General features: G+C 30.1%; 66 protein-coding genes and 1 pseudogene (2 of these 67 cut by a window edge). 60 read left to right on the top strand and 7 right to left on the bottom strand.

From position 1 onward, the window contains the following. The 6 genes from pyrR to ACREWB_RS15255 form a co-directional block, all read left to right on the top strand. Positions 1 to 290, top strand: the 3' portion of a protein-coding gene (gene pyrR, locus ACREWB_RS15280) for a bifunctional pyr operon transcriptional regulator/uracil phosphoribosyltransferase PyrR (protein WP_431548303.1). 247 nt of this gene lie to the left of the window's left edge; 290 of the gene's 537 nt are visible here — the last part of the coding sequence; the start codon falls outside the window, past its left edge; the stop codon is at positions 288 to 290. A gap of 77 nt (positions 291 to 367) precedes the next feature. Further along, positions 368 to 1,654, top strand: coding sequence for a uracil permease (uraA, locus tag ACREWB_RS15275; protein ID WP_431548302.1), 1,287 nt, complete (start codon positions 368 to 370; stop codon positions 1,652 to 1,654). Between the two features lie 162 nt (positions 1,655 to 1,816). Continuing rightward, complete coding sequence (locus ACREWB_RS15270) at positions 1,817 to 2,956, top strand: THUMP domain-containing class I SAM-dependent RNA methyltransferase (protein ID WP_431548301.1); 1,140 nt, start codon at positions 1,817 to 1,819, stop codon at positions 2,954 to 2,956. A gap of 307 nt (positions 2,957 to 3,263) precedes the next feature. Continuing rightward, on the top strand, positions 3,264 to 3,653 hold the full coding sequence (locus ACREWB_RS15265) for a hypothetical protein (RefSeq protein WP_431548300.1): 390 nt from the start codon (positions 3,264 to 3,266) through the stop codon (positions 3,651 to 3,653). A gap of 134 nt (positions 3,654 to 3,787) precedes the next feature. Continuing rightward, positions 3,788 to 4,330, top strand: coding sequence for a GNAT family N-acetyltransferase (locus ACREWB_RS15260; RefSeq protein WP_431548299.1), 543 nt, complete (start codon positions 3,788 to 3,790; stop codon positions 4,328 to 4,330). 197 nt (positions 4,331 to 4,527) lie between these two features. Then, positions 4,528 to 4,809, top strand: a complete 282-nt coding sequence (locus tag ACREWB_RS15255; protein ID WP_431548298.1) for a glycine zipper domain-containing protein — start codon at positions 4,528 to 4,530, stop codon at positions 4,807 to 4,809. 147 nt (positions 4,810 to 4,956) lie between these two features. Here the strand turns inward: ACREWB_RS15255 and ACREWB_RS15250 are convergent, their stop codons facing one another. Further along, positions 4,957 to 6,690: an Rqc2 family fibronectin-binding protein gene (locus ACREWB_RS15250; RefSeq protein WP_431548297.1), complete on the bottom strand. Its 1,734-nt coding sequence runs from the start codon at positions 6,688 to 6,690 to the stop codon at positions 4,957 to 4,959. Positions 6,691 to 6,935: 245 nt separating this feature from the next. On the opposite strand from ACREWB_RS15250, the pseudogene ACREWB_RS15245 reads away from it, so the two are divergent. From ACREWB_RS15245 to scpB, 37 genes and pseudogenes are all read left to right on the top strand, one after another. Beyond that, a pseudogene (locus ACREWB_RS15245) lies at positions 6,936 to 7,022 on the top strand (ATPase, T2SS/T4P/T4SS family); the annotation flags it as partial. A 156-nt stretch (positions 7,023 to 7,178) separates the two neighbouring features. Next, positions 7,179 to 8,858: a GspE/PulE family protein gene (locus ACREWB_RS15240; RefSeq protein ID WP_431548296.1), complete on the top strand. Its 1,680-nt coding sequence runs from the start codon at positions 7,179 to 7,181 to the stop codon at positions 8,856 to 8,858. A 20-nt stretch (positions 8,859 to 8,878) separates the two neighbouring features. Then, a complete protein-coding gene (locus ACREWB_RS15235) occupies positions 8,879 to 10,075 on the top strand; it encodes a type II secretion system F family protein (RefSeq protein ID WP_431548295.1) in 1,197 nt (398 codons plus the stop codon). 20 nt (positions 10,076 to 10,095) lie between these two features. Further along, positions 10,096 to 10,539 (top strand): prepilin-type N-terminal cleavage/methylation domain-containing protein, encoded by a 444-nt coding sequence (locus ACREWB_RS15230; protein WP_431548294.1) that lies wholly within the window; start codon positions 10,096 to 10,098, stop codon positions 10,537 to 10,539. Continuing rightward, complete coding sequence (locus ACREWB_RS15225) at positions 10,520 to 10,966, top strand: type II secretion system protein (protein ID WP_431548293.1); 447 nt, start codon at positions 10,520 to 10,522, stop codon at positions 10,964 to 10,966. The genes ACREWB_RS15230 and ACREWB_RS15225 overlap by 20 nt, the downstream gene beginning before the upstream one ends. After that, on the top strand, positions 10,963 to 11,421 hold the full coding sequence (locus ACREWB_RS15220; RefSeq protein WP_431548292.1) for a prepilin-type N-terminal cleavage/methylation domain-containing protein: 459 nt from the start codon (positions 10,963 to 10,965) through the stop codon (positions 11,419 to 11,421). The genes ACREWB_RS15225 and ACREWB_RS15220 overlap by 4 nt, the downstream gene beginning before the upstream one ends. After that, on the top strand, positions 11,411 to 11,839 hold the full coding sequence (locus ACREWB_RS15215) for a hypothetical protein (protein ID WP_431548291.1): 429 nt from the start codon (positions 11,411 to 11,413) through the stop codon (positions 11,837 to 11,839). Before ACREWB_RS15220 ends, ACREWB_RS15215 begins: the two co-directional genes overlap by 11 nt. A gap of 12 nt (positions 11,840 to 11,851) precedes the next feature. Continuing rightward, a complete protein-coding gene (locus ACREWB_RS15210; protein WP_431548290.1) occupies positions 11,852 to 12,628 on the top strand; it encodes a type IV pilus biogenesis protein PilM in 777 nt (258 codons plus the stop codon). Between the two features lie 6 nt (positions 12,629 to 12,634). After that, the gene (locus ACREWB_RS15205) at positions 12,635 to 13,087 is read left to right on the top strand and encodes a hypothetical protein (RefSeq protein ID WP_431548289.1); all 453 of its coding nucleotides are present in this window, start codon (positions 12,635 to 12,637) and stop codon (positions 13,085 to 13,087) included. A gap of 1 nt (position 13,088) precedes the next feature. Next, entirely contained in the window at positions 13,089 to 13,493 is a 405-nt protein-coding gene (locus tag ACREWB_RS15200) for a hypothetical protein (protein ID WP_431548288.1), read from the top strand. Positions 13,494 to 13,698: 205 nt separating this feature from the next. Next, on the top strand, positions 13,699 to 14,256 hold the full coding sequence (efp, locus tag ACREWB_RS15195; protein WP_431548287.1) for an elongation factor P: 558 nt from the start codon (positions 13,699 to 13,701) through the stop codon (positions 14,254 to 14,256). A gap of 163 nt (positions 14,257 to 14,419) precedes the next feature. Further along, positions 14,420 to 15,349 carry a stage III sporulation protein AA gene (gene spoIIIAA, locus ACREWB_RS15190; RefSeq protein ID WP_431548286.1) on the top strand — a complete coding sequence of 310 codons (930 nt, stop codon included), beginning with the start codon at positions 14,420 to 14,422 and terminating at the stop codon, positions 15,347 to 15,349. Next, the gene (gene spoIIIAB, locus ACREWB_RS15185; protein ID WP_431548285.1) at positions 15,342 to 15,860 is read left to right on the top strand and encodes a stage III sporulation protein SpoIIIAB; all 519 of its coding nucleotides are present in this window, start codon (positions 15,342 to 15,344) and stop codon (positions 15,858 to 15,860) included. The genes spoIIIAA and spoIIIAB overlap by 8 nt, the downstream gene beginning before the upstream one ends. 13 nt (positions 15,861 to 15,873) lie before the next feature. Further along, the gene (gene spoIIIAC / locus ACREWB_RS15180; protein ID WP_431548284.1) at positions 15,874 to 16,071 is read left to right on the top strand and encodes a stage III sporulation protein AC; all 198 of its coding nucleotides are present in this window, start codon (positions 15,874 to 15,876) and stop codon (positions 16,069 to 16,071) included. Between the two features lie 37 nt (positions 16,072 to 16,108). Then, on the top strand, positions 16,109 to 16,492 hold the full coding sequence (spoIIIAD, locus tag ACREWB_RS15175; RefSeq protein ID WP_291642501.1) for a stage III sporulation protein AD: 384 nt from the start codon (positions 16,109 to 16,111) through the stop codon (positions 16,490 to 16,492). 9 nt (positions 16,493 to 16,501) lie between these two features. Beyond that, positions 16,502 to 17,686, top strand: coding sequence for a stage III sporulation protein AE (gene spoIIIAE, locus ACREWB_RS15170; RefSeq protein WP_431548283.1), 1,185 nt, complete (start codon positions 16,502 to 16,504; stop codon positions 17,684 to 17,686). 39 nt (positions 17,687 to 17,725) lie between these two features. Then, positions 17,726 to 18,319: a stage III sporulation protein AF gene (gene spoIIIAF / locus ACREWB_RS15165; protein WP_431548282.1), complete on the top strand. Its 594-nt coding sequence runs from the start codon at positions 17,726 to 17,728 to the stop codon at positions 18,317 to 18,319. 54 nt (positions 18,320 to 18,373) lie between these two features. Beyond that, positions 18,374 to 19,024 carry a stage III sporulation protein AG gene (spoIIIAG, locus tag ACREWB_RS15160; RefSeq protein ID WP_431548281.1) on the top strand — a complete coding sequence of 217 codons (651 nt, stop codon included), beginning with the start codon at positions 18,374 to 18,376 and terminating at the stop codon, positions 19,022 to 19,024. Between the two features lie 40 nt (positions 19,025 to 19,064). Further along, positions 19,065 to 19,568, top strand: coding sequence for a SpoIIIAH-like family protein (locus ACREWB_RS15155; RefSeq protein WP_431548280.1), 504 nt, complete (start codon positions 19,065 to 19,067; stop codon positions 19,566 to 19,568). 81 nt (positions 19,569 to 19,649) lie between these two features. Beyond that, a complete protein-coding gene (locus ACREWB_RS15150) occupies positions 19,650 to 20,039 on the top strand; it encodes an Asp23/Gls24 family envelope stress response protein (protein WP_431548279.1) in 390 nt (129 codons plus the stop codon). A 109-nt stretch (positions 20,040 to 20,148) separates the two neighbouring features. Beyond that, positions 20,149 to 20,544: a transcription antitermination factor NusB gene (gene nusB / locus ACREWB_RS15145; RefSeq protein WP_431548278.1), complete on the top strand. Its 396-nt coding sequence runs from the start codon at positions 20,149 to 20,151 to the stop codon at positions 20,542 to 20,544. Between the two features lie 153 nt (positions 20,545 to 20,697). After that, positions 20,698 to 21,546: a bifunctional 5,10-methylenetetrahydrofolate dehydrogenase/5,10-methenyltetrahydrofolate cyclohydrolase gene (locus ACREWB_RS15140; RefSeq protein WP_431548277.1), complete on the top strand. Its 849-nt coding sequence runs from the start codon at positions 20,698 to 20,700 to the stop codon at positions 21,544 to 21,546. Continuing rightward, a complete protein-coding gene (gene xseA, locus ACREWB_RS15135; RefSeq protein WP_431548276.1) occupies positions 21,536 to 22,741 on the top strand; it encodes an exodeoxyribonuclease VII large subunit in 1,206 nt (401 codons plus the stop codon). The genes ACREWB_RS15140 and xseA overlap by 11 nt, the downstream gene beginning before the upstream one ends. Next, positions 22,741 to 22,980, top strand: a complete 240-nt coding sequence (locus ACREWB_RS15130; RefSeq protein WP_431548275.1) for an exodeoxyribonuclease VII small subunit — start codon at positions 22,741 to 22,743, stop codon at positions 22,978 to 22,980. Before xseA ends, ACREWB_RS15130 begins: the two co-directional genes overlap by 1 nt. Positions 22,981 to 22,997: 17 nt before the next feature. Next, positions 22,998 to 23,867: a polyprenyl synthetase family protein gene (locus ACREWB_RS15125; protein ID WP_431548274.1), complete on the top strand. Its 870-nt coding sequence runs from the start codon at positions 22,998 to 23,000 to the stop codon at positions 23,865 to 23,867. Between the two features lie 147 nt (positions 23,868 to 24,014). Next, complete coding sequence (gene dxs / locus ACREWB_RS15120) at positions 24,015 to 25,877, top strand: 1-deoxy-D-xylulose-5-phosphate synthase (RefSeq protein ID WP_431548273.1); 1,863 nt, start codon at positions 24,015 to 24,017, stop codon at positions 25,875 to 25,877. Positions 25,878 to 25,912: 35 nt separating this feature from the next. After that, entirely contained in the window at positions 25,913 to 26,725 is an 813-nt protein-coding gene (locus ACREWB_RS15115; RefSeq protein ID WP_431548272.1) for a TlyA family RNA methyltransferase, read from the top strand. 59 nt (positions 26,726 to 26,784) lie between these two features. Beyond that, positions 26,785 to 27,633, top strand: coding sequence for an NAD(+)/NADH kinase (locus tag ACREWB_RS15110; protein WP_431548271.1), 849 nt, complete (start codon positions 26,785 to 26,787; stop codon positions 27,631 to 27,633). A gap of 1 nt (position 27,634) precedes the next feature. After that, positions 27,635 to 28,087, top strand: a complete 453-nt coding sequence (locus ACREWB_RS15105) for an arginine repressor (protein WP_431548270.1) — start codon at positions 27,635 to 27,637, stop codon at positions 28,085 to 28,087. Between the two features lie 11 nt (positions 28,088 to 28,098). Continuing rightward, positions 28,099 to 29,787 carry a DNA repair protein RecN gene (recN, locus tag ACREWB_RS15100; protein WP_431548269.1) on the top strand — a complete coding sequence of 563 codons (1,689 nt, stop codon included), beginning with the start codon at positions 28,099 to 28,101 and terminating at the stop codon, positions 29,785 to 29,787. Positions 29,788 to 30,066: 279 nt separating this feature from the next. After that, positions 30,067 to 31,266, top strand: coding sequence for a SpoIVB peptidase (spoIVB, locus tag ACREWB_RS15095; protein ID WP_431548268.1), 1,200 nt, complete (start codon positions 30,067 to 30,069; stop codon positions 31,264 to 31,266). Between the two features lie 201 nt (positions 31,267 to 31,467). Continuing rightward, a complete protein-coding gene (gene spo0A / locus ACREWB_RS15090; protein WP_431548267.1) occupies positions 31,468 to 32,283 on the top strand; it encodes a sporulation transcription factor Spo0A in 816 nt (271 codons plus the stop codon). Between the two features lie 151 nt (positions 32,284 to 32,434). Further along, positions 32,435 to 33,085, top strand: coding sequence for a stage II sporulation protein M (gene spoIIM, locus ACREWB_RS15085; RefSeq protein WP_431548266.1), 651 nt, complete (start codon positions 32,435 to 32,437; stop codon positions 33,083 to 33,085). Next, positions 33,082 to 33,309, top strand: coding sequence for an endonuclease III (locus tag ACREWB_RS15080; protein WP_431548265.1), 228 nt, complete (start codon positions 33,082 to 33,084; stop codon positions 33,307 to 33,309). Before spoIIM ends, ACREWB_RS15080 begins: the two co-directional genes overlap by 4 nt. 199 nt (positions 33,310 to 33,508) lie before the next feature. Next, entirely contained in the window at positions 33,509 to 34,690 is a 1,182-nt protein-coding gene (locus tag ACREWB_RS15075; RefSeq protein ID WP_431548264.1) for a serine hydrolase, read from the top strand. A 189-nt stretch (positions 34,691 to 34,879) separates the two neighbouring features. Beyond that, entirely contained in the window at positions 34,880 to 35,620 is a 741-nt protein-coding gene (locus tag ACREWB_RS15070) for a segregation/condensation protein A (RefSeq protein ID WP_431548263.1), read from the top strand. Position 35,621: 1 nt separating this feature from the next. Beyond that, complete coding sequence (scpB, locus tag ACREWB_RS15065; RefSeq protein WP_431548262.1) at positions 35,622 to 36,230, top strand: SMC-Scp complex subunit ScpB; 609 nt, start codon at positions 35,622 to 35,624, stop codon at positions 36,228 to 36,230. A gap of 88 nt (positions 36,231 to 36,318) precedes the next feature. Here scpB and ytfJ read toward each other — a convergent pair whose 3' ends face one another. Next, positions 36,319 to 36,741 (bottom strand): GerW family sporulation protein, encoded by a 423-nt coding sequence (gene ytfJ, locus ACREWB_RS15060; RefSeq protein WP_431548261.1) that lies wholly within the window; start codon positions 36,739 to 36,741, stop codon positions 36,319 to 36,321. After that, complete coding sequence (locus ACREWB_RS15055) at positions 36,734 to 37,300, bottom strand: DUF2953 domain-containing protein (RefSeq protein WP_431548260.1); 567 nt, start codon at positions 37,298 to 37,300, stop codon at positions 36,734 to 36,736. Before ACREWB_RS15055 ends, ytfJ begins: the two co-directional genes overlap by 8 nt. Before the next feature lie 127 nt (positions 37,301 to 37,427). On the opposite strand from ACREWB_RS15055, the gene ACREWB_RS15050 reads away from it, so the two are divergent. Further along, positions 37,428 to 38,555, top strand: a complete 1,128-nt coding sequence (locus ACREWB_RS15050; protein ID WP_431548259.1) for a D-alanyl-D-alanine carboxypeptidase family protein — start codon at positions 37,428 to 37,430, stop codon at positions 38,553 to 38,555. Between the two features lie 204 nt (positions 38,556 to 38,759). Here ACREWB_RS15050 and ACREWB_RS15045 read toward each other — a convergent pair whose 3' ends face one another. After that, a complete protein-coding gene (locus ACREWB_RS15045; protein ID WP_431548258.1) occupies positions 38,760 to 40,358 on the bottom strand; it encodes a recombinase family protein in 1,599 nt (532 codons plus the stop codon). Between the two features lie 179 nt (positions 40,359 to 40,537). Between ACREWB_RS15045 and ACREWB_RS15040 the strand changes: the two genes are divergently transcribed. Together ACREWB_RS15040 and ACREWB_RS15035 are read left to right on the top strand one after the other, a co-directional pair. Continuing rightward, positions 40,538 to 40,732: a hypothetical protein gene (locus ACREWB_RS15040; protein WP_431548257.1), complete on the top strand. Its 195-nt coding sequence runs from the start codon at positions 40,538 to 40,540 to the stop codon at positions 40,730 to 40,732. Between the two features lie 192 nt (positions 40,733 to 40,924). Further along, positions 40,925 to 43,258 (top strand): ATP-dependent Clp protease ATP-binding subunit, encoded by a 2,334-nt coding sequence (locus ACREWB_RS15035; RefSeq protein WP_431548380.1) that lies wholly within the window; start codon positions 40,925 to 40,927, stop codon positions 43,256 to 43,258. A 41-nt stretch (positions 43,259 to 43,299) separates the two neighbouring features. On the opposite strand, the gene ACREWB_RS15030 is transcribed toward ACREWB_RS15035, so the two are convergent. Next, entirely contained in the window at positions 43,300 to 43,959 is a 660-nt protein-coding gene (locus tag ACREWB_RS15030) for a phosphatase PAP2 family protein (RefSeq protein WP_431548256.1), read from the bottom strand. A gap of 168 nt (positions 43,960 to 44,127) precedes the next feature. Here ACREWB_RS15030 and ACREWB_RS15025 point away from each other — a divergent pair, with 168 nt between their 5' ends. The 3 genes from ACREWB_RS15025 to ACREWB_RS15015 are packed head-to-tail and all read left to right on the top strand — an operon-like array spanning position 44,128 to position 46,832. Then, positions 44,128 to 45,087 carry a sulfide/dihydroorotate dehydrogenase-like FAD/NAD-binding protein gene (locus tag ACREWB_RS15025; protein ID WP_431548379.1) on the top strand — a complete coding sequence of 320 codons (960 nt, stop codon included), beginning with the start codon at positions 44,128 to 44,130 and terminating at the stop codon, positions 45,085 to 45,087. Beyond that, complete coding sequence (locus tag ACREWB_RS15020) at positions 45,084 to 46,361, top strand: FAD-dependent oxidoreductase (RefSeq protein ID WP_431548255.1); 1,278 nt, start codon at positions 45,084 to 45,086, stop codon at positions 46,359 to 46,361. The genes ACREWB_RS15025 and ACREWB_RS15020 overlap by 4 nt, the downstream gene beginning before the upstream one ends. A gap of 48 nt (positions 46,362 to 46,409) precedes the next feature. Further along, positions 46,410 to 46,832 carry a putative ABC transporter permease gene (locus ACREWB_RS15015; RefSeq protein ID WP_431548254.1) on the top strand — a complete coding sequence of 141 codons (423 nt, stop codon included), beginning with the start codon at positions 46,410 to 46,412 and terminating at the stop codon, positions 46,830 to 46,832. A gap of 85 nt (positions 46,833 to 46,917) precedes the next feature. Here ACREWB_RS15015 and ACREWB_RS15010 read toward each other — a convergent pair whose 3' ends face one another. Further along, complete coding sequence (locus tag ACREWB_RS15010; protein ID WP_431548378.1) at positions 46,918 to 47,364, bottom strand: MarR family winged helix-turn-helix transcriptional regulator; 447 nt, start codon at positions 47,362 to 47,364, stop codon at positions 46,918 to 46,920. A 22-nt stretch (positions 47,365 to 47,386) separates the two neighbouring features. Next, the gene (locus ACREWB_RS15005) at positions 47,387 to 47,932 is read right to left on the bottom strand and encodes a glutathione peroxidase (protein ID WP_431548253.1); all 546 of its coding nucleotides are present in this window, start codon (positions 47,930 to 47,932) and stop codon (positions 47,387 to 47,389) included. Positions 47,933 to 48,226: 294 nt separating this feature from the next. Between ACREWB_RS15005 and ACREWB_RS15000 the strand changes: the two genes are divergently transcribed. The 11 genes from ACREWB_RS15000 to fmt all read left to right on the top strand — a co-directional run. After that, positions 48,227 to 48,718 (top strand): ferritin family protein, encoded by a 492-nt coding sequence (locus ACREWB_RS15000; protein ID WP_431548252.1) that lies wholly within the window; start codon positions 48,227 to 48,229, stop codon positions 48,716 to 48,718. Between the two features lie 298 nt (positions 48,719 to 49,016). Beyond that, on the top strand, positions 49,017 to 49,217 hold the full coding sequence (locus ACREWB_RS14995; RefSeq protein ID WP_431548251.1) for a hypothetical protein: 201 nt from the start codon (positions 49,017 to 49,019) through the stop codon (positions 49,215 to 49,217). Between the two features lie 226 nt (positions 49,218 to 49,443). After that, positions 49,444 to 50,442, top strand: a complete 999-nt coding sequence (locus ACREWB_RS14990; RefSeq protein ID WP_431548250.1) for an asparaginase — start codon at positions 49,444 to 49,446, stop codon at positions 50,440 to 50,442. Between the two features lie 55 nt (positions 50,443 to 50,497). Next, complete coding sequence (locus ACREWB_RS14985) at positions 50,498 to 51,652, top strand: aminotransferase class I/II-fold pyridoxal phosphate-dependent enzyme (protein ID WP_431548249.1); 1,155 nt, start codon at positions 50,498 to 50,500, stop codon at positions 51,650 to 51,652. A 143-nt stretch (positions 51,653 to 51,795) separates the two neighbouring features. Continuing rightward, positions 51,796 to 52,674 carry a YicC/YloC family endoribonuclease gene (locus tag ACREWB_RS14980; RefSeq protein ID WP_431548248.1) on the top strand — a complete coding sequence of 293 codons (879 nt, stop codon included), beginning with the start codon at positions 51,796 to 51,798 and terminating at the stop codon, positions 52,672 to 52,674. A gap of 14 nt (positions 52,675 to 52,688) precedes the next feature. Beyond that, the gene (remA, locus tag ACREWB_RS14975) at positions 52,689 to 52,970 is read left to right on the top strand and encodes an extracellular matrix/biofilm regulator RemA (RefSeq protein ID WP_431548247.1); all 282 of its coding nucleotides are present in this window, start codon (positions 52,689 to 52,691) and stop codon (positions 52,968 to 52,970) included. Next, on the top strand, positions 52,960 to 53,571 hold the full coding sequence (gene gmk, locus ACREWB_RS14970; RefSeq protein ID WP_431548246.1) for a guanylate kinase: 612 nt from the start codon (positions 52,960 to 52,962) through the stop codon (positions 53,569 to 53,571). The genes remA and gmk overlap by 11 nt, the downstream gene beginning before the upstream one ends. Further along, positions 53,564 to 53,782, top strand: coding sequence for a DNA-directed RNA polymerase subunit omega (rpoZ, locus tag ACREWB_RS14965; protein ID WP_431548245.1), 219 nt, complete (start codon positions 53,564 to 53,566; stop codon positions 53,780 to 53,782). The genes gmk and rpoZ overlap by 8 nt, the downstream gene beginning before the upstream one ends. Position 53,783: 1 nt before the next feature. Then, positions 53,784 to 54,974 carry a bifunctional phosphopantothenoylcysteine decarboxylase/phosphopantothenate--cysteine ligase CoaBC gene (gene coaBC, locus ACREWB_RS14960; RefSeq protein WP_431548244.1) on the top strand — a complete coding sequence of 397 codons (1,191 nt, stop codon included), beginning with the start codon at positions 53,784 to 53,786 and terminating at the stop codon, positions 54,972 to 54,974. A 49-nt stretch (positions 54,975 to 55,023) separates the two neighbouring features. Further along, entirely contained in the window at positions 55,024 to 57,225 is a 2,202-nt protein-coding gene (priA, locus tag ACREWB_RS14955; RefSeq protein ID WP_431548243.1) for a primosomal protein N', read from the top strand. Positions 57,226 to 57,242: 17 nt separating this feature from the next. Continuing rightward, on the top strand, positions 57,243 to 57,671 hold the start of the coding sequence (gene fmt, locus ACREWB_RS14950; RefSeq protein ID WP_431548242.1) for a methionyl-tRNA formyltransferase. Its footprint extends 552 nt past the window's final position; the window shows 429 of its 981 coding nt (coding positions 1–429); its start codon is at positions 57,243 to 57,245; the stop codon falls past the right edge of the window.

Here is a 57,671-nt window from a genome sequence, read left to right as displayed (position 1 = left end):
CTGTTTTAAATAGTTCGAATTTAGGTATAGACGTAAGAGGAAAAAAAATAATTTTAGTGGACGATGTACTCTATACTGGCAGGACAGCAAGAGCCGCCATAGATGCCATAATATCCAAGGGTAGGCCTCAGATGATACAACTTGCAGTATTAGTAGATAGAGGGCATAGAGAACTTCCTATAAGAGCAGATTATGTAGGCAAAAACATACCTACTTCAGGAAAAGAAATGATATCTGTCGAACTTTTAGAAATTGATGGTAAGGATTCAGTGTGTATATATGAACTATAGCTTCACAGAAGATACAGCTTTAAAGAATAAAAATTGTCTTTTAAAATAGTCCAGCGAGACTAAAAAGGGGGAACTAAATGAAAAATTATATAGATGTAGATGAAAGATTGCCAATTCTAAAGACTATTCCATTAAGTCTTCAACATTTATTTGCTATGGTGGGTGCAACTATCCTTGTACCAATGATCACAGGTCTTAGTCCATCAATAGCAATGTTCTGTAGTGGAGTGGGAACACTATTATATATTTTATGTACAAAAGCTAAACTTCCTGCATATGTAGGCTCATCCTTTGCGTTCATTGGACCTATGGGTGTTGCCACAAAGTTATATGGGCAAAGTTCTATGCTATCAGGAATTATTGCTGCGGGGCTTGTATATGTAATAGTAGCACTAATTATTAAAATTGCAGGAACTAAATGGTTAGATAGAATGTTATCTCCAGTGGTGGTAGGTTCTGTTGTAATTGTAATAGGACTTAGTTTAGCTGGAGTTGCTATAAACTGGGCGGGATTAAACTCAACATTTACAACACCAGCACTAGAGGGTGTATCTAGATTTAAATGGATATTTATATCAATGACAACCCTTGGAGTTGCTATCTTGGGTACTATGTATTTCAAAGGATTTTTCGGTGTAGTACCCATACTCATCGCAATGGTAATTGGGTATATACTTTGTTTGATCCTTGGAGTAATTCCAAAGGAAGCTCTACAGGAAATAGGTAACGCAAAATTTTTTACATTACCAAGTTTCGTGCTTCCAACATTTAATATAAATGCTATTATGCTTATGGCTCCAGTAGCTTTCGTAACCCTTGCTGAGCATATTGGCCATGTGTATGTAACAAGTAATGTTGTAGGACGAGACTTTACAAAAGATCCGGGACTACATAGATCAATACTTGGAGATGGAGTTGCTACAATGTTTGCAGGGTTTGTAGGTGGACCTCCTAATACTACTTACGGAGAAAATATAGGAGTTATGGCAATTACGAAGGTATACAGCGTTTGGGTAATTGGAGGAGCTGCTATAATTGCAATTATATTATCCTTTATAGGACCTGTATCTGCGGTAATTGGTAATATTCCACTGCCTGTTATTGGAGGAGTTAGTGTACTGTTATTTGGAATAATTGCTTCCTCAGGTTTTAGAATTTTTGTAGAAGATAAAATTGATTTTAGTAAAAAAAGAAATCTTATAATTGCTTCAGTTATAATAGTTTTAGGTATTGGTGGAGGCGGGATTAAATTCCCACTCGCAGGATCAGAAGTTGAGATTGCAGGGGTTGCTCTTGCAACTTTAGTGGGTGTAATACTGAACTTAGTTTTACCTGAAAAGAGTGTGTCAGAAGAAAAAGAATAAGATTTTAATGAGTAAAAACTTAAATGTAGTGTCAGAGATAATTCTGACACTTTTATTTTTATTAGAAGACTAATTTAAAATTCCTAGACAATAATAACAAATAGAGATATCATAATATAAGAGATTTAATCAATAAGGAAGAAGAAATGGGAGAGATAATATATGATGTATAATTTAATTGCCACTACGTCTTTTGGTTTAGAAGCTGTTACAGCTAAGGAACTAAAGCAGCTAGGCTACGAAGATTTAATTGTTGAAAATGGAAAAGTAACGTTTAAAGGAGATGAAATGGATATTGCTATATGCAATATTTGGCTAAGAACTGCAGAAAGACTTTTTATAAAGATGGCAGAATTTAATGCTCTATCTTTTGAAGAACTATTTCAAGGAACCCTCGCAGTAGATTGGGGTAATTTAATACCCGAGGACGGTAAGATGCACATAGTAGGTAAATCTATAAAATCACAACTTCACAGTGTTCCAGATTGTCAGGGAATAGTAAAAAAAGCAGTAGTAGAGGCTATGAAGAAAAAATATGATTCAGAATGGTTTTCAGAAGAAGGCCCGGTATATAAAATAGAGGTTGCAATTTTAAAAGATACAGTAACACTATCAATAGACACTTCAGGTGTGGGATTACATAAGAGAGGATATAGAGAATATGCAGGTGAAGCACCGCTGAAAGAAACACTAGCTGCAGCCCTTGTGTTAATAAGTAAATGGGATACTACTAGAGTCCTTGCTGATCCTCTATGTGGTTCAGGAACCATTGCAATAGAAGCAGCCCTTATAGGTAAAAATATTGCACCAGGCATAAATAGAAAATTTGTAAGTGAAACTTGGCCAAATATGGAAAGCGACATTTGGGAGCAAGTTAGAGACGGTGCAAGACAAACTGTAAATAGCAATGAAGTTGAAATACTAGCTTCAGATATTGACGGAAGTCTGCTTCGAACAGCTATACAGAATGCTGAAAAGGCAGGAGTTAAGGACTGTATAAAATTTCAGAAAATACCTATGCAAAGTTTTACTTCTAGGCAGAAATATGGAGTTATAATAACAAATCCACCTTATGGAGAAAGAATGGGTGAGCTTCAAGAGTTAAAAAAACTTCATAACGACTTTGGGGAAATGTATAGGAGTTTAAATGAATGGTCCTGCTTTGTAATAACAGCTAATAAGGACTTTCAGAAAGACTTTGGAAATAAAGCTGATAAAAATAGGAAATTATATAATGGAAGGATTTTGTGTTATTATTACCAATATATAAAAGAAGTACCAAGAAAAAAGAAAGAGGACTGAGAATTATGAAAATTCTCCTACGTGCCTTGCAATAAGTGTAAGGTCACATTTGGAGAATGCTCATAATATCATGCATGTTACAGTAGAAAGACAAGGGATATATTATACACATATCCCTTGTCTTTTTTTGAGTTATATTTCGAGCAATGGGTTAGAAAATAGTTATATATTTTCGAAAGGATAAGTTACCAATATTTATGAGTAAAATGGTACAATGTATTTATACGGTGTTTTGTAGTTGTAATAAATAGAGAAGTAACCAATTTCAATTATGAAGCAGAACGTTTCTAAGAAAGGAGATAATAATATGTCAATTACTATTAAACGAAATACTGGATGGCAGGGCATAAGCTCAAAAATCCAAATACAAGTAAACGGAGAAAAGGCAGACAGTGTTATGGAAAATAATAGTGTAGACGTTGAACTTCCTGATGGTAAAGCTCACATAAAGGTCACACAATTTGGAGTAAAGAGCAATGAAATAGCAGTTAAAGAAGGAGATATAATACGAATAACATCAACAAGATGGCTTCGTATGAGTTTTCCTTTGATTTTTATTATATCCTTTTTAACAATTTTCCTTCCTAATTTAACATATAGACTAACTATATTTTTGAGTTTATGGGCATTGATTGTAATTAGTATATTCTTGTTTAATGGATTTCATCTTAGCGTTTTTGACAGAGAAAAACGATAATGATATTTTCGAAAATTAACGAAAACAGAAAGCTGATTAGTTCGTCTTCTTCATAAATTCCATAATAAACAAGTGTAAGTGGAGAATATTATTGGAAATTGAAGCTGGATTAGAAAAGGAAGGTGAATATCATTATGATGTTTGTAGGTAAGGAGATTTTTATCCGATTTTTAAATGAATTAGATGCAGAAGCATTGTGTGGCTTGGAAATCCGAAATAGAACTTTTTTTCAAAAGTATTCTATAGCACGGGAGGATGCTTATTATACAATAGAATGGCAACGCGAATCGTTAAGCAATTGTTTGAAACAGAGAGAGAATGATGAAAAATATTCTTTTGGCATATTTATGAAAGATACAGAACAGTTAATTGGAGATATTTCTTTATTTAAAATAGAACGTGGTCCAAAGGAGTGTTGCATGGTTGGTTATGCTCTTGACGAACAATTTAATGGCAAGGGGTATATGAGTGAAGCAATTAGGGTGGTAGTAGAATTTGCATTTAATGAATTATCATTGCATCGGATTGAAGCAGGTGCAATGCCTCATAACATTGGATCTGTAACTGTATTAGAAAGAGTAGGTTTTTGTAAAGAAGGTATAGCAAAGAAGAATGTAAAAATAAATGGAAAGTGGGAAGACCATCAGATGCTTGCGATTATATCTGATAAAAATTAAGGGAGTAAGTATAAATTCACTACTATAAGTAACTTAACGACTGTTGGAACTGGTCTGAATGGAATGACGCCATTATTAGATTCAGATGGTAAGGTAGTAGTTGATAGATAAATTCCAGTTTATATGGTTGAACTAACATAGTTTTAGACTCAGTTATTTAGCATCTTTAAGATTAAACGCAGCAAAGGAGGGTGAATATGTCTGATAAGAACAATAATAATGAAAAAAAAGATAACCAGAATTATTATCTTAGCGTTGGAATTGGAATTGGACTAGTATTTGGAGCAGCATTTGGAGTGCTATTTAATAACATAGCTATTGGAGCTGGGTTGGGTATGCTTTTGGGCATAGTCATAGGTGTACTAATGGATAAAAATACAAAGGATGTAAAAAGAGATGTAATTAAGGTTGTTTTATTGAGTATTATAGGTGCGACGCTTATATTATTAGTGCCTAAAATAATTGATTATTTATGGTGATTTAACTTTTAAAATATAAAGTCATTATTTCGAGTTCTTCATATATGTCATCACAGCAAAACCCATATCACTCTGATATGGGTTTCACGGTTCAAACTCTTATTTCAAGTCACGCAGGAGAAACTCCATAGGTCGCGTTCCTATTTTTTAGTTAACTTTTTCCAAGCGGCTTTCACATGGAGTTACATATATTGTTTTATTTGTAGAGTAAATAACCATCCCAGGTTTTGCACCTGAGGGTTTCTTTACATTTCTAACTTCGGTATAATCCACTGGTACACTAGAGGAATTTTTAGATTTACTATAAAAGGCTGATAAGTTTCCAGCTTCAAGTAAGGTGGTCTCAGGTACGTCACCAAAGTTTTTAATAATAACGTGGGAGCCTGGAATATCCTTTGTGTGTAGCCATATATCATTTTTATTGGCGAATTTTAAAGTTAATAAATCATTTTGAATATTATTCCTACCTACATATATATCAATGCCATCGCTTGAAATAAAGTGCATAGGTTTTGTTGGCTTTGCTTTTTTAGCTTTACCGTGTTTTTTATAAGTAATATAGTCAGTTTCTATTAATTCATTTTTTATATCTTCAATTTCATTATAGTTATCTACATTTATTATGTTAGTGAGTACAGAGTGAAGATATTTTAATTCGTTCTCGGTAAGATCCATTTGAATCAAACCCATTTCTTCCGATTTCTTGAATTTATTATACTTTTTATAGTAGTGTTGAACATTTTGCGAAGGAGTTTTATTTTCATCAAGCTTAATTTTAATAGATTCTCCATTTTCACTATAATAATTTACAAGATCAGCAAATTTATCACCTTTTTTAAGTGAGTATATATTAGCGGTTAAAAGTTCACCTTGTAACTGATAAGAACCTTTAGTTTCACATTCCTTTAAGGTTTCAAGGAGTATTTTTATCTTTTTGTCGCAACGGCTGATGTTGGTATTAACTATTTTTTGGAGATTTGCGCTTTTAGCGTTTAACCTATCATGTTTATCCTTTTGAAAATAAAAATCCTCTATAAGTTTAGAAGGTGAATCATATTTTTCATAGGTGCAATCACTTAAGGCGGTAAGTTTAATTGAGTGAAAATCCTTTAATTTACCTTTCATAGCATAGGAGGCTAGAAAAATATTATCATGCATGCATTTAAATAAGTTTATGGTGAAATCATATATGTCTTTCGCATGTTCAAGATCAAAATCAGTATTCTCGGTAGAATATCTGTACATAAGTTCCTTAGAAAGCCCAGAACTTACGCCTGTGAATGTACCTGTAAAAAACTTTTCAGTGAAGTTTATATCTTTTGTGGTTATATACTCATAAAATTCATTATAACTGGTATTAAAGGCGTCAAGTTTTGTAGAAACAGGAGGGTACATATATTCTACACCAGTAAATAAAACACGAAAACTGTTAACGTCAGCTGTAACATGTTTAATGCTATCCATAACCAAATTGTCTCTAGTGCGAACTAAACTAATATTACTATGTCTACCCATTATTTCAATTATTAGTGAGTACACACTATCAAAGCCTAATTCATCGCTACTTTTAAGGTCAATGGTAAGTAATCTATCCGAATTCGTTTGTCGTACATCTAGTACAGTAGCTGTATTTAAATATTTTCTTAAAACCATGCAAAATATAGGTGCCTTTATTGGGTTTTGCTTATTAAATTCTGTAAAGTGAATTCTAGGATAATTTGAGCTTGAACTTATTAATAATTTATATACTTTTCTATTCTTCTTAAAGCTTAATATAATTTCATCTTTTTCTGGTTGTGTTACTTTATCAACTCTACAATCTATGATTACATCCTTTATTTCCTCAATGAGGCTAGATAAATAAATACCATCTAATGCCATATATATCATCCTTTCAATTTGTATAAATATTAAAATTTTATAATTTGCAAGTAGAAAATTATCTAATATATTAGTATTAAGATAAACTATAATATTAGTATACCATTAAAGAAAATTATTGAAAAGTCATAGGCTGGGAACTTATATGGTAATTTTATTTAAAGGTTGTTAATGAACTTAAATTTATAACAAATAAAAAAAATGAAATTTTCTTTTCTATAGAAAGTCACATTTTAAGGTAGGATCCAGATGTAATAATGCTTGGAGAAATACGTGATGAAGAAACAGCGCAACAAGCATCTGCGACCACAGTTATAAAAGAGTTTTCTTGAGTAAAACCGTTGTTAAGAGTATAACATTTATACGCTACAGCTTGTCACTTTTGCCACTTGCCACGTGGGTGGCACTACTTAATACCTAAAAATTGAATAGAATTAAAAAAAAGGGCAATTATTAAAAAGGTATACAAAGGGAAAAGGTAAGATAATATGAAAAAAAAATTACTCCAATTATTATGTGATAAAAATTTAATTACGGAAGAACAGTGTAAAGAAGTAGTGGCGCTTTCAAGGGAAAGAAATTGTAGTGAGGAACAAATAATTTTTAGTCATGTAAATGTAGATTTAAATGGTCTTATTTCAATAATGGAGAATAATTTTAATATACCATTTATTGATTTAGACACTAAAAGTGTAAAAGATAACTCATTTAATTCCATATCCAAAGAAGTAGCTAAGCGGTATAGTTTAATGCCATTTTATGAAAATGATAATGAAGTACATGTGGCGTTTACAAATCCATTTGATATAAAGGTTGTTGATGAACTTAAATTTATAACAAACAAAAAAAATAAAATTTTCTTTTCTTTGGAAAGTCACATATCTCAGGCAATAGAAAACTGTTATGGGAAACAAATTGTGGATGTGGCAGTTGAAGAAATGAAAAGAGAATATATGCTACAAGGTAAAGAAAAAAACAAGGGAATACATTCAGAAATTTCAATTGAAAATGCGCCAGTTATAAGGATAACAAATTCATTATTAAAGCAGGCAGTTAATGCAGAAGCTAGTGACATTCATCTAGAACCTTTTAAGCATTTTGCTATACTTAGAATGAGAGTAGATGGAATCCTAAATGAAATCAATCAAATTCCAAGTAATGTATATAAATCCTTGTGTACAAGAGTTAAAATAATGGCGAATATGGATATAGCCACTAAGTTAATTCCCCAAGATGGTAAGATAACGGAGAATATAGACGGAATAGACTATGACTTTAGGGTATCTTCACTACCAACAATGTATGGTGAAAAACTAGTTATAAGAGTCTTATACAAATCAGAGAGATTCATTAAATTAGATTCATTAGGATTTAGTCCTAATGTTGTTATTATTTTAAAGGATATATTAAAACTTTCACATGGAATGATACTTGTGACGGGCCCCACGGGAAGTGGAAAATCTACAACATTATATGCACTACTAAATGAAATTAATAGTAAAAGTAAAAATATTATTACTATAGAGGATCCTATAGAATATAACATGCCTAGGATTAATCAGGTAAATGTAAACAATAAAGCTGGACTGACTTTTTCAACGGGTCTTAGAAGTATTTTAAGGCAGGATCCAGATGTAATAATGCTTGGAGAAATACGTGATGAAGAAACAGCGCAAATTGCTGTGAGGGCATCAATAACTGGGCATTTAGTATTATCAACGCTTCACACTAATGATTCAGTAAGTTCAATTTCAAGGTTAATAGATATGGGTATTCCATCATATTTAGTGGCAGATTCACTTGTTGTGGTATTAGCCCAGAGATTAGTAAGAAAATTATGCGATTATTGTAAAATAGAAGGTGAGACTAGTGTTGAAGATTTATATAACTTTAACCTTGAAAAGGGAGAAGTAATATATAGTGCTTTAGGATGTAATAAATGTAACGGTACTGGATACAAAGGTAGGACAGTGGTATATGAATTATTAAAATTAGATAGTAATCATAAATCTATTATAGCTAGAAGTGGTATAAGTAATGAGCTTTGGCTCTATTGCACCGAAAATAGTTCGGGTTCATGTAGGGAGAGTTGTAAGGCATTAGTACGAAGTGGTGTAACTTCAATAGAGGAATTTATTAACGCTACTTATAGCTATAACTTTAAATAAGGTATTAGGTGAAATATAACATGAGATATAAATATATGGCTAAAACCACAAATGGAAAAATAGTAAAGGGCAGGACCTATAGTGATAGTGCAGAAGAACTAGCATTACACTTACGAGAAAAAGATATATTTTTAATAAAGTGTAGAAGTATAAAAAAAGTAACTGACATTTCCACTAAACCTAATTTAAAAACTATATCTATACTTTGCAAGCAGTTCTCAATATGTATTAAATCAGGAATACCCGTATGCGATATTCTTCATTTGCTTTATTTGCAAATGGAGCATAAATCCATAAAAAATAGTCTTATTAGCATAAAAGAAAATGTACAAAAGGGTAACTCACTTTATATAAGCATGAAAAAGACTATAAATGTTTATCCAGAGTTTATGATAAATATGATTTATTTAGGTGAGGAAAGTGGAAAATTAGATATAATTCTAGATGAATTAGCACAGTATTATGAAAAAGAGTATAAACTTCTAAAAAAATTTACTAATTCCATGATTTATCCATGCACAGTATTTTTAACATTAATGGTAGTATCGCTTTTTTTATTTATAAAGGTAATCCCAGTGTTCATAACAAATCTAAATTCCCTTAATGCGGATATTCCATTAATAACAAAAATTGTTTTAGGAACTAGTAGCTTTTTAAGTAATAATTTCTTATGGATTTCAATGTTGATTTTAATTCTAGTTTTCATGCTCATGGAATATTTTAAAACTGAAAGTGGAAAAATAAACTTTGATAAATTTAAATTTATATGCCCGGCACTGGGGCCTATATATAAGCGTCTTATTTATACAAGATTCACAAGAGGACTTAATATACTATTAGGTAGCGGAGTGGGACTATTAAAATCTTTTGAAATAATTAATGATGTTATTAGTAATAGATATTTCAAGCTAAAGCTTAAAACGGTTTTTGTTGATATAAAAAAAGGAGAACAATTGTTCAGCTGTTTAAGTGGAATGAACATTTTTCCGGTCTTTTTTATTTCTATGGTAAAAATCGGTGAAGAAACTGGTAATTTAGAGGAAATGTTTTTAACTGCTGCTGATATCTTTTATGAAGATGCACAGGAGAATGTAGAGAAAGCTACCGCACTACTGGAGCCAATTATAATAATATTTTTAGGGGTTATGATTGGTACTATAATATTAGCGGTTATGTTACCTATGTTAAACGTTATGGACTCTGCAGGCAAATTTTAAAAACATAGGAAGGACGATTTATGCGTAAAGGATTTACATTAATTGAAATGATATTGGTATTAGCCATTATGAGTATAGTTTCAGGAGTATGCGTTGCATCTGTAGGGTACTATAAAAAATTGGAAAATAGTGTGGATGCAGATTATTACTGTAATGCAGTAGTAGATTTTATTAATAATTCTAAAATGTATTGTAGAGAAAATACTTGTAGTGTAATTGTAACCTTTGATAAAGTGAAAAATGAAATAAGGGTAGCAAATGGAATGAAGGTTGTAAATAAATTAACCCTTAAAAATAAGATAACCTTATATAAATTTACAGGAAGAAATAGTAATGCTCAAATTGTAATTGATAATAAGGGATATAGTAATGATGCATGCACAATAATTTTAAAGGATAATAATTCTATACAACATGAAATTACAATGAGAGTAGGTACCGCATATGTTAAAATCAAGGAATAAAAAAGGATTTACTTTAGTGGAGGTAATATGTAGCTTGTCTATATTCTCTATAATTTTCATCTCAGTTATGGCCTTTGATATAACTTCTTCTAAGATAAAAAAGACGATTAAAATTACAAATAATAATGTGTTTATAATGGAAACATTGAAAAATAATATTATATACTCTATGACATTCGAAGAATTAGAAGGGTTAAAAACAGGTAATAGAGTTTTCATAAATAATGAAAATATGATTTCGGCCAAAATCCAAAAATCATTAGTTAATGTGTTTTCAGATGAGGCGTTAAAAGAGAATATTTATATACAATTGAGCTTTTTGAAATATGAATTAAATGTATATAGTTTAAGACTGTGCTTTTATGATAATGTGCAAAATGCTACTCCAGGACTTCAGTGTGATTTTTACAAGGGCAACTATAAATGAAGAAAAGAGGGTTCACACTTATAGAAATGATAATTGCTATGGCTTTGGTGTTTCTACTGCTAGGGGTAGTAGATAGTATTATGATATCACAATTGAAAAAATATAAAAGTGATGTGTTACAAAATAGAGGGTTTAACTATTTAAATGAAGCTATAGCTATGATACAAAGAGAGGTAAATCTAGATGCCACTCAGGTTGAAACTGATGGGAATGTTATAAAAATAAAATATTCAGATGGAAGTACTATTAATCATATAAAATGCATCAATAGCTGTCTTTATATACTGTACGGTACAGTTTATATGCAGCCCAAGGATAATTCAAGTAAGAACCTAATTATAGACGATGTAAAAGATTTTGTTGCTACAAAATCCGGTAAGATTCTCTATATTAAAATGATTTGGAAGAGTGGTCAAAGTATTGAGAGAGGTTTGGTTATAGAAAATGCAAACTAAAAAGGGATTTATAATGGTTTATACGGTTCTAGTAGGACTTATTTGCATAATTATAATGATGTACATATTTGATATTCAAATGTGGGAAGGTGAGTACTCTAAGAGCAATAAAACATATATTTTAAAAGCAGATAATTATCAAAGATATAATGAATATTTAATGACCTTATTTTACACTTATATAGGTGAAAATTATGATGATATAAAAGCATCAAGAATAGAGAAGTTTTTTTATGATTCTATAGGGAGTATTGTAACTTATGAATTAGCTAAGGTGAGGTACTCTAATATAACAGAGGAATTTATTTTCACAATGCCCTACGATACTTTAACAAATAGAAATAACTATTTTAAATTAAAGGCTATGGGTGATAGGTTTCAATTAATATTTACAAAAACTGATTACACTGCTAAATAAGGGAGTTTAATAATGAAATTTAGAAAAAATATGTTTCTTGAAGTATCCAACGAAAAAATTTTAGGTATAGAATTTTCTAAGAGCATTATATTAAATAGGGTTAAAAGTATTGTTACCACAAATACTTATTATAGTGATTTTCAGAGTATAAAAGATTTTGAAGCACGTATAAAAAATAAAAACTTGTATATCCTTGTAGAAGGTGAAACGGTATATATTAAGATGGTAACTCTGCCACTAGTTAGAAAGCATTTGATATCTGATATGATTAAAAATGAATTAAGGTATTATTATAAGGATATAGATCATATTGCATTTACTTATAAACTAGTTAAACAAGATAAGTCTAATATGGACATATTAGTTTTTTGTTTAAAGGGAAATAATTTAGATGTTTTAAAAAATAGCATAAACAATAATATTACTTTAAAAAAAGTAAACTTAATTCAAATTTGTTTTAGAAATTATTATAGTAGCAAGATAAGTGATAAAAACTATATACTGGTTTTTTACTACAATTGCAATTTGTATTTTCTAATATGCGTAAGTGGTGAGATTGTTGCTAATAATAGCATATTTATAAAGGAACTATCACTGTTTGATTATTCAGATGCAATAAATGAATTTTTAGAAAAGTATAGTGGTTATGCGAAGTTATGTAAAACAGTGTATTATGCAAATGTTAAAGGCTTAAATATTGATGAATTTAAAAATATTTCTCTATCTAATCAAATATTAGATGATTTAAAGCGTGAACAATTGCTACAATATATATTAGTAAAAGGGTAGGTAAATATGGAAAAGAAAACATTCACTCCTAACTGGTATCTAGATAGACAAAATATAATAAGGGATAAAAAAATAAAAATATGTATTATAGTGGTTTTACTAGCAAATGTGTTTTTGATAGCTACTATAATAAACATTTCTAAAAAAACAAGTATTTTAGATCAGTCTACTTCTGTAGAAAATAATATTAACATTTTGGAATCTTTTAAACCGGATACATTTATTATTGAAAAATATAAGCAAATAAGTGATTTTTTAACTAAAAGTAATTTAACTTACAAAAATATTATTATTACGGGTAGTAGCTTAGAAATAGACATTGAAGCTAGAAGTTATGAGGAGTATATATATGTAATAAGATGTATTGAAAATGAATATTCAATAAAAAAATTAATTCCAGGTATTAAAAATAAAGAAAATGAAGATAATTTTAATTTTAAAGTTATATTAGGAGTTTAAAATGTTTAAAAGTATAAAAAATATAAGAATATTAGTAATACTGGTCATGTTAATGGGGATTTTATCTTTTAAAATTCTTGTTATGAAGAATAAGGATATCCAAATTAAAGATCAAACCGTAATACATAGCACAGCAAAAAAGAACATAAATGAAGTCGAAAAATTTGGATATAGTGATATTTTGGAATGCATAAGTAAAAATAGTGATTTTAAAGTGGAATCTATTAATATGAAAGAGAAAGAGAAATGTAGTGTTGAAGTTATTTATAATGGAGATATAAAATTATTGTATATTTCCTTATACAATTTAATTCAAAGTAAAAATTTTTTAGGAGTAAATACAATTAATATTAATAAAGAAGCCAAAATTACAAATATCAGCATGAATTTTATAAAGAATAAGTAGTATGTACTGATTCTAGTGGTATAATCATAGTGAAATATAAAAATATTTAAATAATATATAATTATATTTGCAAATGTTACTAAGTTTTGATAAAATAACATTGTTCCATTGTGATATTTACAGTTAATATGGTTATAAAATATTTTTTAAGGTTATAATATAAATGGATTAATTGAATTAACAACGAATTTTGGAGGGATACTTAATGATATCAGCAGGTGATATACGAAAAGGAACTACATTTGATGAGGGTGGACAAGTATATACGGTTATTGAATTTTTACATGTTAAACCTGGTAAGGGAGCAGCATTTGTAAGAACTAAATTAAGAAACGTAATTAATCAAGGGGTTACAGAAAAGACATTTAGCCCAACTACAAAATTACAAGAAGCTGTTATAGAAAGAAAAGAAATGCAGTATTTATATTCAGCGGAAGGATTATACTACTTCATGGATCAAGAAACATATGAACAAATACCTCTTAACTATGATAGAGTTGAAGGGGCTATAAAATACTTAAAAGAGAATATGTTTGCTGTTATAAAATTTTATAAGAATGAGGCTTTTTCAGTAGAAGCACCAAACTTTGTAGAACTTATTATAACTGCAACAGAGCCAGGGGTTAAAGGTAATACATCTTCAAGTGCAACAAAACCAGCTACTGTGGAAACAGGAGCAATAGTTCAAGTTCCAATGTTCGTTAATGAAGGTGAAACAATAAGAATTGATACCAGAAATGGCGATTATATGTTAAGAGTTTAAATTTCTTTAAAAGAACCGTTATGGTTCTTTTTTTTTATTCTTTTTTTGAAAGTTAATACATATATTATGTAAAATGAATGTAACTTTGATAAAAAGTTTTCGATTTATGTGGCATATTTTACAGGTTACTAAAATAGAAATTATATATGAGAGGGTGATAAAAATGTTAGACACAAAAGAGTTATTTGAAATACTACCCAAAACCATTAGAAGCAAATTGGAACAGACCCCTAATTTGCAAAAGCTTCAAGAACTTAGAATAAAAGTAAACAAGCCTTTATTTATTCATATTGGCAGCAAAGAAGAAATTTGGGAATATATTGCAACGACCGAAGACATAAAATATATTATGCAGAGAATAAGCAATTATTCAATATATGCTTTTGAAGACGAAATCAGACAGGGATATATAACTATAAAAGGTGGACATAGAGTTGGATTATGTGGGATTTGTGTTATTGAAAACAATAGCATAAAAACTATTAAAGATATTTCTTCTATTAACATAAGAGTATGCAAAGAAGTTATTGGTTGTGCTGATAGAGTAATGCCTTATATTATCCACGATAATTTAGTTTACAATACAATAATTATATCGCCTCCTAAGTGTGGCAAAACTACGCTACTTAGAGATGTTTCAAGGGTTATTTCAGATGGGAATAAAGATAAAAACTTTAACGGTAAAAATGTTTCTATAATTGATGAAAGATCGGAAATAGCGGGTTCGTTTAAAGGAATACCGCAGATGGATGTGGGTGTACGATCAGATATACTGGATAATTGCCCTAAGAGCGAAGGAATTATGATGGCAATTAGAAGTATGTCTCCTGATGTTATAGTTTGTGATGAAATTGGTACCCAAAAGGATATAGAAAGTATTTTAATGGCATTAAATTCTGGTATTAGTTTAGTAACAACTATTCATGGATTTGGAATTGATGATCTGTATAAGCGGCTAGTTTTTAAGGATATCGTGGAAAACTTTGTCTTCGCGCGGGGCATAGTACTTAGTAATAAAAAAGGGATTGGAACAATTGAAAGAATTTATGATTTTACTCTTGGAAAAGATTTATGGAGGCCAAGCTATGATTAAAATAATTGGGTGTGCGGTAATTATAGGTGCTTCAAGTATGGCAGGATTTATATACAGCGAGAAGTTAAAATATAGAGTTTATCAGCTAAATGAGATGCATAGAGCAATTCATCAACTACAAAATGAAATTACTTATGTACATGCTCTTTTACCGGATGCATTTAAAAGTGTAGCACATAAAAGTAAAGAGCCAATAAAGGAACTTTTTAATAGGACTAGTGAGTTGCTCGTAAACAATGAATATGAAAATGTTTATGAGGCTATGAATAGTGCAATAAGTGGTATGAAAAGCAAATTGTATCTAAATTTTGATGATATAAATGTTATTTTAGACTTGTCTAAAACTTTAGGAGAATCTGATATTGAAGGTCAAAATAGTATATTTATACTTACTATAGCAAATTTAAAAAAACAAATTGCAATATCTGAAGAATTTATGAGCAAAAACATAAAAATGTATAGAGCTTTAGGTTTTTCTTTTGGAGCAATGCTGGTTATAGCCTTAATATAGAGGAGGTTTTTAAATGTTAGATGTTAGCTTGCTATTCAAAATAGGGGCAACTGGTATTCTGATTATTATTATTGATAAGGTTTTAAAAAGTGGTGGTAAAGAAGATATTGCTGTAGTTGCAAATTTAGCTGGAGTGATAATAATTCTTATGATGGTGATAAGTCTAGTAAATAAATTATTTGCTTCAGTAAAAACACTGTTCCAGTTTTAGGACATGAGGTTGTAATGATACATTTAAGGAGGTCATTATGGACATGATTAAAATTGTTGCCTTTGCTTTCACGGCACTCTTTATTGTTCTTATATTTAAGGGCAGAAGAGATGATCTAGCAATTCAGGTTAGCATTGCAGCAGGAATATTAATTTTTTTGTTTATGGTAAATAAACTTACAATAATAATGAGCTTTTTACAAACCTTAGCAAATAAAGCAAATATAGATGTTGTGTATTTAAACACAGTTTTTAAAATACTAGGTATTGCCTATTTAGCTTCTTTTTGCAGCGAAATTTGCAGGGATGCTGGAGAGAATAGCCTTGCGGGGAAAGTGGAATTTGCTGGCAAAATATTTATATTGGTTCTTGCAATACCTATTTTAATGGCAGTAATGCAATCTATTCTAAAAATAATGTAGAGGTATAATATGAAAAAAATATTAGTGATTATATTATTATTATTATTATGTATGCCTATTACTGTACAAGCTACTGAAATAGGTGATATGGGTGAAAAAAGTAAGTTAGGTGAAATTGGAGAAATAGGACAGGTAGAACAGAATGAAATAAATAATTTATATGATTATATTACTAAGATAAAAACGGAAAATGAAATACTAAATGATATGGATCCTGGAACTTTTGTAAAAGGATTTTTGAGAACAGGCGAAAATGGTCTTAGTTTTAAAAATATAGCTAATTATGTTATAAAATTTTCATTTAAAGAAGTAATTGCATCAATGCAATTAATTGGAAGCCTTATAATTATTGCTATTGTATGCTCACTTCTTCATAATCTACAAAGTGCCTTCGATAATGAAAGTTTATCGAATATTGCTTATTTTGCATGTTACGGTGTAATGATAGTGCTGATAACTAAAAGCTTTTATGTAGTAGTAGAGCTAGCTAGAGTTACAATTTTTAATATGACAGATTTTATGGCAGCTCTTATGCCAGTACTCATGATGCTGCTTGCTAGTGTGGGCGGATTTGCAGAGGCAACTTTACTTGATCCAGTAATAATTGGATTTACAACTATAAGTTCTAGAATTTATGTGGATGTTATTATTCCTATAATATTTATGAGCTTTGTACTACAATTTGTAAACAATATATCTGGTGACTATAAAATAAATAATTTGACAAAACTTTTAAAACAAGCGGCTATTTGGATACAGTTAATGGTGCTTACACTTTTTATCGGAATAATTACTTTAAGAAGTATAGCAGCCTCAACCATAGATCAGGTTACTATAAAAACAGCGAAATTCGCAGTAGATAATTTTATACCTGTGGTTGGAAAAGCTCTGTCTGATGCAATTTCTACAGTAGCTGGATACTCACTTCTTCTAAAGAACGCCATAAGTGGAATGGGACTAGTTATTATTATTATTATAGTTTTATTCCCTATTATTAAATTATTAATTATGGCTTTTTTATATAAAATTGCAGCTGCTCTAATCGAACCAATAAGTGACAAACGCACAGTAGAATGTATAAATTCAGTAGGAGATTCTATTCTGCTATTAATGTCTTGTGTTATTTCAGTAAGTATAATGTTTTTTATAATGATTGCTATAGTAGCCTCAACAGGAAAAAGTATAATGGGTTAAAATTTAACGAGACTTATTTATAAAGGAGGTGGTGATAATTTGATAGAGTTATTAAAAATATGGGTAACAAATATAACTATTGCTGTATTTTTTATTACTGCAGTGGAGATGATCTTGCCAGACAATAATATGAAAAAGTATGCTAAATTTGTATTAGGACTCATATTAATTGTGGTAATAATAAATCCACTAATGAAAATTCTTGATAAAAACTTTGATTTATACTCATATTCTAATAAAGCTATAAGTTACATGGAGAGTAGTACTCCTGCTATAGATATTAAAAAATACAGTGATATTAACATAATAAAGACATCCGATAATTTTAAAAATAATTTGGAAAGGCAATGTATTATAGATTTGGAAGAGGCTTTTCCAGAAAACAAGTATAATGCTGATATAGAAATTGTCTATGATGATACTACTTCACAATTCAATATTAAGAAGATGGAAATTGGGATTGTAGAAGGCGGTGTCAAAAATATTAGTGAAATAAAAATAGATACAACAAGTGTTAATGCATCTAAGAAAAGTATTTTGGAAAGAAAGGAAGGTGACAAAATAAAGAGTCGATTGAGTAGCAAATTTCAAATATCAAAAGATGTTATTACTGTTTATAAATTAGATTCATAAAACCTATGCTTAGAAATTTATATATACCAAAAATGATGAAAGAGGGGGATTTCTATGAATAATGATAATTTGCTTAGTAAATTTACTGAGTTTATTAAAACAAAATTGAATAGTGGAAATTACAACAACAAAAATAGTAGTAGCAAAAAATCAGATAAGATGTTAGCAAACCTAGTTCTATTAATTTTAGTGGCAGTTGTAATAGTTTTAGCCAGTAGCTTTTTTAAATCGGAAAGTTCAACTACAACAGCAATTGATGAAACACAAGTGGATAAAATTTCTAGTGAAAATAACCCGATTAAGTTAACAGATTATGAAACACAATTAGAAATGAAGCTTAAATCAACACTTGAAGGTATTCAGGGGGTTGGAAAGGTACAACTGATGATCTATTTTGAGAGTGGAGAAGAAAGTGTTCCTGCCATAAATATCAATGATTCTAAAAGTGACACAGTTGAAAATGATACTGGAGGAGGAAAACGAAACATTACTCAAGAAAATAGTGGAAGAACAGTAGTTATGTCTAATAATGGCAACGAAAACCAGCCGCTAATTGTAAAAACATTCAAGCCAACTATTACGGGTGTCTGCATCGTTGCGGAAGGTTCAAATGAAAAAGTTACGGAACTTAGGATTAGGCAGGCGGTAATTAACTTATTTAATTTGCCTGAAAGTAAAGTTAATGTATATCCTATGAATAATTAGCATATAATTTCTTAGAAAGGTAGATGGGGGGAAAAATATTATGAACAAAAAACAATCAGGTATAATCTTAACGTTGGTAGTACTTATAGTGTGTGCAGGGTATCTTGCAACAAAGGTGAATGGACCGTTATATGTAAATGATAAGGATTTTAACAATGAGAAGACCGCGATATCCTTAACAGAAACAAAAACTTCTTCAACTTTCTTTGAGGAAGCCAAATTGTTAAAGGTTGAAGTATCTAACAGAACTCTTCAAACAATTCAAGACTTAATAGATAATGCAAATACTCCAGCAGCACAAAAGAAAGAGGCATCACAACAGTATTTAAGCTTAGCCACAGCTTCACAGGATGAAGCAGACATAGAACTTGCACTTAAAGCTCAAGGGTATGAGCAATCATTGTGCAATATAAATGATGATTTAGTGGAAATACTAGTTAAAACTGACAAAAAAGAACTATCAAAAGAAGAACTTAAAAAGATTCAAGATGCTGTTATGAGCAAGGTTAAATTAGAAAAAATTGATATTAAGATTCAAGAATAGTATTTGTAAATCAAATATTTATCTGCTATAATAAAAGAAGTGTTATCATGTTTTACCTAAGCTAAATAAGGGGGTACTAATATGGAAGATAAAATAATAAATGAAACAGAGATAGGTATTGTTAAAATATCTGAGGATGTTGTTAGTGTTATTGCAGGACTCGCTGTTGCTGAAATACAGGGAATAGTTGGAATGAGTGCTAGTCTTGTTGGTGGCATAACTCAAATATTAAGTGGTAAAAAAAGTTTATCTAAAGGCGTTAAGGTAAATGTAGAAGAAAACAGTGCTGTAATTGATTTACACATTGTAGTTGAATATGGTGTTAAAATACCAGAAGTAACTGAAAAAGCACAAGTTAATGTAAAAAGATCTGTAGAGCTCATGACAGGCCTTGCAGTGTCAGCTGTAAATGTTTATGTACAAAATGTTGTATTACCTAAAACAGAAAAGCTAGAGGAAATAGAAGCATAGTTATAAACACCCTCTGTTATCAGAGGGTGTTTATACGTTAAAGTATATATTTATTCCATTATAATTGTATTTAAGATATAATAGAAGATAGAAAATTTAGGAGGAGCAAATGAATAGAAGAAAGTCAAGAGAGATAGCAATGAAATTGCTTTTTGAAATGTCAATAAACAAAGAGAAGTATGAGGATATAATTGAAAATTTTAAAGAGCACACAGATGTGGATTTAGAAGATGTTGATATGTCATACATCACTAAGGCGTTAGCAGGAGTCAATGAAAATATAACTGAGATTGATAAAAACATTGAAAAACACTTAATTAAGTGGAAACTTAATAGATTATCAAAAATGAATTTAGCTATTTTAAGAATTAGTACATATGAAATATTATTTGAGGAAGAAATACCTGGTAAGGTATCAGTTAACGAGGGTATAGAACTTGCTAAGAAATATGGTGAAGATAGTTCTCCAGCTTTTATAAATGGTATATTAGCAAAGATGATCTAAGCCACTGAATTAAGAAAAACATAATATAATTAATCAAAAAAATAACTAGTCAGCCATGACTAGCTATTTTATTTATATAAAAGAGGTATTTTAGGATTATGTTAGAATTTTTATAGTAACTAATATTTTTAAATATATAAAAGGAGCGATAATATGGGCATTAAAGTTAATGGAAAGATAATTGTTGAAAAATACAGAGATGAAATTAAGTCCATTATAAATGAGGGTACTAAAAACGGGCGCAGGGTGCCTTCAATTAAAACCATTTTAGTAGGGGACGATGGTGGGTCATTGTCATATGTAAAGAGTCAAAACAATCTCTGTGATAAACTTGGTATTTCTTATAGTTGCATTAAACTAGATGCAGATATTTCTGAAAAAAGTATTGTAGATATTATAGAAAAATTGAATACTTCTAATAGTGTGGATGGTATAATACTTCAATTGCCACTACCAAAAAAGTTTAATGAAAAAGAAATAACTTCAAAAATTTCATATAAAAAGGATATTGATGGATTAACTGATAAGAATATGGGTAGATTTTATAAAGGGGAGAATTGTTTTATTCCCTGTACTGCTTTAGGTGTGATTGAAATGATTAAAAGTACTGGGTGTATTATTAAAGGCAAACATGCTGTTGTTATAGGTAGAAGTAATATTGTAGGAAAACCAGCAGCACAACTACTTCTTAACGAAGATGCAACAGTAACTATATGCCACTCTAAAACACTAAATTTAAAGGAAACTTGTAAAAATGCAGATATTTTAGTTGCTGCAATAGGTAGACCAGGTTTTGTTACAGGTGACTTTATTAAAGAAGGAGCTGTTGTTATAGATGTTGGAACTTCCATGGTAAATGGTAAAATCACTGGAGATGTATGTTTTGATGAGGTTATAGAGCGTGCAAGTTATGTTACCCCTGTACCTGGTGGAACGGGCCTCATGACTACAACAATGCTTATTAAAAATGTGTGCGAATCATGGAGGGATAATGTTTATTAAAGTATTAACAGTAACTGCTCTTAATGGATATATTAAAAAAGTAATAGATAGCGACTTTATATTAAATAATACAAATGTTAAAGGAGAACTATCTAATGTAAAATTGCATTCTAGCGGGCATATATATTTTTCCTTAAAAGATGAATTTGGAAAAATAAATTGTGTAATGTTTAAATCTCAGGCATCTAAGCTTAAAATTACGCCAAGAGATGGTATGAATGTTATCATTAGAGGTAGAGTATCTGTTTATGAGCGTGGAGGGGCATATCAGGTTTATTGTGACTCAATGGAAGTAGATGGAGAGGGGCAGTTATATTTAGCTTTTCAAAACCTAAAGGAAAAGCTAGAAAATCAGGGGTTATTTGATAATGCACATAAAAAAAGTATACCTTCATTCCCAAAGCAAATTGGTGTAATTACATCACAAACAGGGGCTGCAGTTAAAGATATTATTAACGTGGCCACGAGGCGTAATGAAAAAATTAATATGCTTATATACCCAGCATTAGTTCAAGGAGTAAATGCTAGTGCAGATATTATAAGCGGAATAAAGTATTTTAATGAATCGAAAAATGTTGAATTAATTATTATTGCAAGAGGGGGAGGCTCCATAGAAGAATTATGGGCATTTAATGAAGAAATTTTAGCAAATGCAATCTATAATTCTAAAATACCTATAATTACTGGAGTTGGTCATGAAACGGATTTTACTATAGCAGATTTTGTAAGTGACTATAGAGCACCAACTCCGTCAGCAGCGGCAGAAATTGCTGTGAAGAATTTAAGTGAGTTAAACAATGAAATTAAAGGGTTTAGAGAACTTCTATTAAGACGTGTGGAACTTGTGGTTGCAAAAGAATATAATAAAGTTAAATTGATGGATAAAACACTAAAAATAAATAATCCACTAAATTATATAGTTAATCAATATATTCAAATAGATAATCTAAAAGAAACATTGTGTTATAAACTTAATACCAAAGTCTCAATGGAAAAGCAGAAACTTTCTAAATTTAATGCTCTTTTGAATGCACATAACCCTCTGAATATACTTAATAAGGGGTATGCAATACTTAAAAATAATGAAAATGCGGTTATCAGTGAAATAGGTGCACTTAATAATGGGAAAGAGGTAAGGATTACCTTAAAAGATGGTAGTGCTTCATTTAATATTAGTAAGTTGGAGGGGTTTTAATGGCAAAGAAAAAAGAATCTTATGAAAATATGATGGAAAGGCTTGAAGTAATCGTTAACCTTATGGAGGTAAATGAAATTACATTAGAAGAGACTATGGCAAGTTATGAAGAAGGTATAAAAATCTGCAACAGTTTATATAAAATTTTAAATGATACAGAGGGTAAGATAAAAATACTAACAGCACAAGGGGAAAGTGATTTTACGACTCCAGTGGATGTAGTTAATAAAAACATATAGTGAAAAGAAGGGATAATATGAATATGATGTCGCTTAAAAATGAAATAGAGAAATGGATAAGTGATTACTTTGAGGGTATACCAGAAACTGACAGTAGAAATTTTGAGGCAATGGCTTATAGTATAAAAGTTGGTGGAAAAAGAGTTAGACCTATTTTAATGCTTCTTACTTATGGTATGTACAAAGAGGATTATAGTGTGATTTTACCTTTTGCAGGTGCGCTTGAAATGATTCATACATACTCTCTTATTCATGATGATCTGCCTTCTATGGATAACGATGATTTGCGCCGTGGAAAACCTACAAATCACAAGATTTATGGAGAGGCAATAGCTATCCTTGCAGGAGATGGACTTTTAAACGAGGCTATGATAATAATGCTGAATCAGTGTTTAGATGGAAGTGCAAATAAAATTGTGGCCAGTAGCCTTATAGCAAAAGCTTCTGGTGCGCAGGGTATGATAGCAGGACAAATATGTGACATTTTGAGTGAAGGCATAGCAATATCAGAGGAAGAGCTCTTATACATGCATAGAAATAAAACAGGTCAATTAATTAAAGCAGGGATATTATGTGGTGCTGTTTTAGGAAATGCTAGTGAGGGTGATTTATTGCATTTAAAAGAATATGGTGACAAATTAGGTTTAGCATTTCAAATAAAGGATGACATATTAGATGTAATTGGAGATGTTAGTATTTTAGGGAAAAATGTAAAAGTCGATGAATGTAATGATAAAACAACGTTTATAACTATGTATGGTTTAGAAAAATGCAAAATAAAATGTAATGATTTAACCCAGGAATGCTTTGAAATTCTGAAAAAACTTGAAGTGAATACAGTATATTTAGAAGAGTTAACTGATTTTTTATTGAAAAGAGATTATTAGTGTTTGCAAAAAAGGTACTCTTAATATGATGTATATAAATTGCTGGTTAATAGCGAATAGATTTTGAAATAAATATTATTATATGATATAATATGTCCATAATTATGGATAATATAAAATTAATAATAAAAGAGGATAGATATACATATGAGTAAAATTATAGATGATTTTAATGATATAAATGCGGTGAAAGATATGTCCATAGAACAATTGAATATATTTGCAGGTGAGATTAGAGATTTTTTAATTGAAAAAGTATCTAAAACTGGAGGACATTTAGCTTCTAACCTAGGTGTTGTAGAGTTAACGCTAAGTTTGTACAATGTTTTTGATCTTGACAGGGACAAAATAATATGGGATGTAGGGCATCAATCCTATGTACATAAAATTCTTACAGGAAGAAAGGATAAATTTGATACACTTAAAAATTATGGTGGACTCAGCGGGTTCCCTAAAAGAGATGAAAGTAAATATGATGTATTTGGAGCAGGTCATAGTAGTACATCTATTTCAGCAGGGGTAGGTATGGCAAGAGCTAGAGACTTAAAGGGAGAAGACTATGATGTTGTTTCGGTAATAGGTGATGGCGCTCTTACTGGTGGCATGGCTTTTGAGGCGCTAAATGATATAGGATTTAAGAAAACTAAAATGATTATCGTGCTTAATGACAATCAAATGTCTATATCTAGAAATGTTGGAGGATTGTCCAAATATTTAAACTCAATACGAATTGATCCAACTTATAATAGGATAAAAAAAGAAATAAATCAAACTTTAATAAAGATTCCGTCACTTGGTAAAGGCATGGTTAATTCAATTCAAAAACTAAAAGATGGAATTAAGCAGGCACTGGTCCCAGGTATGCTCTTTGAGCATATGGGTATAAAGTATTTAGGACCTATTGACGGACACAATATTAAAGAAGTGAGTAAGGTTTTAAAGTTAGCTAGACGAACAGATGGACCGGTTATAATTCATGTTATTACTAAAAAGGGTAAAGGTTATGAGTTTGCTGAAAAAGAGCCACACAAGTTTCATGGAGTTGGCCCCTTTGATCCGTTAACTGGGGAGCTTCTAGGTAGTTCAAAGGAAAGTTACTCTAAGGCATTTGGTGAACAAATTGTAAAGCTTGCCACAGATAATAAAAATATAGTAGCAATAACGGCTGCAATGCCAGAAGGTACAGGGCTTGAGGCTTTTTCAAAGCAATTTAGTAATAGATTTTTTGATGTAGGAATTGCAGAGCAACATGGGGTTACAATGGCTGCAGGAATGGCAACGCAAGGTATAAAGCCTATTTTTGCAGTATATTCTACTTTTCTTCAGAGGGCTTATGACCAAATTGTACATGATGTTTGTCTTCAAAAATTACCTGTTATTTTTGCTATAGATAGAGCAGGAATAGTTGGCCAAGATGGAGAAACTCATCAAGGCGTATTTGATTTATCATATTTATCTCATATTCCTAATATGACAATTATGGCACCTAAATGTATAAGTGAATTAAAGTCTATGTTAACTTTTGCAGTAAGTCAAGATTATCCCATTGCTATAAGATATCCAAGGGGCGGAGATAATTCAAATGTTGCGATGTCCTCTATTGAAAACTTTGAGAGAGGAAAATGGGAGAAATTATTTGATGGCGGTAAAATAGCATTTATAGCTACAGGTAAAATGGTTCAAAATGCAATTTTAGTAAGAGAAAAATTAAATAAACTGGGAGTAGAAGCTACGGTAATTAATGCTTGTTTTATTAAGCCTATTGACAAAAAAATAATTACAGAGCTTGTGGACAAAAAATACTCCATTGTAACTATAGAAGATAATCTTATACATGGAGGCCTGGGTTCTTTAGTACTAGAATATATAAGTACATTGGAGGGGAAAACAAAAGTTATTAATTTAGGATTTCAAGATGAATTTATTACTCATGGGGCAGTAGATACACTTTATAAATTGCATAAGCTAGATGTGGATGGTATTTTTGAAAGTGTGTTAAAGTTAGTATAAAAAAGCCGCTTAGTGGGATTTTTAAGGAGTTTTTTATGTTAGAAAATAAAGAAAGATTAGATGTACTTGTAGTTAAGAAAAGAATTCTATGTTCAAGAGCAAGAGCAAAGGAAAACATAATTTCTGGAAACATATTTGTGGATGGTATTATGACTACTAAATATGGTAAAAAAGTGGACTTATTATGTGATATTCAGTTCAAAGGAGAAGATTTTCCTTATGTAAGTAGAGGCGGATTAAAGCTTGAAAAGGCTATAGAGAGCTTTCAAATAGACCTTAAAGATAAAATTTGCCTTGATATAGGTGCATCTACTGGTGGATTTACCGACTGCATGTTGTCCTATGGAGCGTGCAAGGTATATTCTATAGATGTTGGAACAAATCAGTTAGCTGGTAAACTGAGAGGGGACACGCGAGTAGTTTCACTGGAAAATACCAACATAAGATATTTAGATGTAGATGGTATAGGTGAGCTTTCTGACTTTGCCAGTATAGATGTGTCTTTTATATCCCTTGAAAAAGTGATCCCTAATTTACTAAACTTATTAAAAGTGGAGGGAAGTGTTGTAGCACTATTAAAACCTCAATTTGAAGCAGGGGTAGGGGTTGTTAATAAAAAAGGTGTGGTTAAAAAGCAAAGTGAACATGTGGAGGTAATAATTAGAGTGCTAAATTATTTGAAAACTCTTGGTGTAGGTGTTATTAATATGGATTACTCATCTGTAAAAGGACCAAATGGCAACATTGAATACTTAATTTATTTTGCAAAATTAAAACATAAAAATCATAATTATACTGAAGAAGATATAAAGTTATTAGTTAGTGAAGCTCACAGTAATTTAAATTAGGTGTAAGGAAGATACTAATTAATAGTGATATCTGACATAGAGAACGGCAAGGAGGAAATATGAAAAAAATTGGCATTAATATAAATACCACTAAAGATAAAGATGGAAAAACAATTAAATATGTAAACGACATCATACGAAAATATATTGATGAAACTAATATTTTTATATTTAAAGATTCCATTGGCTTTGAAAATATTAAATATAAAGATTTAGATATTATTATTGCTTTAGGTGGAGATGGAACTATTATAGGGACATCACGTAATCTAAATAATTTTAATATTCCGATTTTAGGAGTAAATATAGGGAATTTAGGATTTCTTTCTAGTGTGGAGTTAGTAGAATTTGAAAGTGCCATGAAAAAATATTTTGAAGATGATTATTATGTAGAAGACAGAATGATGCTTAATTGCACGTTTCCCCACAGAGGAGACCCTAAAGAATATATTGCACTAAATGATATAGTTGTATCAAAGGGAACACTAGCGAGAGTTGTTAAGTATGAAATACATATAGATAATAAATTTTATACAGATTTTACAGGAGACGGACTTATAATATCTACTCCCACGGGTTCTACAGCGTATTCCTTATCAGCAGGTGGACCTATTATTTATCCTAATCTAGATGTTATAGCGTTAACACCTATTTGTCCATTATCATTATCCATGAGGACTTTAGTACTTGATGGTAAAAGTAAAATATCTGTAAGTATAAAAAGTGAACATGAAAGCATATTTTTGACATTAGACGGACAACGTGCAATAAAATTAAATGCCTATGAGCAAATAGTAGTAAGTGTTTCAGAAAAAAAATGTAGACTAGTTAAATTTAATGATTATGATTACTATCATATATTAAGGAAAAAAATAATTTCTAGAGCCATAGATTGCGAAGGAGAATAAAATGAAAATTGCACGGCAAGCTAAAATAATTGAAATAATTCAAGCTAAAGATATTGAGACTCAAGAACAGTTAGCAGAAAATTTAAAGTCAAGTGGATTTGATATTACTCAAGCAACCGTATCTAGAGACATAAAGGAGCTTAAATTAATTAAGGTAATGAATTCACATGGAACTCATAAGTATGCGACTATTTCTCCAACTGATACTTTTCTATCAAATAAATTAGTTAATATTTTTTCTCAAACAGTTATTTGTGTTGATTACGTAGATAAATTTGTAGTTCTAAAAACTATATCAGGAGCTGCGTCAGCTGCTGCTGAAGCCTTAGATACACTAAAATTTAATGGTATTGTAGGAACTATAGCGGGTGATAACACTATTTTTATTTTAGTTAGAACAGAACAAGATAAAGATGAATTGCTTCAAAAAATCAAAAAAATGATTACTGATTAGGAGGTATAAGAATGCTCCTACAATTAAATATTATGAATTTTGCTCTGATTGAAAAGTTAAGTATTAATTTTGAACGTGGATTTAATGTGCTTTCTGGTGAAACAGGGGCTGGTAAATCAATTTTAATTGATGCTATAAATTATGTATTAGGCGGGAAATTCAACAAAAACTTAATTAGAACAGGGGAAAACAAAACTTACGTTGAGGCTATATTCTCATTGGATACTAAAAACAATCAAAATGTTTTTGATGAAATGGAAATTGATTATGAAGACACCATATTTATAAGTCGTGAAACCTTTCAATCTGGAAAAAGTATTGCTAAAATTAATGGGAAATCATTGTTACTATCAAAGGTTAAATATATTAGCAAGACTTTACTAGATATCCATGGTCAACGGGATAACTATAATTTATTAGATAAAGCTAATCATATATCTTATCTGGATTCTTTTGGTTTTGATAAAATCAATAATATTATAATATTATATAATGAAAAATACATTAGAATGACTACAATAAAGAATAAAATTAATACGCTAGAGGGAAATGAAGGAGAACGTGAAAAAAGAATTGATTTTTTGGATTATCAATTAAAAGAAATTAAAAATGCCAATCTTAAAATTGATGAAGACAAGGAACTTCTAGAAAAGTGTGCAATAATTACTAATTCAGAAAAACTGGAAAAACATTTATCAAAAAGCTATAGTGTTTTATACACTAGTGATGAAGAAAATGTTTCGGTTTTTGACAGTTTAGCTATTGCTATAAAGGAACTAAGAACTATAGAGAATCATATGGAAAAAATAAAAAAAATTACAGATTCAATAGAAGAAAGTTACTATAATATTGAGGAAAACATTACAGATCTCCGAGACTTAAAAGAAACAATTTATTATGATGAAAGTGAATTAGAATATACTAATAGTAGAATACAGCTTATTAATACTTGTAAAAAAAAGTATGGAACTACTATACAAGAAATATTTAAATATAAAGAAAAAATAGAATTAGAGTGTGAAGAGTTAATTAATAGTACTGAAATAATTCTGCGTCTTAAAAAAGAAAAAATTGAATTAGAGTGTGAAATGAAAATTATTGGTGATAAAATCCATAAGATTAGAGGTAGTATAGCAAAAGAACTTGGGGACAAAATAAAAGATGAATTAAACTATATCGGTCTTGAAAAAAGTAAATTCTATATAGAAGTAAAATTAGAAGATGAATTTTATGAGAATGGTTGTGACAAGGTTCAATTTTGTATATCAACTAATCCAGGTGAACCATTAAATCCACTAGAAGACATTGTTTCAGGAGGAGAATTATCCAGAATTATGCTTGCTTTGAAGACGGTATTCGTTGATAAGGATGAGATACCCACTGTTATATTTGATGAAATTGATACAGGTATTAGTGGTAGAATTGCACAGTGTGTGGCAGAAAAAATGTATTTAATATCATTAAATCATCAAATTTTTTGTGTTACACATTTGCCACAAATAGCTAGTATGGCAGATACAAATTATTTAATATCCAAAAATGTTATAAATGATAAAACATTTACTAATATTATAAAGATGAGTGATGGTGAAAAACAACAAGAAATAGCTAGAATGATAGGTGGAACTGAGGTTACTAAGTTAACTCTTGAAAACTCTAAAGAAATGATAAATATGGCGATGAAACAAAAGAAAAAATAGATGTTGTTATTATTTAAAATAAATAGTAATAAAAATATGTTTTATAGGTAAAAATAAAGTTGTATATATATATGGCTTTATTTTTTTTATTTAAATTTAAAATTGTTGGATTTATTTAAAAGGTGAAAATAATTCTAATAAAGAAGAATTTTTTTAATTTATCATAAATTAGTTTATAATCTATTTCTTTGACTATTATTGCATTAATAATATAGCATAATGTAGGTAGATTGAGGGTAACTTAAAAGCATAATTATACCGGGAAAGGAGCTAAAGCTTATGAAGAAAAGAATAAATAAAATATGCTGGATTATTGCACCACTACTAATTATCTCTTTTGGTACTTTATTTAAAAGTCCTAATAAAGCTTTTGCTATACATTCAAACCAAATTGTAAAAATAAAACAAGTTAATAACAATAATTGTATTAGAACAGATTTATACCAAAAAGATAGTGATGTGGAACTAAATACACAAGGATTTACAGAAGTTAATTCAATCCCTATAAAAGATAGTAAAGAAATTATGATTTATCCAGGAGGGTCACCCATAGGTGTTAAACTCAATACAAAGGGCGTTTTAGTAGTAGCACTATCTGATATTGAAGGTGTTAAAGGTAAAATACAAAGTCCTGCTGCAAGTGCAGGTATACAAATAGGAGATAGCATAATAAAAATAAATGATATTGAAATAAATAGTGCTGAAGAAGTTACTAGATTTGTAAATAAAGAAAAGAATTCAGAACTCACTCTTAAAATACAAAGAAAAAATAATAAGGATTATTTTGAAGTGAAGGTTAAACCAGTTGTAGATTCTAATGATGGAAAGCAAAAAATTGGACTTTGGGTTAGAGATTCAACTGCTGGAGTGGGAACATTAACTTTTTATTGTGATAAGAATAAAAAGTTTGCAGCTTTAGGACATCCAATAACAGATGCAGATACTGGTACTATACTTAATGTTAATAATGGTGTAATTATATCATCCAATATTGTTTCAATTAAAAAAGGAACAAAAGGGAATCCAGGAGAATTAAGAGGTCTTTTCGTAGATGAGGATAAGATTAAAGGTCAAATAATTAAAAATACAGAATGTGGTATATTCGGTATTGGAAATAAAAGTCTTATAAATGATAAATTTAATAAACCTATGAAAATAGGATTAAGAAATGAAATTAAAGAAGGAAAAGCTCAAATTATAACAACTATCAACGGAAATGGACCAGAATTATTTGATATAGAAATTCAAAAATTATTAATTCAAGATACATCTGGATCTAAAAGTATGATTATTAAAATTACAGATTCAAGACTTTTAAATAAAACAGGCGGGATAGTTCAAGGTATGAGCGGCAGTCCAATAATACAAAATAATAAAATAATTGGTGCTGTTACACATGTATTAATTAACAAACCTGATATAGGTTATGGAATATATATAGAGTGGATGTTAAAAGATGCAGATATTTTATCTAAATAACTAGCATTATTAAAAAAAAGGGGGTAAAATGGAATAAGGGTTAACAGTTAAAAGATAGCAGTTGCTATCTTTTATTTTACAATTAATACTAAATAATCACTTATTTGTAATTTTTTTTAAAAAAAGAAGGAATTGAATTTCTTTTGTCGAATTAATAATTTGTTAGTAATTGGTAATTATTTTGTAAGGGGGATTTATAATATGGAAGAATCTAGAATTAGTGTACTTATTGCAGATGATAATAAAGAATTCTGTAATATATTAAATGATTATTTGCTAAGCCAAAGGGATATTATGGTTACGGGTATCGCAAAAGATGGAATTGAAGCTCTTAAGTTAATAAAGGAGAGGAAACCTGATTTGGTAGTATTAGACATAATAATGCCACATTTAGATGGGCTTGGGGTGCTGGAAAGATTGGGTAGTATGGATCTTGACCCAATACCTAAAATAATAGTATTATCTGCTGTAGGTCAAGATAAAATAACTCAAAGAGCTATTACTTTGGGAGCAGATTATTATGTAGTTAAACCTTTTGACATGGATGTTTTCACAAAACGAATCAGACAAATGTTTAATAATACTATATCTAGTGATAATAGTAAAAAAACAATTTCTTATGAAGATGAAAATGAACCTAGAAAAAGTAATCGTAGTGGACCAATGGACTTAGAAGCTGAGATTACAAGTATTATTCATGAAATCGGTGTTCCAGCTCATATTAAGGGATATATGTATCTAAGGGAAGCAATCACTATGGTAGTAAATGATATTGAATTATTATCTGCAGTAACAAAGGAATTATATCCATCTATTGCTAAAAAATTCAATACAACTGCTAGTAGAGTAGAAAGAGCAATAAGGCATGCAATAGAAGTAGCATGGGGACGAGGTCAAGTTGAAACTATAAATAAAATATTTGGTTATACTATACACAATGCTAAAGGTAAACCAACTAATAGTGAGTTTATCGCTATGGTTGCCGATAAGTTAAGATTACAAAATAGAGTTAGTTAATCCAAATAAAATAACCTATGCGCCTATGCGTATAGGTTATTTTATTTTATAAACTAATGTTAAGATAACTATGCATATAAACTTCTTTGCTATCATAAATATGATTAAAGTTATTAATAAAAGTAACATGATTAACAAAGGGGGAAAAATTATGTCATCTAATACTTTATTTTGCAATATACATAAACATATACAACGAAATTTCTGGTTGTATATGATAAGTATTCTTTGTGTGTTTACAGGTATAATCTTAGGGATTTATAGTGTGAAATACATGGGAGATTACGAACGAAGTGATTTATTAAATTATTTGGTAAATTTTACTGATTCTTCTAATACAGGCGGGATTAGTTATAAATTAATATTTACACAATCAATTAAAAATAATCTGCCTGTGATTATTTTTCTTTGGTTTTTAGGATTAACTATTGTAGGATTACCAGTAATATTAATAATCGATGTATTGAAAGGATTTACCGTTGGATTTACATTTAGTTTTATGATTAGCGGGATTTCTAAAAATGGTATTGGGGTTGCAATTCTTGGGATATTGCCTCAAAACTTGATCTATATACCCTGTATCATTTTTGCATCTGTAGTATCAATGGAATTTTCTATAATGCTACTTAAAAATAAATTTAGTAAACAATGGACAAGTAGTATATCTAGTAAAATTATATATTATAGTGTTATATTCATTTTGATATTGATATTATTATTTATAGGTATAATTATAGAGTCCTATATTGCTCCATATTTTGTTAGAAAGCTTATTAATAGTCTAGGGAGTATAATATTATGAAATATAAAGAGTTATGGCATTTTATTATTTTAACAATAAAGTGTTTTATAATTTTACTAGTAATGGGGATTTTAATGCCTAAAGCTGTAGACTTTTTGCTTCATAATTTAATAAATAATACAGAAATTTATAAAAATAGTGTTGCCGTATATAAGTTAGTAGACTTAAATTATAAAGTATTTTATAATTATATTCTTAAATTTTATTTGTTTTTCAGAGTCTAAATAGATTTAAAATAAAACTCTGCTTTCATTAGTTATGAAAGCGGAGTTTTATATATTATTATTTTAAATTTTAAAAAATATAGTTATAATATTATGGCAATTGGGTAAAAATAATGTTATGAATTTGAAGCAAGTAGGTAAAATTTTATAAATCTTGTCTACTTTGAACGATACTAGAAAGTAATTGAGGAGGAGCCATATGAAGAGGAACATTAAAAGTGCATTATGTTTGATTTTATCATTAATTGTTACTGCTCAGATTTTAACACTGTCAGTTTTGGCACAAGAAGAAAATAAGGATAACAAAGGAATTGTAGTGGAGGCTAAGTCGGCTTTACTAATGGAGCCATCTAGTGGCAAAATAATCTACGAAAAAAATTCTCATGAAGTGTTTGCCCCTGCTTCAGTAACTAAGATAATGGTTATGTTATTAGCTATGGAGGCAATAGATAGTGGTAAGGTTAAATTGCAAGACAAAATAACTATAAGTGAAAATTCTAAAAAAATGGGCGGAAGTAGCATGATACTTGATACAGGGGAGATAAGAACTGTAGAAGAAATTTTAAAAGGAATAGCCATTGCATCTGGAAATGATGCTGCGGTGGCTATGGCAGAGTATCTAGGTGGAAGTGAAGGCGCTTTTGTATTAATGATGAATGAAAGAGCACAAAAGCTCAATATGAAAGATACTGCTTTTAAAAATTGTACTGGTCTAAGTGCAGAAGGACATTTTACCACTGCTTATGACATCTCAATTATGTCTAGAGAACTTTTGAAACACCCTCAAATATTAAAGTATTCAGGAACCTATATGGAAACTATTTCAGAGGGGAGAAAAACTCCAATTGGCCTTGTAAATCATAATAAGCTAGTTAGGTTTTTTAAGGGATGTGATGGACTTAAAACAGGATTTACAAATGAGGCAAAATACTGCATATCTGCAACTGCAGTTCGGTCCAATGTAAGAATGCTTGCAATAATTATGGGTGCACCAACTTATAAAATAAGAAATAGTGACGCTAGTATGCTAATGAACTTTGGATTTTCTAAATTTGAAACTAAAAAAGTAATAGCAAAAAATGAAGAATTAGAAAAGATACCACTAAATAAGAAAGGTGATAAGTTTTTAATTGCAAAAGCAAATGAAGATTTTAACGTAACGCTTGAGAGAGGTAACAAAAATGAAATTACTAAGAAGTTTATTATAGATAAAGAATTAAATGAGTATAAAAAGGATAGCCCCATTGGATTTTGTGAAATATTCGTTGATAGTAAATTGTCCGGTAAGGTTGTTATCTATAGCGATAGGGATATTAAAAAATCAGGAGTATGGGATAATATTAAAAATAATTTATTAGACTTATTTGATAAAGCAATTTAAATTGTGAATATTGTATTACTATAAAAGATAAGCTTCTAAACAGTTAATTGTTTGTTTAAAAGCTTATCTTTTATAGTGCAATCTATTTTTAATTTTTAAACTATACTCACTAGTTATTTTCCAAAAGATGCATTATAATTAGAATAACTTGCGGTAAAGAAATTAATTTATTATTAGGAGAGAGTGTACATGCCATTAAGTATAAAAATAACTAATTTTGAGGGGCCATTTGACTTGTTATTACATCTTATTAAAAAAAATGAGATGAATATCTATGATATTAATATCTTTGAAATTACAGATCAGTATTTAGATTACCTTAAAAGCATTGTGGAAATGGATTTAGAGGTAACATCAGAATTTATTGTTATAGCTGCTACATTAATTGAAATTAAATCAAAATATTTGTTGCCAAAAATTAAAGATGAGTTTAGTAAAGAAGAAGAAAATGATATAGAAATGGATTTATTAAATAAATTAATAGAATATAGAAAATATAAACTTATAGCTGAAAACCTAAAGGCTATGGAACAGGATGCAGGTATAATGTTTAGTAAAAAACCTGAAATAATAATAGAGGATACTCATAATATTGTGGAAACAGATTTTTTAAAAAATGTTACAATACTAAATCTATACGATTTATATAATAATTTAATGCTAAACTATATAAGTAAAAGGAATACTGATAATATTATCAATAAAAGAATTAAAATGGAGGAATATAAAATCGAGGATAAAATGGAAGAACTTAAAGAAAAGCTTATTTTATTTGGAAAAATTCATTTTACAAATTTAATTATTGGATATTCATCAAAATTAGAAGCTATTGTTACCTTTTTAGCCCTACTTGAGCTGATTAAAACTAGTGGTGTAATAGTAATTCAGGAAAGTAATTTTAAAGATATACATTTAGAAAGGGTAAATTAATATGGATGGAATAAACTTTAAACCGATAGATATTGAGGAAGTTTCTACTAAAAACATATATTTTTCTATTATTGAATCTCTGCTCTTTGTTACAGGAGAAGCACTAAAATTAACTGAAATGGCAAACATATTAGAATGTAGCGTTGATTTTACAAGGCAATTAACAGATGAATTAAGAGTAAAATACGAAGAAGATAATAGGGGAATTAAAATTATAGTAACTAATGATGAATTTCAATTTGTTACAAAATCTTGCAATAGCGAATATGTGCAAAAATTATTAAAAACAAATATCAGACAATCACTATCTCAGGCATCGCTGGAAACACTAGCAATAGTTGCATATAAACAACCAATAACGAGAGTGGAAATAGAGGAGATAAGAGGTGTTAAAAGTGATAGGGGTCTATATACATTATCAGAAAAAAAGTTAATTAAAGAAAGTGGACGAAAAAATGTTCCTGGAAGGCCAATTATTTATGTAACCACGGATGAATTTCTTAAACACTTTGATTTTAATAGTCTTCAAGATATGCCTTGCTTAGAAAATTTTGTGGATGAAAATATAGACAGTGATATTCATACAGCTAAGACGACCCAAACAGTTTAGGTAAAAACCCACCGCAGTAAAGTTGTTCATTAAAAACTTTACTGCGGTGGGTTTTATATTTAATTTTTAAGCGTTTTATTATAAGTATTTATTCGTCAAAATCTTCTTTATCCTCGCATTTGGGCTTTGTGTCACCTTTATCTTTAAACATTCCCTTAATAATATCGATAATTTGTGGTACAGTGTCAACGATTTTATCATATGTATTTTGCTGATCTACAGATAAAAGCCTTATGGAATCATTTTTGACTACTAAAAACGCAACAGGTTTTACAGTGACTCCAGCTCCAGAACCACCGCCAAAGGGGTATTTATCGTTTGAATCAGAATGTTTAACACTATTAAATTCACTACCTCCAGATGCAAAACCAACACATACTCTTGAAATGGGAATAATTGTGGTTCCATCTAATGATTCTACAGGATCACCTACAATGGTGTTTACATCTATCATATCCTTTATACTTTCCATGGTACTTCTCATTAAATTTTCAATTGGGTGACTATCCATGTACATTTCCTCCTTTATATTTTTGTAAATTTATTTTTTTATGTCGCATGTTTATGCTTTTAAGGCACATCAACATTATAATTGACATATATATAATTTTTGCTAAATTGGTATAAATTATACTGGAAATTTCAATATTTAAATTTTTTTCTTTGAAATAAGGAATAACTTTGTGATCTATATTCTTTACTTTAACGAATTTTAGTAATAATAAGTATAAAAAACTATATGTGGAGTGAATTAATCCGAATGTTATAGCTACAAGTGCAGCATCGTCAAATCCATATTCTAGCTTAGTGATTAAATTTAGAGTGGGCTTAAATTTTAAACTCATAATCTTATTTATGATTAGTTTTATGTCGCTTATAGTATAAGATTTTTCAGTAGTGATTTTTTGTTTTTTTGCTTTATTATTTTTCTTGTTTATTTTTCGGTTTAGTTTTTTATTGTATATATAAATTTCTAAAATTTTCTTTGAGTATTTGAGAGTTATTTTAATAGGGATTGGAAATAATATAATTGTTAGCGCTATAACAAACACTAGTATACCTACAAACATCACAACCTCCCATAATATAGAATACCTAATACTTGGTATTATGCCCAAAAAAATATAAAAAAATCATTGATAATTATTATTTATTTCTATTTATAATTTTAAAAAATAATTTAAAAGAGGTGCGGTTATGAAAAAGAAATATAAAATATCATTGTCGTCTTTGTGTTTATTTTTTCTACTCACAACCACAGTTCAAAATGTATATGCTGATAATATATACATTAATGCTGTAAGTGCTATAGCATTAGATGCAGATTCAAAAATCGTCCTATATGAAAAAAATGCATATACTCCCATTGAAATTGCAAGTACTACAAAGATTGTAACAGCACTTGTGGCAATAAAATGTGGGGATCTTAACAAAAAAATAACAATATCTAAAAAGGCAGCAAGTATTCGTGGATCAGAAATAGGATACAAAAGTGGAGAACAAATAAGCTTAAAAGAACTATTGTATGGCTTTATGTTAAGGTCTGGGAATGACGGAGCCATTGCAATAGCAGAAGGAATAAGTGGAAGTGTTGATGAGTTTTTAAAGCTTATGAATGAGTATGCCTTAGAGATGGGACTTCTAAATAGCAATTTTGAGTCTCCTCATGGACTTGATAGTACTAATCATTATTCTACTGCATATGATTTAGCTTTAATTACTGCAAAGGCAAAAAAAATAAAACTTTTTAATGATATAGTGGGTTCTAAAGATATTGATGCTAAAGAATACAATTTTACTAGGAGTTACCATAATATAAATAAAATCCTATGGCTTCTACCAAATTCTACTGGAGTTAAAACTGGGTATACTGGAAAGGCAGGAAAATGTTTAGTAACTTCTGTAAACATTAATAATAGAGAAGTTATTATAATAACTTTGAATTCTACAACTAGATGGAAGGAAACAGAAAAAATAGGCAAATATGTTGAAAAAAATTATGAATATAAGAAAATAATTAGTAAAGATGATATCTTGGAACGATTTGCTATAAAGAACGGGGCTAATATTGCTGAAGTAGTAAGCCAAAGAGATATTGTAATTCCAGTAGTAAAAGATGCAAAAATAGAAACTGTGATTGTGAAGCCGTTATATGACGTTTATGCACCGATAAGCGAAGGGGAGAAGGTTGGTAGAGTAGATGTATACCAAAATAATAAACTTCTGTTTACAGAGGCGCTAGTAGCTAAAAACTCAGTAGAGAAAAAGAATTTTTTAAGAGGTAGGCTCAGTAAGATCAAGAGTTTCTTCCTTCAAACTAAGTAGTGTATAGATTTTAGTGTCTTTTGTGTATGAGTTTATAAGTATAGAGATTATTGTTTGATTTGTAACAATTCTTTGATTTTTATATATTTTAATAGTATAGTGCATTGGAGGTAATAATGATGAGTTACGAACCTTATGATTGTATTGATGTAGGAAGTGAATTTTGTGCTAGCTACACTAAACTGCGACATGCAGTTTAGTGTTTTAATTTAAAGAAATTAAATTTATTAATATTTCACCTTTTTTACCATCCCAAAATATTGAGCTTACAATATTATTAATTAAAAGTCGTTTATTATTGAAATCTAAGAGATCAAAAATATCTGAAAGATCATTTGAGGAAGTAAAAAAAATATTCAAGTTATTATTATCTTTATTATATTCAAAGGAACCCGCTTTTAAATCTTCATATTTATGTGTTAATTCTTCTAATTCATTTCCCAATTTATAAATTTGAGGGCTTATATATTTAGATATGTCATTATCCAAAGATAAATGATTTATTAAAACATCAATTTGGTCCTGTTTTATCTTTATTTGTGATGGTAAACTAGTTATTTCGCATTGCAGGTCATGTTTTTTAAGGAGTTCGAATTTTATAGAAGTTAATTCACTTAATAAGAGAGTCTTGTCAATAGTCATACTTTTTAGATGATCTATAACTATGATTTCAAGTTCATCTACACGGATATTAGGATTATTACATCGAAGGCCTCTTGAATGATCTTTAGTACTACAGACATAATATTGAATTATTTTATTGGTTTCTGAACTAATATGACCATGTTTAACAATCATACTCTTACCGCATTTAGAACATTTTAAGGTTCCAGTTAGTAATGCAGAGGCAGATGTTCCAAGTCTTGGAGCTTTGTTTTTATTTTGGTCTAGTATTTGTTGAACTTTAAGCCAAGAAGTGCTATCAATGATCCCTTCATGGGAAGAAACGGCTGCAATCCATTCCGTTATAACTCGTTTAACTTTGGCACCTTTACTTTTGTTATAAGTTAAAATACCATATTTTTCATTAGCTTTACCAGTTACATTCATGCCAATAAAATTAAGATACTTCATAACATTTTCGTTTGCTCTAACATAGAGAGGGGTTCTTAATATGAGTTGAATTCTTTTCTTAGTAAAGTCAGCACCATATTTTGTTTTGATGTTATTTTTAAAAAGGTAGATAAAAACTTGATTAATAGATTTATACTCTAAATATTTATCATAAATGATTTTCACCACTGCTAATTCTTTTTTTATAGGTGACAAACCGTACATATTTTTTTCTTTGTGATTAAAATCCAAATATGATATTCTCACACTTTCATAGCCTAGAGGCGTTTGACCACCGAGCCATCTTCCAGTTTTAGATAGTTCTAACATATTATCTCGAACTCGCTCGCCAATAGTTTCACGTTCTAACTGTGCAAAAACTGACGAAATATACATCATGGCACGTCCCATAGGTGTTGAGGTATCAAATTTCTCATTAACACTTATAAAACTTATGTGTAAACTATCTAGCCTTTTTATAAGAGTAGAAAAATCAGATATGTTTCTACTAATTCTATCAAGCCTATAACAAATAAGTACCTGAAATTTATTTTCTTTTGCATCACTAAGCATTTTTTGAAATTGAGGCCTTTTTATATTTTTTCCTGAAAAACCTTCATCCTCGTATATTATAAAATCAACAATGCCTAAATGTGTGCCTTCAAGCTTGCATAGTTCAATTTGGTTTATAATTGATTCGCCACTTACTGTAATCTTTGATTTTCTGGAGTATATAGCTGCTATTTTCAATTTACACACTCCTTAATAATTGATTTAGAATACTATGTGTTACAAGATAAACATATGTATTTTAAAAAAATAATATTACGAAAAGATGATTTAACTAAATAAATTTATGCATTTACATTTTGTAACACTGAAATTCATGTAGCATAGTATAATATAATAGTTTACATGGGGGACAATAAATGAAAGTTAAATCTACGATTATATCAGAATTAGATGAAGGACAGAGGAAACTTTTGACTCAGCAGTATACAAGGATTATAGCAAGAATAATAGCTTCACAGCTATCATTACAAGAAATAAATAAACTAATTGAAAAGCTAATGATGGGTGATATTTTATTAATAAAAGAGAAACAATCTGAATATACGAAGTAAATTATACCAAAAGATGATATACTAATATAACATTATATTTAAGTATTGAATACAACAGGGTTACTAGTTCCTGGTAAGAAGTTGCGACTATCTTGTTTAAAAACTACTATTTTAAAATAAGGAGGCAAACTGGATTTGAATGCTTATGGCATTCCTCTCATGATTGAAATCACGAGTGTCCAGCCACAAAGAATGAAATTATGTGATATATGTAAAAAAAATATAGCAATGATATTAACATCAAAAGTAGAAAATGGAAAAACTGATACTTTAGCACTATGCATGGAGTGTGCTAAGAAGAGGGGCATTCCTGTAATGGATCAACTAATGCAACAAGCGGGAATATCCTCTGATGATATTGAGAACTTAAATGATCAAATGGGTAATATGTTTAAAGGCATGAATTTGGAGGATATGAACTTAGAAGACATGAACCTCGAAGATTTGGATACTTCAGATATGGATGATGAAGAAGGTGATGGAAAAAAATCAATTGGAAATATTTTCAGTGGCTTATTTGGAGCTAAAGAAGAGAATAAGGATTTTGTAGAAGATGAAGTGGAGGCTACCCAAAAGAGTAAACAGTCATCTGATGATAAATCAAAGAAAAATTTCTTTAAAAAAAAGAGAAAACACTTAGATACATATGGGATAAATCTAACAAATAAAGCAAATCAAAAGGGTATAGATAAAGTTATTGGAAGGCATAGTGAAATTGATAGAGTGGTACAGATATTAAATAGAAGAACCAAAAATAATCCTATATTAATTGGAGAAGCTGGTGTAGGCAAAACAGCCATCGCAGAGGGGCTAGCTGTAAGAATTTCTGAAAAACAAGTCCCAGAAAAATTATTTAATTCAGAAGTTTATCTTCTTGATCTCACCGCTGTTGTTGCAGGTACACAATTTAGAGGACAATTTGAAGGTCGTATGAAGTCAATTATTGAAGAAGCTAAGGAAAGCGGAAATATTATATTAGTTATTGACGAGGTGCATAATATAATGGGGGCGGGTGAAGTTCAAGGTGGTTCAATGAATGCAGCTAATATTTTGAAACCGGCGTTAGCTAAGGGAGAAATACAAGTCATTGGGGTTACTACCTTAGAAGAGTACAGAAAGTATATAGAAAAAGACGCAGCCCTTGAGCGGAGATTTCAACCAGTTCTAGTTGAAGAACCTAGTATAGATGAGACAATAGAAATTTTAAAAGGAATAAGAGTATACTATGAAGAGTATCATAAAGTTAAAATATCTGATGAAGTAATACGGGAAGTCGTAAATTTATCAGAGAGGTATATAACAGATAGATTTCTTCCCGATAAAGCTATAGATGTTATTGATGAAGCGGGTTCTAGAGCAAATTTAAAAAATAAAGGTCTTGTGGAACTAGCGAGACTCAAAGAGGAATTAGAAAAAATAAAAGCATCACAAAAAGAAGCAGATGATACTGAAAACTTTGAAAAAGCTGCACAATATAAAATGAAATTGTTCAAAATAAGAGATGATATTAATGAAATTGAAAAAACGTGTAATGAAGTTCAAATTACCTTAGAGGATGTTGCTTTTGTTATTGAGTCATGGACAAAAATTCCAATTCAAAAGATTACGGAAAAAGAGGCCAGTAAGTTATTAAATTTGGAAAGTAGGCTACACAAACGTGTTGTAGGTCAAAACGAGGCTGTTATTAGTTTGTCTAGGGCAATCAGGCGCAACCGTTCGGGATTTAGAAAAAAGAAAAAGCCTGCTTCTTTTATTTTCGTAGGACCAACGGGGGTTGGAAAAACAGAGCTAGTTAAAGCACTATCTTGTGAACTTTTTGGAAGTGAAGAAGCATTAATTCGTATAGATATGTCTGAATACATGGAAAAACATACGGTTTCTAAGCTGATTGGTGCACCACCAGGATATGTAGGTTATGATCAAGGTGGCCAATTAACAGAAAAGGTGAAAAGAAAGCCTTATTCAGTAATTCTTTTAGATGAAATAGAGAAGGCTCATCCAGATGTATTTAACATGCTGCTCCAAATTCTAGAAGACGGAAGATTAACGGATAGTCAAGGCAGAACTGTTTTCTTTGAAAATACCGTAATAATAATGACATCAAATGCAGGTACTCAGTTTAAAACAAGTGGTATTGGTTTTGTTCAAGATAATTATGATGTATTATCGGCACATGTAAAGGAAGCACTGAAAGAAACTTTTAGGCCAGAATTCTTAAATAGAGTAGATGAAACTATTGTGTTTACCCTACTTGAAAAGCAAGAACTTCGAAAAATAGTTGATTTAATGATTAAAGAAGTAGTTGATGAGGCACAAGAAAAGAATATTACTTTGGATGTTTCAGAAGCGGTAAAGGATTTTATTTTAGTAGCAGGATACGATGAAAAATTTGGCGCAAGACCACTTAGAAGAACTATTCAAAAATATATTGAAGATGAGATAGCAGAACAATATCTTAAAAATGAATTTAGAGCGGGATCAAAAATATCAATGGAATTAGTAAATGGTAAAGTTGTTATAATATAAACCAAAAGCTGCTGAAAATTTTCAGCAGCTTTTGTATTATACTATTTACCTACATTTTGCTTAGGAGTTTTATATAATTTATTGGAATTGTATAAATTGTATTGCGCCTGTACATAATTAGTGCAATTCAAAAGCACATCACATAATATGATTGCAAAAAATATATCCATTATAACGTGTTGTTTTACAAATTCGGTGGATATGATAATAAGAAATCCCACTATATTAACTGGAAATTTAATTCGTTTCATAGCATCGGTTGCGTTAATTCCTTTCATAGCTAAGTATGCAGTAATTACATGAATGCTTGGGAAACAATTAAAAGGTGCATCGGAATTATAAGTAAATATAATAAGTTTAGAAAATATGTCATCTCCTGTAACAAGAGGTCTTGGAACAGTTGTTTGAAAAAAGTAATAAGTTATAAAAGTAACAACGTAACATAAGCACAAGGTAATCATAATCTTATAATAAACATTTCTATTTTTGTAACATAAGTAAACAAAGCAAATGGCTAAGAAAAACCATAAAGTCATATAGGGTATTATAAAGATTTTTATAAGTGGTAAAACTCTATCTAAATCAGTAGTTAAATCATAAACTCCTCTTTCAGTATTATTTAAGCCCCAGTAAAACAAATTAGAAAGTGGAACACATCCAATAAGTAGTAGGGGCAATAATTTCTTAAAAACAATTTTCAAGTAATCAATCCTCTTTTCAAATATAAATTTTTATCTCAAAGATTAGTTTAACTCAGAATTATTGTATTATCAATGTTTTTTATGGAATTTTATATAATATGTAGATTGCAATATAAAATGTCCGAATTTTATATAATATTATATTTACACAAATAATATCGTATTTTGGTGTCTCAACCATGTCCTTGCCATCTGGCAGAAACGGGGGATTGTATATTATGTTCACAAATGGCAGGTAAAAATTTTTGTGACTGTGGTAACTGGCATGGGGTATGTATATATCAAGAATATGCTTCAAACAATTACAAAGCTAAAGAAGGCAGAAAATATTATAAGTGGAAAATAATAAAAAAAACTACATTCGAAGATGATATTATTATACTTACGCTACAAGGTACACAAAAATTAGTAAGTGATTTAGTTCGTCCAGGAAGTTTTATTTTTATGAGAAGGCCAGGCACAGAAACAAGTTTTGATACGCCGATATCTATAATGGATACGGATACTAGAAATAATACTATAACTATTGCTATAGAACTCAAAGGAGTTAAAACCAAAGCATTAGATTTGTTAAATGAAGGTGAAGAGATGCTTGTAAAAGCACCATTCTGGAATGGTATTTTGGGACTTCAAAACATATATACAATAAAGAACAGTAAATGTTTAATTGTAGCAAGAGGTATAGGTCAAGCGCCAATGATACCGCCACTTAAACATTTGTATTCAAATAATAATGAGATTATAGTTGTGCTTGATAATACGCCTTATAAAAATAGTTTTGTGAGTGAGTATCTAGAAAAATATGCTTTGAAAACTGTACAGGTAAATACTATATCCCGTGGTAGAATTACAGAAGAATTCAATAATATACTGAATGAAATAATTAAAGATAATGATATTAGGTTAGTACACTGTGATGCAGCAGACATTATGAATTATGAAATGATGAAGACTGTAGAAAATATAGATAAAAACATTAAATTTTCTTGTTGTAATAATTCTAAAATGTCTTGTGGAGAGGGTGTGTGCGGCTGTTGTACAAGAAAAAATAACGATCGTAAATTAAGAAGGCTTTGTAAAATGCAGACAGAACCTAAATATGTATTAGAAGGGAGGAGAATATTTTGAAGGTTATCGTAATTGGCGGTGGATGGTCTGGTTGTAGTGCAGCGATAATAGCGAAAAAAGCAGGAGCTACAGTTGCATTATATGAAAAAACGGATATGCTTTTGGGGCTGGGAAATGTAGGTGGCATTATGAGAAACAATGGAAGATATACTGCTTCAGAAGAAATGATAGCACTGGGGGCAGGAGATTTAATACATTTGACGGATGAAAATAGTAGACACAAAAACATCGATTTTCCTGGCCACAAAAATGCTTGGCTTTATGATGTAAATAAAATTGAACCGGCAGTGTCAAAATATTTGAAATCTATGGATATAGAAGTAAACCTTATTACAAGGGTAGTAGATGTTGAAAAAGAAGGTAAAAGCATTAAAGGAATATATTTATCAGATGGTAAATATATCGAAGCAGATGTATTTATAGAAACCACAGGTTCCACTGGCCCAATGGGTAACTGCTTAAAATATGGTAATGGATGTGTAATGTGCGTGTTAAGGTGCCCAGCTTTTGGTCCAAGAGTTAGCATAAGTTATAGAGCGGGTATTGAAGACTTAAAAGGGGAAAGAGAAGAAGATGTATATGGAGCTTTTAGCGGTTCGTGTAAACTAGCTAAGGAATCACTAGCTGATGATATTATAAAAGAGCTAGAAGCAACAGGAGTTGCTGTTATAAAAGTTCCAGAGGAAGATGTAAATATAGAAAAACTTAAACTAAAGGTGTGTCAGCAGTATGCTCTTAAAGAATTTGCAGAAAATATAGTTCTTCTAGATACAGGCCATGTTAAGCTTATGACGTCATATTACCCATTAGATAAGCTGAGAAAAATCAAAGGACTTGAAAACGCAAAATATATAGATCCATATGCAGGTGGAAAGGGAAACTCCATAAGATACTTATCTGTAGCACCAAGAACAAATAGTATGAAGGTCTTAGGTTTAGATAATTTATTCTGTGCAGGCGAAAAGGGTGGATTATTTGTAGGTCATACGGAAGCCATTATAACGGGGGCTTTAGCCGGTCAAAATGCTATAAGGAATTACCTGGGAATGCCACTACTTATATTGCCAAGGTCACTAGCTGTTGGGGACATAATAGCTTATGCTAATGAAAAAATAGCAACTAAAGAAGGAAGGGCAAATAGATATACATTTGCAGGAGCAGAGTATTTTAAAAGAATGCAGGAGCTGGGACTATATACCTTGGATATAGACAAAATAAAGGCAAAAGTAGATAAATTAAATTTAACCAATATATTTAATGAAAAACTTATATAGATTAAATTTTACAAGTATATTTTACTAAGTAATACAAACAATACTTTTATGTGGAAAAAATTTATTATATATGGGTTTTTAGGTCTGTTGGCAGAAGTATTGTGGAATGGTTTTGGAGCAATGATTAAAGGGGATATATTACTGAGGGGCACTACCTGTATCTGGATGTTTCCTATATATGGTCTTGCTGTATTTCTTGAACCTGTGCATTATAGGATAAAACATCTTCCGCACATTGTGAGAGGAGGCATATATATGGTTATTATATTTGCAGTAGAATTAACTTGCGGACTGCTGCTTAGATTAGTTTTAGGTTCGTGCCCTTGGAACTATGTAAATAAAACCTTGTCAATATGTGGAATAATTACACTTAGTTACGTACCGGTGTGGATTGCGGTTGGGCTTATATTTGAAAAAATACATGATACAATAGTTCGTATTGAAAGTAGTGTTTACGATAATTCTAAATGAGTTTAGATTAAATATTGTCCCGTTAAAAAAACTACAGGCAGCAGATTAAATGAAAAAAATACATTTAATCTACTGCTTGTAGCTTTTATTTACATTTATTTTGGGAAGATAAACAGTTTAATAGTGAATTAACATCTTCTTTTATTAAATCTGCACTTTGAAGTGAAAGTCCAGTGGAGCAAAGAATTTTGTTTGGTATTTCAAGGGCTTTTTTCTTCAGGTCTAGACCTTCGGAAGTTAATGTAACATATACATTTCGTTCATCTACAGTATCTCTAATTCTTTTTACTAGATTCATACACTCTAATTTTTTAAGTAGTGGAGTTAATGTGCCAGAGTCAAGGTGCAATTTTTCTCCCAGAGTTTTCACAGTTATATTATCTTTTTCCCATAATACTAAAAGAGAAATATATTGAGTATAGGTTATGTCTAATTCTTTCAATATTGGTTTATACAATTTTGTTATTTCACGGGAACAAGCATATAAAGCAAAGCATAGTTGGTTTTCTAGTTTGAGAGCCTCATCATTAATGTTAATCACTTCCTATGAATTTTTAAAGTAAATTTTTAATTGATTGTTCTATGTCCATTGGTTCTATAGGTGATTCGAACCTCTCTAAAATATTGCCTTGTCTGTCTATTAAAAATTTAGTGAAATTCCATTTAATAGAATCACCTACTAAATTTTCAGGGAATTTTTCTTGCAATATATCATGTAGATTCTTAGCACCTGGGTTATTCATATCAAACCCTTCAAATGGCGATTCACTGGTTAAATATTTAAATATTGGGTCTGCAGCGCTACCTCTAACTTCAATTTTTTCTGAAAGTGGGAAGGTTACTCCAAAATTAATTTCACAAAACTTTTTAACATCATCATTTTTTTCAGGTTCTTGTTCTGCAAACTGATTGGATGGAAAGCCTAGTATTTCTAAACCACTAGCATTGTATTTCTCATATAGTTTTTGTAAATCTCTATACTGAGGTGTAAACCCACATTTACTTGCAGTATTTACAATTAAAAGTACCTTGTCTTTGAATTGATCTAGCGAAGAATCCTCACCATCTATAGTTTTAAATTTAAAATCGTATATTTTCATAATATAATAATCCTCCTTAAATATAATTATGAATTAGTTTTAATAAATTTAAATGTATAAAATTAAATTGTATACAACTAATCTGTAATCTAAATTTAACATGTTGTTATCAAATTGTCAAGTACTTATTTTGTATAAATGATCATTATTTTATTCGTTCATAAATAATAGTGTATCATTGTTGTTTTTAAGTTAAACATATGATAAAATGTTATAAAGATAATAGTTATTAATCAACAACGAATACAAACTATATTTAAAAATTATTGGTTCATATTAAAGGAGGAGATAGTGTTGAATAATGAAGAGTTAATGGTGATAAAACAAGCGATTATAAATGAGATAGAAGGTTATGAATTTTATAACATGGCAAGTAGTAAATCTAGTTCAAAAGAAGTGGAAAATGCTTTTTTAGAATTGGCAAATGAAGAAATGCAACATGTGGTTTGGTTAAAAGATTTGTTTAGTAAAATTAAAGATAATAATGCCTCCGATTTTCAGTTGGCATTAATTCCAGAACCTACTTCACCAGCAATTTTTAAATGGGAGAATATAGATAGAGTAGATGCAGGTATTGCTGTATCTGCGTTTGGAATTGGAATACAGATGGAAAAAGCCTCAGTTGAATATTATGAAAAGGCTGCTAAGGAGACAAAGATTAAAGAGGCAAAGGAACTATATAACATATTAATTAAGTGGGAAAAAGTTCACTTGGATAAATTTTCTTCCCAGTATGAAGAGTTAAAAGAGGAATGGTGGTCAGAACAAGGGTATGCACCATTTTAATTGAATATTACTCTAAATAACGATAAAACCACCTCTCGAGTTTAGGAGAGGTGGTTTTTTATAGGGGGATAGGAACAATCAACTAAAAATTAAAATTTGTGATGGGTTTAGTCCGTTTAATATGATAAAACTATTATAGTATATATTATGAGAATTTTATAAAAAGGTTACAAAATTTTTTAGTATTTATAATTAATCCTTTAGGTATAATAAATGTTTTATAAGAGAAAATAATAAAGACGTTTCTCATGTTGCTCAAAAATAGAACATAATTTAATTCGAAGAGGAGAATGATTTCATGGAAAATAAATCGCAGTATTTAATAAATGCAAGTGATAAGATAATGAAGTTTGAACGTGATATTGATATAATCACTGGGCAAGAAATAGGCAAAATTGAATTAAAGGCCTTAGATGGACATTTTGAGTATATAACTCTAGATGATAATGCTGCAGATGAAATAGAAAAGGATTTATTTAAATATTTAAGAAATAAATAGGTTAAGGCAAAAGAAACATAATGGTAATAATGTAAATAAGATATATTTATTGGATAAGTATATCTTATTTTTTTATTGTTAGGTTAGAAATTTCATATAAAGGATGTAATTGTGATAAATATATTGTAAAATAGTACTTGTTATTATGTGAAAAATTATATTTATTAATATTTTCTACGAAAGTAAAAAAAATACATTCTAAGCTAATAATTAGGAGGAATTTCGAATGAAAAAAGTTGCAGTTATTTTTAATGGCGGTACAATCACAATGACAGTAGACCCAAGAATAAAGGCTGCAGTTCCAACGCTCAGTGGAGAAGAAATAATGGCTATGGTTACTGGAATCGAAAATTATGCAGATATAGAATCATATACTTTTTCGAATCTACCGGGACCTCATGTAACACCAGAGCTTATGATGGAACTATCTAAATATATACAAAGTTTCTTATGCAGAGAGGATATATGCGGGGTTGTAGTTACTCATGGTACGGATTCACTTGAAGAAACAGCGTATCTATTGCACCTAACTATAGATAGCCCTAAACCTGTAATTGTTACAGGCTCAATGAGAAATAGTTCGGAACTCGGTTATGATGGTCCAGCAAATTTATCTGCTTCTATTTGTACTGCCATTTCTGTGGAAGCTCGAAATAGGGGGGTATTAGTTTGTCTAAATGATGAACTTAATTGTGCAGGTGAGGTTACTAAGTCTCATTCTATGCATCTAAATACTTTCCAAAGCCCAGAGTTTGGCCCAATAGGCATTATTGATAATAATGAAGCAATATTCTATAGAGATAGCTTAAAAAAAGAACATATTATGACAGATAATATAGAAACAAGAGTAGATTTAATAAAAGCTTGTGCTGGAATGAATTCAAAATTAATTGATTTTTGTGTGCTAGAGGGCGCAAGAGGTCTTGTTATTGAGGCTATGGGAAGAGGGAATATACCACCAAAGATGGCAGAGGGAGTAAGAAAAGCTATACAAAAGGGGGTCGCTGTAGTTATTGTATCTAGATGCTTCAAAGGAAGAGTATTAGATTCTTATGGGTATCCAGGTGGTGGGAAAGAACTTAGAAATGCAGGTGTTATTTTCGGAGATAGACTACCGGGACAAAAGGCTAGAATTAAACTTATGCTTGCACTTGCAAAAACAACTGACATGAAGGAAATACAACGCATATTTGAAAGTGGAAGTTACAAAGGCAAAATAATGTAACAAAGTTAGTATCGCCGGAATAACATAATACGAAACTCGTATAAAGGGTGATATTATGAAAATAAATAATAGACTATCAAATGTGGATGAATATCATTTTAAAAAAATTGACGACATAAAAAATCAAGCTATTTTAAGCGGTAAAAGAATTATTGATTTGAGTATAGGAGATCCAGATTTAGGAGTACATTCAGATATTACAGATGCTTTAATAAAAGGATTAAAGGGAAATAGATATAATAATTATCCTCCTTATGATGGGTTAATTGAACTTAAAAAAGCTGTTATAAGATATTATAGCGTGGTTTATTCTGTGTGTTTAGACTTGGATGAAGTAATAATTCTTATTGGGTCCAAAGAAGGTATAAGCAATATAATTCCAGCTGTATGTGATTTTTCTGATGTTGTAATAGTACCAGAACCCGCATATCCTGTTTACAGTATTTGTTCAAAACTATGGGGTTGTGTGCCTTATACTGTACCTTTAAAAGAAAAAGATGGGTATATGTTAAATGTTTTAGATATTCCTATTGAAATTGTTGAAAAGAGTAAGCTTATTTTTATTAATTATCCCAATAATCCAACAGGTGCGGTAGCTACTAGTGAGTTCTATAAGCGGATTATAAAGTTTTCCTATGATAATGATATTGTTTTATGCAACGATTCAGCATATAATGAAATAATTAAGATGAATAAAAAACCTATTAGTCTTATGCAGTTTGATGAAAAAAGGCAATGTGTGGAGTTTGGAACATTATCTAAAACTTACAATATGACAGGGTATAGAATAGGATATGCTGTTGGTAATGCTAAAGTAATAAATGCACTTTTAAAGATTAAAAGTAATTGTGATTCTGGTCAATTTAGTCCAGTGCAAAAAGCTGCTATTGCTGCACTTGATTTAGAACGTGCTCACATTCAAAATATAAGAAAAATATATGATGAAAGAAGAGACGTTGCTAAAAATATTTTATTACAAAAAAATATTAGTTTTTTTGATACAGAAGCTACTTTTTATTTGTGGTGCAAAACACCTAAAAATTATACCACCAATGAGTTTTGTGAAGAACTTCTGAGGAGTAGTGGTATTGTGGTTACACCTGGAAATGTTTTTGGAAAACTTGGGTATGATTATTTTCGTATAGCACTTACAAAAGATGTGCTTGTTATTGAAGAAGCTTTAAAATCTTTAAAAAAATGTGACGAATAATATTATTATTGGTATAATATAAACTATATAGGAAATATTTTATTATAAGTGTATAATTTTTTTGTAATGTATATAATTACAAATAGATATTATTTTGTAGAATGTTAAGGTAGTCACAAGGAACATTGGAAGGATGCGTTATTATGATCAAGAGTATGACTGGGTTTGGGAGAGGAACCTGTGAAAAAGATGGTAAAAGTTTTACCATAGAGATTAAAAGTGTTAATCATAGATATTTTGAAACTAATATAAGAATGCCTAGAGTGTTAATAGCTTTCGAGGATAAAATTAGAAAAATAATCAATGAAAAGGTAAAAAGAGGAAAGCTTGATGTGTTTGTAACTCAAGGCAATTATGATAAGGAAGATGCTTACGCTTATTTGGATGAAAAATTAGCTAAAAGTTATATTAATTGCTTTAAAATTTTAAAAGATAAGTTTCAGTTATCTGGTGATATATCAGTTTCACAAATAGGTAGATTACCTGAAGTAGTAACGCTTAAACAAAAAAGTGAAGATGTTTCAGAAACCTTTGATGTTATAGAGAAATCTTTAAATGGAGCGCTTGAATCTCTTCTTTTTATGAGAGAGAGTGAAGGCGAAAAGTTACTCGAGGACCTTTCGCGTAAGTGTGATTTAGTAAATGGATTAGTTCTAAAGGTTAAAGAAAGATCGCCCTTGGTTTTTTTGGAGTATAAAGAGAAACTAACCCAAAGGCTCCATGATATTCATAAGGAAATTGAATTTGATGAGAATAGAGTTGCTATGGAAGTTGCAATTTTTGCTGATAAAGCTGGAATTGATGAGGAAATTGTAAGATTAAATAGTCATATACAGCAAATGAAGGAAACTCTAATTTTAGACGGACCAATTGGTAGAAAACTTGATTTTATCATTCAAGAAATGAATAGAGAAACTAACACTATAGCATCAAAAGCAAATGATTTAGAAATTTTAAATACAGTAATTAATATGAAAAGCGAAATAGAAAAAATTAGAGAACAAATACAGAACATAGAGTAAACAGGAGGCAGATCATGAGTATAAAATTGATAAACATAGGATTTGGAAACATTGTTTCAGCAAATAGATTGGTAGCAATAGTAAGCCCTGAATCAGCTCCAATTAAAAGAATTATTCAAGAAGCAAGAGATAGAGGCATGTTAATTGATGCTACTTATGGAAGAAGAACTAGGGCGGTCATTATCACTGATAGTGATCATGTTATTTTATCAGCTGTACAACCTGAAACAGTTGCTCATAGGTTATCTGTTAAAGACGAAGAACATATTGATGAGGCTTTGAATAATGAAGAGTAGAGGACAGCTAATTGTTATTTCGGGACCTTCCGGTGCTGGTAAAGGGACTGTATGCAAGGCCATTCTTGAAAAAAACGATTTTTGGATTTCAGTGTCTGCAACTACAAGAAGTCCAAGAAATTCTGAAATAGAAGGAATAAATTATTATTTCTTAACTAAAGAAAAATTCCTAGAAAAAATTGCAGCAGAAGATTTTCTTGAATATGCAGAAGTTTATGGAAACTATTATGGAACACCGAAGTCTGAGGTGCTAAAAGTGTTAGATAGTGGTAGGGATGTAATACTTGAAATAGACATTCAGGGTGCCCTTATGGTAAAGACAGCTTATCCAAAGGGTTTATTCATTTTTATTCTTCCACCATCTATGGAGGAGTTAAAAAATAGAATTACAAATAGAGGTAGTGAAACACCAGAGTCGTTAATAACTAGATTTACATCGGCTCATGAAGAAATAAGTTTTGTAACAAGATATGATTATGCAGTTATAAATGATACTGTAGATAAGGCTTGTGAAAAAATCCAAAGTATTATAATAGCAGAAAGATGTAGGGCTGATAGACTAAATGCAGATTTTTTAAAGGAGGAAGTAAATAATGAATAATTCAATGATTAATCCATCAATAGTAAGTTTACTAGAAAAAGTCGATAATAGGTATTCCTTGGTTGTTGCAACATCAAAAAGAGCAAGACAAATAATAGAAGGTCAAAGCCCACTTGTACATGTGGATTCTGCTAAGCCTGTTACAATAGCTATACATGAAATTCATGAAGGTGCTATTGTTGCCATTACAACAAAAGAAGGAATAAAATAGTATGGTAGTTAAAAAGGTAGTGGTTATTGGTGTTTCGGGTGGAATAGCAGTATATAAAGCGCTAGATGTTATTAGCAGACTAAAAAAAGAAAATGTTGACGTACATGTTATCATGACTAAATCGGCTATGGAGTTTGTAAATCCTATAAGTTTTCAAACTATGAGTCAGAATATAGTGATTCATGATATGTTTAACGAACCTAAAGTCTCTGAGATACAACATATATCTATTGCTAAAAAAGCTGATTTGTTTGTTGTAGTCCCAGCAACTGCTAATATAATTGGTAAAGTTGCAAATGGTATCGCAGACGATATGCTTACTACTACTATTATGGCAACAAATGCACCAGTGATATTTGCACCAGCCATGAATGTTAATATGTATAATAATAAAATAGTAAAGGGTAACATTCAAAAGCTTGCTGATTATGGGTATGATTTTATTGAACCTATTTCAGGAAGACTTGCTTGTGGCGACATAGGTGAAGGGAAATTAGCACAAACTGAGGATATTTTTGAAATTATTATGAGTGAATTGTATCCACTGAAAGATATGAGTGGTACTAAAGTTTTAGTTACAGCGGGTCCAACAATTGCACCTATAGATCCTGTAAGATTCATAACTAACAGATCTTCTGGAAAAATGGGATATGCAATTGCCAGAGAAGCTAGAGATAGAGGCGCGGTTGTAACTTTAATATCCGGTCCTTGTAACGAAAGATCACCCTTTGGTGTAAATGTAATAAAAATTAATACTAATGATGAGATGAGGACTGCAGTTTTTAATAATTATGAAGATAGTGATATAGTTATTAAATCAGCTGCTGTGGCTGATTATAAGCCTAAAATATATAGTTATAATAAGATAAAGAAAAGTGAAAATGAACTGTGCTTAGAACTTGTACGGGATAATGATATTTTAAGTGAATTAGGAGTACATAAGAAGAGGCAAATATTAGTAGGTTTTGCAGCGGAAAGTAGTGACTTACTCCAAAATGCAAAATCAAAACTTATAAAGAAAAATTTAGATTACATAGTTGCAAATGATATAATGCAGAAAGATAGTGGTTTTGGTACTGAAGATAACAAAGTGTTTATTCTAAGCAAAGATGATAATCCAATAGCTTTAGACAAAATGTCAAAAAAACAAGTTGCTAGGGAATTGTTTAATGTAATAAATAAAAAGCGCTAATGCGCTTTTTATTTATTACTGAAAATTATAAAACCAAAAGGGTGATTTTATGTATCAGTATGCTGGGGTTGTAGTAAATAATGATTCGGTTCAAGTAGATAAGGTTTTTACATATAAAATACCTATTAGTTTAATGGGCAAAGTTGATTTAGGATTTAGAGTTAAAGTACCCTTTGGCAAAGGAAACAAGACATTGGATGCTTTTGTTATAGAACTTTTCGTGGATTGTGACAATGTTAAAAACATTAAGGAGATATGGAGTATTTGTGATGATATGCCACTTCTTAAAATAACTGATATTGAACTTATAAAGATTATGAAAGCAAAATATCTTTGTACATATTTAGAGTGTATAAAAGTTATTATTCCAAGGGGTATAACTAAAGGTATTAAGAAGAAGACGGCTCAGATGTTAATTGTTTGTAAAAAATTAGAAGGTAAATTTTTAAACGAACCTTATAAGAGTATTTATGAACTAATAGAGCTTGGCGATGCGAAATACAATAAAAATGAATTTAGTAAAAGTTTCAATAAGTCATTATCATCAATAAATACAATGATAAAATACGGATTTTTAGCCACTGAAGAGGTTATAATTTATAGATATAATCAGCAAAACTATACAGAGTATGAGGAAAGAAAATTAAATGACGAGCAGCACAAGGCTGTGGATCTCATAATGAATTCTGGAGGGGGAAAATTCCTGATACATGGGGTTACAGGTAGTGGAAAGACCGAAATATATATGAACTTAGTCAGCCATATGTTAAAAGAGGGTAAGCAGTCTATAATGCTTATACCTGAAATATCTTTAACTCCCCAAATGGTTGAACGGTTTAAAGGTAGGTTTGGTCGTGATATAGCAGTTTTTAATAGTAGACTATCAGATGGAGAACGCTTTGACGAATGGATGAGAGTAAAATTTGGAAACGTTAAAATCGCCATTGGGGCAAGGTCTGCTATATTTTTACCTTTTGAGAATTTGGGATTAATTGTTATAGATGAGGAACATGAATCAAGTTATAAATCTGACAGTAATCCTAAATATGATACTCGTGAAATAGCCTATATGAAATGTGAGCTAGAAGGTTGCAAATTACTACTAGGCTCTGCTACGCCATCAATTGAAAGTTATTATAAAACTACCAAAAATGAATTACAACTTATTACTATTAATGCCAGGGCGGATGGTGCGGCCATGCCAAGTGTAGAAATTGTTGACATGAGAGAAGAGCTGATGAATAATAATCGTTCAATATTTAGTAAGTCCTTACATGAAGGCATTACCCAGGCTCTTAAAAAAGATGAACAGGTAATTCTTTTTTTGAATAGAAGAGGTTTTTCCACATTTGTATCTTGCAGAAAATGTGGTTATGTTTTTAAATGTAAAAAATGCGATATTTCATTAACTTATCACAATTCAAGTGAATACTTAACTTGCCATTACTGCGGGGAAAAAGAAAAAATTAGTAAAACTTGTCCCGCTTGTGGCAGTACTTATGTAAAATATTTTGGTGTAGGAACAGAAAAAATTGAACAGGAAATTAACAGGATTTTTCCAAGTGCAAGAACTCTAAGGATGGATTTTGACACAACACGGAAAAAGAATTCTTACGAATATATATATAATACATTTAAAAATAAACAGGCAGATATTTTGATAGGAACTCAGATGGTAGCTAAAGGATTAGATTTTAAAAATGTTACTTTAGTAGGAGTTATAGCAGCAGATTTATCATTGAATTTGCCGGATTTCAGGGCGTTTGAAAGGACATTTCAATTACTTACTCAAGTTTCAGGAAGATCAGGTAGAGGTGAAAAAGAGGGTAAGGTAGTTATTCAAACATACAATGCGGATAATTTAACTATACAATATGCAGCGAATAATGATTATGATAGTTTCTATAAAAATGAAATAATGCTTAGAGAAACTATGGATTATCCACCTTTTACAAGGATTTTAGTGATAACTATGAGTTCTGAAGATGAAAAATTGTTAATAAAAAATATACAAAATGTTGGCGTAAATTTAACATATAAGATGGGAGAAAATGATAAAATTACATTACTAGGGCCATGTCCCTGTGGAATTTCGAGAATTAAGAACTTCTACAGATGGCAAATTATCGTTAAGGGTAATATTAAAGGTGAAGTTGCACAGGAGATAAAGAATTTAGTTTATGAATCAGTAAAAAAAGTTTATACAAGTATAAGGGTTAGTATAGATATTAACCCTAGCAATATGATGTAAAATATGGAGGTTTATGTATGGATATAAGAACGACTAGAATCTATAAAGACGACAGCTTAAACAAAAATACAAAAATAATTTTTATGGGTACACCAGAATTTTCTGTGCCATCACTTCAGTCGCTTATAAATGAATTTGAAGTTTCAGAAGTTTTCACTCAGCCCGATAGACCAAAAGGCAGGGGCAAAAATTTAGCTATGTCTCCGGTTAAACAGTTAGCTATTGCTTGTAATATACCAGTGTATCAACCTCTAAAGCTTAGAAATAATGAGGAAATGATAGAAGTAATTAAAAACTCAAAACCAGATTTCATTGTAGTAGTAGCATTTGGTCAGATTCTCCCTAAGGAAATATTAGATATCCCCAAATATGGATGTATAAATTTACATGCATCGCTATTACCAAAATATAGAGGGGCAGCTCCTATAAATTGGTGTATCATTGAA

This window comes from Clostridium sp. (assembly GCF_050717635.1).
Taxonomy (GTDB): domain Bacteria; phylum Bacillota; class Clostridia; order Clostridiales; family Clostridiaceae; genus Clostridium_AD.
The sequence above is the reverse complement of the archived record's forward strand: the minus strand, read 5'-3'. Positions and strand labels throughout refer to the sequence as shown.

Bases quoted from the DNA above. Each gene is read 5' to 3' on its own strand.
- uraA (WP_431548302.1), top strand. From the start codon at position 368: ATGAAAAATTATATAGATGTAGATGAAAGATTGCCAATTCTAAAGACT.
- ACREWB_RS15270 (WP_431548301.1), top strand. From the start codon at position 1,817: ATGATGTATAATTTAATTGCCACTACGTCTTTTGGTTTAGAAGCTGTT.
- ACREWB_RS15265 (WP_431548300.1), top strand. From the start codon at position 3,264: ATGTCAATTACTATTAAACGAAATACTGGATGGCAGGGCATAAGCTCA.
- ACREWB_RS15260 (WP_431548299.1), top strand. From the start codon at position 3,788: ATGATGTTTGTAGGTAAGGAGATTTTTATCCGATTTTTAAATGAATTA.
- ACREWB_RS15255 (WP_431548298.1), top strand. From the start codon at position 4,528: ATGTCTGATAAGAACAATAATAATGAAAAAAAAGATAACCAGAATTAT.
- ACREWB_RS15250 (WP_431548297.1), bottom strand. From the start codon at position 6,690: ATGGCATTAGATGGTATTTATTTATCTAGCCTCATTGAGGAAATAAAG.
- ACREWB_RS15240 (WP_431548296.1), top strand. From the start codon at position 7,179: ATGAAAAAAAAATTACTCCAATTATTATGTGATAAAAATTTAATTACG.
- ACREWB_RS15235 (WP_431548295.1), top strand. From the start codon at position 8,879: ATGAGATATAAATATATGGCTAAAACCACAAATGGAAAAATAGTAAAG.
- ACREWB_RS15230 (WP_431548294.1), top strand. From the start codon at position 10,096: ATGCGTAAAGGATTTACATTAATTGAAATGATATTGGTATTAGCCATT.
- ACREWB_RS15225 (WP_431548293.1), top strand. From the start codon at position 10,520: ATGTTAAAATCAAGGAATAAAAAAGGATTTACTTTAGTGGAGGTAATA.
- ACREWB_RS15220 (WP_431548292.1), top strand. From the start codon at position 10,963: ATGAAGAAAAGAGGGTTCACACTTATAGAAATGATAATTGCTATGGCT.
- ACREWB_RS15215 (WP_431548291.1), top strand. From the start codon at position 11,411: ATGCAAACTAAAAAGGGATTTATAATGGTTTATACGGTTCTAGTAGGA.
- ACREWB_RS15210 (WP_431548290.1), top strand. From the start codon at position 11,852: ATGAAATTTAGAAAAAATATGTTTCTTGAAGTATCCAACGAAAAAATT.
- ACREWB_RS15205 (WP_431548289.1), top strand. From the start codon at position 12,635: ATGGAAAAGAAAACATTCACTCCTAACTGGTATCTAGATAGACAAAAT.
- ACREWB_RS15200 (WP_431548288.1), top strand. From the start codon at position 13,089: ATGTTTAAAAGTATAAAAAATATAAGAATATTAGTAATACTGGTCATG.
- efp (WP_431548287.1), top strand. From the start codon at position 13,699: ATGATATCAGCAGGTGATATACGAAAAGGAACTACATTTGATGAGGGT.
- spoIIIAA (WP_431548286.1), top strand. From the start codon at position 14,420: ATGTTAGACACAAAAGAGTTATTTGAAATACTACCCAAAACCATTAGA.
- spoIIIAB (WP_431548285.1), top strand. From the start codon at position 15,342: ATGATTAAAATAATTGGGTGTGCGGTAATTATAGGTGCTTCAAGTATG.
- spoIIIAC (WP_431548284.1), top strand. From the start codon at position 15,874: ATGTTAGATGTTAGCTTGCTATTCAAAATAGGGGCAACTGGTATTCTG.
- spoIIIAD (WP_291642501.1), top strand. From the start codon at position 16,109: ATGGACATGATTAAAATTGTTGCCTTTGCTTTCACGGCACTCTTTATT.
- spoIIIAE (WP_431548283.1), top strand. From the start codon at position 16,502: ATGAAAAAAATATTAGTGATTATATTATTATTATTATTATGTATGCCT.
- spoIIIAG (WP_431548281.1), top strand. From the start codon at position 18,374: ATGAATAATGATAATTTGCTTAGTAAATTTACTGAGTTTATTAAAACA.
- ACREWB_RS15155 (WP_431548280.1), top strand. From the start codon at position 19,065: ATGAACAAAAAACAATCAGGTATAATCTTAACGTTGGTAGTACTTATA.
- ACREWB_RS15150 (WP_431548279.1), top strand. From the start codon at position 19,650: ATGGAAGATAAAATAATAAATGAAACAGAGATAGGTATTGTTAAAATA.
- nusB (WP_431548278.1), top strand. From the start codon at position 20,149: ATGAATAGAAGAAAGTCAAGAGAGATAGCAATGAAATTGCTTTTTGAA.
- ACREWB_RS15140 (WP_431548277.1), top strand. From the start codon at position 20,698: ATGGGCATTAAAGTTAATGGAAAGATAATTGTTGAAAAATACAGAGAT.
- xseA (WP_431548276.1), top strand. From the start codon at position 21,536: ATGTTTATTAAAGTATTAACAGTAACTGCTCTTAATGGATATATTAAA.
- ACREWB_RS15130 (WP_431548275.1), top strand. From the start codon at position 22,741: ATGGCAAAGAAAAAAGAATCTTATGAAAATATGATGGAAAGGCTTGAA.
- ACREWB_RS15125 (WP_431548274.1), top strand. From the start codon at position 22,998: ATGAATATGATGTCGCTTAAAAATGAAATAGAGAAATGGATAAGTGAT.
- dxs (WP_431548273.1), top strand. From the start codon at position 24,015: ATGAGTAAAATTATAGATGATTTTAATGATATAAATGCGGTGAAAGAT.
- ACREWB_RS15115 (WP_431548272.1), top strand. From the start codon at position 25,913: ATGTTAGAAAATAAAGAAAGATTAGATGTACTTGTAGTTAAGAAAAGA.
- ACREWB_RS15110 (WP_431548271.1), top strand. From the start codon at position 26,785: ATGAAAAAAATTGGCATTAATATAAATACCACTAAAGATAAAGATGGA.
- ACREWB_RS15105 (WP_431548270.1), top strand. From the start codon at position 27,635: ATGAAAATTGCACGGCAAGCTAAAATAATTGAAATAATTCAAGCTAAA.
- recN (WP_431548269.1), top strand. From the start codon at position 28,099: ATGCTCCTACAATTAAATATTATGAATTTTGCTCTGATTGAAAAGTTA.
- spoIVB (WP_431548268.1), top strand. From the start codon at position 30,067: ATGAAGAAAAGAATAAATAAAATATGCTGGATTATTGCACCACTACTA.
- spo0A (WP_431548267.1), top strand. From the start codon at position 31,468: ATGGAAGAATCTAGAATTAGTGTACTTATTGCAGATGATAATAAAGAA.
- spoIIM (WP_431548266.1), top strand. From the start codon at position 32,435: ATGTCATCTAATACTTTATTTTGCAATATACATAAACATATACAACGA.
- ACREWB_RS15080 (WP_431548265.1), top strand. From the start codon at position 33,082: ATGAAATATAAAGAGTTATGGCATTTTATTATTTTAACAATAAAGTGT.
- ACREWB_RS15075 (WP_431548264.1), top strand. From the start codon at position 33,509: ATGAAGAGGAACATTAAAAGTGCATTATGTTTGATTTTATCATTAATT.
- ACREWB_RS15070 (WP_431548263.1), top strand. From the start codon at position 34,880: ATGCCATTAAGTATAAAAATAACTAATTTTGAGGGGCCATTTGACTTG.
- scpB (WP_431548262.1), top strand. From the start codon at position 35,622: ATGGATGGAATAAACTTTAAACCGATAGATATTGAGGAAGTTTCTACT.
- ytfJ (WP_431548261.1), bottom strand. From the start codon at position 36,741: ATGGATAGTCACCCAATTGAAAATTTAATGAGAAGTACCATGGAAAGT.
- ACREWB_RS15055 (WP_431548260.1), bottom strand. From the start codon at position 37,300: ATGTTTGTAGGTATACTAGTGTTTGTTATAGCGCTAACAATTATATTA.
- ACREWB_RS15050 (WP_431548259.1), top strand. From the start codon at position 37,428: ATGAAAAAGAAATATAAAATATCATTGTCGTCTTTGTGTTTATTTTTT.
- ACREWB_RS15040 (WP_431548257.1), top strand. From the start codon at position 40,538: ATGAAAGTTAAATCTACGATTATATCAGAATTAGATGAAGGACAGAGG.
- ACREWB_RS15035 (WP_431548380.1), top strand. From the start codon at position 40,925: ATGAAATTATGTGATATATGTAAAAAAAATATAGCAATGATATTAACA.
- ACREWB_RS15015 (WP_431548254.1), top strand. From the start codon at position 46,410: ATGTGGAAAAAATTTATTATATATGGGTTTTTAGGTCTGTTGGCAGAA.
- ACREWB_RS15005 (WP_431548253.1), bottom strand. From the start codon at position 47,932: ATGAAAATATACGATTTTAAATTTAAAACTATAGATGGTGAGGATTCT.
- ACREWB_RS14995 (WP_431548251.1), top strand. From the start codon at position 49,017: ATGGAAAATAAATCGCAGTATTTAATAAATGCAAGTGATAAGATAATG.
- ACREWB_RS14990 (WP_431548250.1), top strand. From the start codon at position 49,444: ATGAAAAAAGTTGCAGTTATTTTTAATGGCGGTACAATCACAATGACA.
- ACREWB_RS14985 (WP_431548249.1), top strand. From the start codon at position 50,498: ATGAAAATAAATAATAGACTATCAAATGTGGATGAATATCATTTTAAA.
- ACREWB_RS14980 (WP_431548248.1), top strand. From the start codon at position 51,796: ATGATCAAGAGTATGACTGGGTTTGGGAGAGGAACCTGTGAAAAAGAT.
- remA (WP_431548247.1), top strand. From the start codon at position 52,689: ATGAGTATAAAATTGATAAACATAGGATTTGGAAACATTGTTTCAGCA.
- gmk (WP_431548246.1), top strand. From the start codon at position 52,960: ATGAAGAGTAGAGGACAGCTAATTGTTATTTCGGGACCTTCCGGTGCT.
- rpoZ (WP_431548245.1), top strand. From the start codon at position 53,564: ATGAATAATTCAATGATTAATCCATCAATAGTAAGTTTACTAGAAAAA.
- coaBC (WP_431548244.1), top strand. From the start codon at position 53,784: ATGGTAGTTAAAAAGGTAGTGGTTATTGGTGTTTCGGGTGGAATAGCA.
- priA (WP_431548243.1), top strand. From the start codon at position 55,024: ATGTATCAGTATGCTGGGGTTGTAGTAAATAATGATTCGGTTCAAGTA.